49 protein-coding genes and 1 tRNA gene (1 of these 50 running past the window's edge) are annotated in these 57,671 nt (G+C 57.6%); 35 read left to right on the top strand and 15 right to left on the bottom strand.

What is annotated here, in order from left to right:
- The 3 genes from RDQ42_RS04380 to RDQ42_RS04370 form a co-directional block, all read left to right on the top strand.
- A protein-coding gene (locus RDQ42_RS04380) for a DNA alkylation repair protein (RefSeq protein ID WP_231358616.1) crosses the window boundary here: on the top strand, window positions 1-339 show its 3' end. Its footprint begins 390 nt before the window's first position; 339 of the gene's 729 nt are visible here — the last part of the coding sequence; its start codon lies beyond the left edge, outside the window; the stop codon is at window positions 337-339.
- A 16-nt stretch (window positions 340-355) separates the two neighbouring features.
- A complete protein-coding gene (locus RDQ42_RS04375) occupies window positions 356-1,381 on the top strand; it encodes a hypothetical protein (protein WP_231358615.1) in 1,026 nt (341 codons plus the stop codon).
- A 156-nt stretch (window positions 1,382-1,537) separates the two neighbouring features.
- Window positions 1,538-1,933, top strand: coding sequence for a transcriptional repressor (locus RDQ42_RS04370; RefSeq protein ID WP_231358614.1), 396 nt, complete (start codon window positions 1,538-1,540; stop codon window positions 1,931-1,933).
- A 271-nt stretch (window positions 1,934-2,204) separates the two neighbouring features.
- Here RDQ42_RS04370 and RDQ42_RS04365 read toward each other — a convergent pair whose 3' ends face one another.
- Window positions 2,205-4,439, bottom strand: a complete 2,235-nt coding sequence (locus RDQ42_RS04365; RefSeq protein WP_231358613.1) for a transglycosylase domain-containing protein — start codon at window positions 4,437-4,439, stop codon at window positions 2,205-2,207.
- Between the two features lie 305 nt (window positions 4,440-4,744).
- Here RDQ42_RS04365 and RDQ42_RS04360 point away from each other — a divergent pair, with 305 nt between their 5' ends.
- The 3 genes from RDQ42_RS04360 to RDQ42_RS04350 all read left to right on the top strand — a co-directional run bounded on the left by RDQ42_RS04360 (window position 4,745) and on the right by RDQ42_RS04350 (window position 7,079).
- Window positions 4,745-5,074 carry a hypothetical protein gene (locus tag RDQ42_RS04360; RefSeq protein WP_054330715.1) on the top strand — a complete coding sequence of 110 codons (330 nt, stop codon included), beginning with the start codon at window positions 4,745-4,747 and terminating at the stop codon, window positions 5,072-5,074.
- Window positions 5,075-5,203: 129 nt separating this feature from the next.
- Window positions 5,204-5,572: a VOC family protein gene (locus RDQ42_RS04355; RefSeq protein WP_054330716.1), complete on the top strand. Its 369-nt coding sequence runs from the start codon at window positions 5,204-5,206 to the stop codon at window positions 5,570-5,572.
- 148 nt (window positions 5,573-5,720) lie between these two features.
- A complete protein-coding gene (locus RDQ42_RS04350) occupies window positions 5,721-7,079 on the top strand; it encodes a sodium:alanine symporter family protein (RefSeq protein WP_231358612.1) in 1,359 nt (452 codons plus the stop codon).
- 105 nt (window positions 7,080-7,184) lie between these two features.
- Here the strand turns inward: RDQ42_RS04350 and ytvI are convergent, their stop codons facing one another.
- Window positions 7,185-8,261 (bottom strand): sporulation integral membrane protein YtvI, encoded by a 1,077-nt coding sequence (gene ytvI, locus RDQ42_RS04345; RefSeq protein ID WP_071427335.1) that lies wholly within the window; start codon window positions 8,259-8,261, stop codon window positions 7,185-7,187.
- 441 nt (window positions 8,262-8,702) lie between these two features.
- On the opposite strand from ytvI, the gene RDQ42_RS04340 reads away from it, so the two are divergent.
- The 3 genes from RDQ42_RS04340 to RDQ42_RS04330 all read left to right on the top strand — a co-directional run bounded on the left by RDQ42_RS04340 (window position 8,703) and on the right by RDQ42_RS04330 (window position 11,655).
- The gene (locus RDQ42_RS04340; protein WP_071427333.1) at window positions 8,703-9,134 is read left to right on the top strand and encodes an ACT domain-containing protein; all 432 of its coding nucleotides are present in this window, start codon (window positions 8,703-8,705) and stop codon (window positions 9,132-9,134) included.
- Between the two features lie 109 nt (window positions 9,135-9,243).
- Window positions 9,244-10,455 (top strand): aspartate kinase, encoded by a 1,212-nt coding sequence (locus tag RDQ42_RS04335; RefSeq protein ID WP_071427332.1) that lies wholly within the window; start codon window positions 9,244-9,246, stop codon window positions 10,453-10,455.
- Window positions 10,456-10,650: 195 nt separating this feature from the next.
- Window positions 10,651-11,655 (top strand): C45 family autoproteolytic acyltransferase/hydolase, encoded by a 1,005-nt coding sequence (locus RDQ42_RS04330; protein WP_231358611.1) that lies wholly within the window; start codon window positions 10,651-10,653, stop codon window positions 11,653-11,655.
- A 60-nt stretch (window positions 11,656-11,715) separates the two neighbouring features.
- Here the strand turns inward: RDQ42_RS04330 and RDQ42_RS04325 are convergent, their stop codons facing one another.
- From RDQ42_RS04325 to RDQ42_RS04315, 3 genes are all read right to left on the bottom strand, one after another.
- Entirely contained in the window at window positions 11,716-12,261 is a 546-nt protein-coding gene (locus RDQ42_RS04325) for a sugar O-acetyltransferase (RefSeq protein WP_054330721.1), read from the bottom strand.
- 91 nt (window positions 12,262-12,352) lie between these two features.
- Window positions 12,353-13,654, bottom strand: a complete 1,302-nt coding sequence (locus RDQ42_RS04320) for a nucleotide sugar dehydrogenase (RefSeq protein WP_231358610.1) — start codon at window positions 13,652-13,654, stop codon at window positions 12,353-12,355.
- Window positions 13,655-13,758: 104 nt separating this feature from the next.
- A complete protein-coding gene (locus RDQ42_RS04315) occupies window positions 13,759-14,673 on the bottom strand; it encodes an NAD(P)/FAD-dependent oxidoreductase (protein WP_054330722.1) in 915 nt (304 codons plus the stop codon).
- 419 nt (window positions 14,674-15,092) lie between these two features.
- Between RDQ42_RS04315 and aroA the strand changes: the two genes are divergently transcribed.
- The 5 genes from aroA (at window position 15,093) to RDQ42_RS04290 (ending at window position 19,507) form a co-directional block, all read left to right on the top strand.
- On the top strand, window positions 15,093-16,322 hold the full coding sequence (gene aroA / locus RDQ42_RS04310; protein WP_054330723.1) for a 3-phosphoshikimate 1-carboxyvinyltransferase: 1,230 nt from the start codon (window positions 15,093-15,095) through the stop codon (window positions 16,320-16,322).
- Window positions 16,303-17,376, top strand: a complete 1,074-nt coding sequence (gene aroC / locus RDQ42_RS04305; protein ID WP_231358609.1) for a chorismate synthase — start codon at window positions 16,303-16,305, stop codon at window positions 17,374-17,376. The genes aroA and aroC overlap by 20 nt, the downstream gene beginning before the upstream one ends.
- A gap of 38 nt (window positions 17,377-17,414) precedes the next feature.
- Entirely contained in the window at window positions 17,415-17,699 is a 285-nt protein-coding gene (locus RDQ42_RS04300) for a chorismate mutase (RefSeq protein WP_054330724.1), read from the top strand.
- Between the two features lie 52 nt (window positions 17,700-17,751).
- Window positions 17,752-18,315, top strand: coding sequence for a GrpB family protein (locus RDQ42_RS04295; protein WP_071427328.1), 564 nt, complete (start codon window positions 17,752-17,754; stop codon window positions 18,313-18,315).
- A 136-nt stretch (window positions 18,316-18,451) separates the two neighbouring features.
- Window positions 18,452-19,507 carry a hypothetical protein gene (locus RDQ42_RS04290; protein WP_143117149.1) on the top strand — a complete coding sequence of 352 codons (1,056 nt, stop codon included), beginning with the start codon at window positions 18,452-18,454 and terminating at the stop codon, window positions 19,505-19,507.
- A gap of 70 nt (window positions 19,508-19,577) precedes the next feature.
- Here the strand turns inward: RDQ42_RS04290 and RDQ42_RS04285 are convergent, their stop codons facing one another.
- The 3 genes from RDQ42_RS04285 to iadA form a co-directional block, all read right to left on the bottom strand.
- A complete protein-coding gene (locus RDQ42_RS04285; protein WP_231358608.1) occupies window positions 19,578-20,213 on the bottom strand; it encodes a DUF2185 domain-containing protein in 636 nt (211 codons plus the stop codon).
- 133 nt (window positions 20,214-20,346) lie between these two features.
- Window positions 20,347-21,111, bottom strand: a complete 765-nt coding sequence (locus RDQ42_RS04280; RefSeq protein WP_308588364.1) for a creatininase family protein — start codon at window positions 21,109-21,111, stop codon at window positions 20,347-20,349.
- 34 nt (window positions 21,112-21,145) lie between these two features.
- Complete coding sequence (iadA, locus tag RDQ42_RS04275) at window positions 21,146-22,279, bottom strand: beta-aspartyl-peptidase (RefSeq protein ID WP_071427327.1); 1,134 nt, start codon at window positions 22,277-22,279, stop codon at window positions 21,146-21,148.
- A gap of 268 nt (window positions 22,280-22,547) precedes the next feature.
- On the opposite strand from iadA, the gene RDQ42_RS04270 reads away from it, so the two are divergent.
- From RDQ42_RS04270 to RDQ42_RS04255, 4 genes are all read left to right on the top strand, one after another.
- The gene (locus tag RDQ42_RS04270; RefSeq protein ID WP_071427326.1) at window positions 22,548-23,489 is read left to right on the top strand and encodes a DUF1177 domain-containing protein; all 942 of its coding nucleotides are present in this window, start codon (window positions 22,548-22,550) and stop codon (window positions 23,487-23,489) included.
- 93 nt (window positions 23,490-23,582) lie between these two features.
- Complete coding sequence (locus tag RDQ42_RS04265; RefSeq protein WP_308588361.1) at window positions 23,583-24,260, top strand: AroM family protein; 678 nt, start codon at window positions 23,583-23,585, stop codon at window positions 24,258-24,260.
- An 18-nt stretch (window positions 24,261-24,278) separates the two neighbouring features.
- Window positions 24,279-25,226, top strand: coding sequence for an aminopeptidase (locus tag RDQ42_RS04260; RefSeq protein ID WP_054330730.1), 948 nt, complete (start codon window positions 24,279-24,281; stop codon window positions 25,224-25,226).
- A gap of 182 nt (window positions 25,227-25,408) precedes the next feature.
- Window positions 25,409-26,788 carry an amidohydrolase gene (locus RDQ42_RS04255; RefSeq protein ID WP_071427324.1) on the top strand — a complete coding sequence of 460 codons (1,380 nt, stop codon included), beginning with the start codon at window positions 25,409-25,411 and terminating at the stop codon, window positions 26,786-26,788.
- A gap of 180 nt (window positions 26,789-26,968) precedes the next feature.
- Here RDQ42_RS04255 and RDQ42_RS04250 read toward each other — a convergent pair whose 3' ends face one another.
- The 4 genes from RDQ42_RS04250 to RDQ42_RS04235 form a co-directional block, all read right to left on the bottom strand.
- Window positions 26,969-27,526 (bottom strand): tetratricopeptide repeat protein, encoded by a 558-nt coding sequence (locus RDQ42_RS04250; protein WP_054330731.1) that lies wholly within the window; start codon window positions 27,524-27,526, stop codon window positions 26,969-26,971.
- Window positions 27,527-27,601: 75 nt separating this feature from the next.
- Window positions 27,602-28,387 (bottom strand): pyrroline-5-carboxylate reductase, encoded by a 786-nt coding sequence (proC, locus tag RDQ42_RS04245; RefSeq protein ID WP_054330732.1) that lies wholly within the window; start codon window positions 28,385-28,387, stop codon window positions 27,602-27,604.
- A gap of 831 nt (window positions 28,388-29,218) precedes the next feature.
- Window positions 29,219-29,851 carry a DUF305 domain-containing protein gene (locus RDQ42_RS04240; protein WP_308588358.1) on the bottom strand — a complete coding sequence of 211 codons (633 nt, stop codon included), beginning with the start codon at window positions 29,849-29,851 and terminating at the stop codon, window positions 29,219-29,221.
- A 752-nt stretch (window positions 29,852-30,603) separates the two neighbouring features.
- A tRNA-Leu gene (locus RDQ42_RS04235) sits at window positions 30,604-30,690 on the bottom strand.
- Window positions 30,691-31,404: 714 nt separating this feature from the next.
- On the opposite strand from RDQ42_RS04235, the gene RDQ42_RS04230 reads away from it, so the two are divergent.
- The 4 genes from RDQ42_RS04230 (at window position 31,405) to RDQ42_RS04215 (ending at window position 33,604) form a co-directional block, all read left to right on the top strand.
- Window positions 31,405-32,280 carry a GDSL-type esterase/lipase family protein gene (locus RDQ42_RS04230; RefSeq protein WP_231358605.1) on the top strand — a complete coding sequence of 292 codons (876 nt, stop codon included), beginning with the start codon at window positions 31,405-31,407 and terminating at the stop codon, window positions 32,278-32,280.
- A 5-nt stretch (window positions 32,281-32,285) separates the two neighbouring features.
- Entirely contained in the window at window positions 32,286-32,759 is a 474-nt protein-coding gene (locus tag RDQ42_RS04225) for a DUF4358 domain-containing protein (RefSeq protein WP_054330736.1), read from the top strand.
- A 114-nt stretch (window positions 32,760-32,873) separates the two neighbouring features.
- Complete coding sequence (locus tag RDQ42_RS04220) at window positions 32,874-33,224, top strand: hypothetical protein (RefSeq protein ID WP_071427322.1); 351 nt, start codon at window positions 32,874-32,876, stop codon at window positions 33,222-33,224.
- Window positions 33,225-33,472: 248 nt separating this feature from the next.
- A complete protein-coding gene (locus RDQ42_RS04215; RefSeq protein ID WP_267888274.1) occupies window positions 33,473-33,604 on the top strand; it encodes a hypothetical protein in 132 nt (43 codons plus the stop codon).
- Between the two features lie 90 nt (window positions 33,605-33,694).
- Here RDQ42_RS04215 and nifU read toward each other — a convergent pair whose 3' ends face one another.
- From nifU to rnhA, 3 genes are all read right to left on the bottom strand, one after another.
- Window positions 33,695-34,120 (bottom strand): Fe-S cluster assembly scaffold protein NifU, encoded by a 426-nt coding sequence (nifU, locus tag RDQ42_RS04210; protein ID WP_054330738.1) that lies wholly within the window; start codon window positions 34,118-34,120, stop codon window positions 33,695-33,697.
- A 41-nt stretch (window positions 34,121-34,161) separates the two neighbouring features.
- A complete protein-coding gene (gene nifS, locus RDQ42_RS04205) occupies window positions 34,162-35,355 on the bottom strand; it encodes a cysteine desulfurase NifS (protein WP_231358604.1) in 1,194 nt (397 codons plus the stop codon).
- Between the two features lie 299 nt (window positions 35,356-35,654).
- Window positions 35,655-36,107: a ribonuclease HI gene (gene rnhA / locus RDQ42_RS04200; protein ID WP_071427320.1), complete on the bottom strand. Its 453-nt coding sequence runs from the start codon at window positions 36,105-36,107 to the stop codon at window positions 35,655-35,657.
- Window positions 36,108-36,408: 301 nt separating this feature from the next.
- Here rnhA and RDQ42_RS04195 point away from each other — a divergent pair, with 301 nt between their 5' ends.
- The 13 genes from RDQ42_RS04195 (at window position 36,409) to RDQ42_RS04135 (ending at window position 57,473) form a co-directional block, all read left to right on the top strand.
- Window positions 36,409-38,712, top strand: a complete 2,304-nt coding sequence (locus tag RDQ42_RS04195) for a sugar phosphate nucleotidyltransferase (RefSeq protein WP_308588354.1) — start codon at window positions 36,409-36,411, stop codon at window positions 38,710-38,712.
- Window positions 38,713-39,070: 358 nt separating this feature from the next.
- Entirely contained in the window at window positions 39,071-40,948 is a 1,878-nt protein-coding gene (locus RDQ42_RS04190) for a ribonuclease J (RefSeq protein ID WP_082398464.1), read from the top strand.
- A 157-nt stretch (window positions 40,949-41,105) separates the two neighbouring features.
- Window positions 41,106-43,070: a DHH family phosphoesterase gene (locus tag RDQ42_RS04185; protein WP_231358602.1), complete on the top strand. Its 1,965-nt coding sequence runs from the start codon at window positions 41,106-41,108 to the stop codon at window positions 43,068-43,070.
- Between the two features lie 99 nt (window positions 43,071-43,169).
- Complete coding sequence (rplI, locus tag RDQ42_RS04180; protein WP_071427318.1) at window positions 43,170-43,619, top strand: 50S ribosomal protein L9; 450 nt, start codon at window positions 43,170-43,172, stop codon at window positions 43,617-43,619.
- A 36-nt stretch (window positions 43,620-43,655) separates the two neighbouring features.
- Entirely contained in the window at window positions 43,656-45,011 is a 1,356-nt protein-coding gene (gene dnaB, locus RDQ42_RS04175) for a replicative DNA helicase (protein WP_308588350.1), read from the top strand.
- Window positions 45,001-46,374, top strand: a complete 1,374-nt coding sequence (gene tilS / locus RDQ42_RS04170; protein ID WP_071427317.1) for a tRNA lysidine(34) synthetase TilS — start codon at window positions 45,001-45,003, stop codon at window positions 46,372-46,374. The genes dnaB and tilS overlap by 11 nt, the downstream gene beginning before the upstream one ends.
- A gap of 8 nt (window positions 46,375-46,382) precedes the next feature.
- Complete coding sequence (gene hpt, locus RDQ42_RS04165; RefSeq protein ID WP_054331228.1) at window positions 46,383-46,922, top strand: hypoxanthine phosphoribosyltransferase; 540 nt, start codon at window positions 46,383-46,385, stop codon at window positions 46,920-46,922.
- Between the two features lie 33 nt (window positions 46,923-46,955).
- Window positions 46,956-48,947, top strand: coding sequence for an ATP-dependent zinc metalloprotease FtsH (ftsH, locus tag RDQ42_RS04160; protein WP_369949010.1), 1,992 nt, complete (start codon window positions 46,956-46,958; stop codon window positions 48,945-48,947).
- 235 nt (window positions 48,948-49,182) lie between these two features.
- Complete coding sequence (locus tag RDQ42_RS04155) at window positions 49,183-51,171, top strand: type IIA DNA topoisomerase subunit B (RefSeq protein ID WP_071427315.1); 1,989 nt, start codon at window positions 49,183-49,185, stop codon at window positions 51,169-51,171.
- Between the two features lie 75 nt (window positions 51,172-51,246).
- Complete coding sequence (locus RDQ42_RS04150; RefSeq protein ID WP_308588345.1) at window positions 51,247-53,490, top strand: DNA topoisomerase (ATP-hydrolyzing) subunit A; 2,244 nt, start codon at window positions 51,247-51,249, stop codon at window positions 53,488-53,490.
- 242 nt (window positions 53,491-53,732) lie between these two features.
- On the top strand, window positions 53,733-53,987 hold the full coding sequence (gene secG / locus RDQ42_RS04145) for a preprotein translocase subunit SecG (protein WP_054330747.1): 255 nt from the start codon (window positions 53,733-53,735) through the stop codon (window positions 53,985-53,987).
- Between the two features lie 98 nt (window positions 53,988-54,085).
- Complete coding sequence (gene rnr / locus RDQ42_RS04140; protein ID WP_231358599.1) at window positions 54,086-56,443, top strand: ribonuclease R; 2,358 nt, start codon at window positions 54,086-54,088, stop codon at window positions 56,441-56,443.
- Window positions 56,444-56,525: 82 nt separating this feature from the next.
- Window positions 56,526-57,473 carry a 2-hydroxyacid dehydrogenase gene (locus RDQ42_RS04135; protein WP_054330750.1) on the top strand — a complete coding sequence of 316 codons (948 nt, stop codon included), beginning with the start codon at window positions 56,526-56,528 and terminating at the stop codon, window positions 57,471-57,473.
- The last annotated feature ends 198 nt before the right edge of the window (window positions 57,474-57,671 follow it).

Below are 57,671 nucleotides of genomic sequence, written 5' to 3'. Positions count from 1 at the left end.
TATGTCACATCTTTGGTGGAGGCCGACCCGGAGCGGGAGCCCTACCGGGTGCGGGTAGGGCTGGTGCTCCTCCTCAAATACTACCTGGGGCCGGATTATTTGGAAAAGAGCCTTGCACTCTGCGATCAGGTGGAGAGCGGCCACTACTATGTCAATATGGCTCAGGCGTGGCTGGTTGCCACTGCAATGGGGGCGGATTTTGACCGCACCCTCGCCTATTTGAAGGGCTGCCGTCTGAACCGGTTCACCTACAACAAGGCGATCCAAAAATCGGTGGAATCCTATCTCGTTGACGGCGAGACCAAGGAAATGCTAAAATTGATGCGGAAAAAGGGATGAGAAAGGGGGATTCCCCATGAAAAAGCGATGGACACGTTGGCTTGCCCTGCTAGGGGCGGCTGTCTTCCTGTTGGCGGGCTGTACCCCCAAAGGGGGCAACGGCCAAAAAAATCTGCGGATTGAATTGCTAACCCCCCGGGTGCGGCTGACTTTGGCCACTGACCAGGAGGTGGATGAAATTTCCATGAAAGGGCTTCAGCTCTTCGCGGAGAAGATGGCCACCCTCTCCGGCGGGGAGTTGATGGTGGACATTGTCACCAGCGACAACCCAGTGGAGTTGTACACCTCCGGCGAAGCCCAGCTTCTCTTTGTCCCCAGCCGGTTGCTGGAGGAGAAATCCGGCGAGTTTGCCGCCTATTCCTCCCCCTTTTATTTCCGCAGCTATGACCACATGACCATGACCCTAAACTCCCCCACCTTTCAGGATTTGGTGGAAGAGGATTATCGGGAACTGCTGGGTGGGCGGCTTCTGGCCGCCGCCTATGGGGGTTCCTCTGTGTTTTTATCCCGGAGCCGGTATTTGAGCGACATTGGGGATTTTGATGGCCTGAGCCTTACGACCGATGAAGATGAGGACGAAAACCTTGTCCTCCGGGAGATGGGGGTGAACCTTGTTTTGGCGGCAGAAGATCAGCGGATTCAAGGGTTTAACAGCGGCTTCTATGAAACCATATCCTGCCCGGCACAGCGCCTGTCTGAAATCTACCTGGCAGAGGACAGCCGCCTGTACTTGGCGGACTTCTTCTATGACCCCACTATTCTGTGGTTGTTCACCTCCCAGGAACTGTATGACACCATGGATGACCGGCTGAAGATGGTCCTCGCCGAATCCGCAGCCTATCTGGTGGGGACCATTGACGAGGGCCGTTTGGCAGAGATCGACACAGGCCGGGAAAAACTGATCCAGGCGGGGGCGGAGGTCACACGGATCTCCGCTGACAGCACCCGGAAAAAGGCCAAGGAAATCCTGAGGGCGAGCCCGGCCTTTGCCAACCGCTGGAGCTGGGAACGGTTTGACACAGTCCAGGAGATTATTCGGTAATTGTATTTTTTGTTCCTTTCCCTTGACAGAATCCATTCTTATTTTTATACTAGAGGAAAGCCATTCCCAGGTGGAATAGCCCAATTGGTGTATTTTAACACGGGGTGTCAGCCTCAAAAACAGTCAAGATCAAGAGCCGTCTCTGGAGGAGTAAACATGGAGAAATTGAGGAGATTTTCCCGGCAGCGCCAAATGGTGCTGGATGTGGTAAAGAACCGCACGAAACATCCAACTGCGGATAAAGTATATGAAATTTTAAAGAAAGACCACCCGGAAATCAGCCTTGGCACCGTTTACCGCAACTTGAATTTGCTGTCGGAGATGGGGGAGATCAGCCGAGTGGAGACCAGTTCCGTCAAGGATCATTTTGACGGGAACCAGCATCCCCATGCTCATTTTGTCTGCCGCAAGTGCGGCGGGGTGTTCGACCTGAATTTGGATATCTCCCAGCTGCTCCAGTCCGCCAAAGGGGTGGAGGGATCGTTCCAGGTGGAAGACTGTAAAGTCCTAGTTCAGGGCGTGTGTGAGGACTGCCTCAAGAAAGAAGAATAGCTCAGGTTGTTTTGAGAAAGGAGAGGAGTTGACCCCATTGGGTTTGTGGGGGATTGTAACGTTTTTGTCCACGGGGGCTGTCACTCCGGGGGCGTGCAATCCCCAGTTTTGATTGGGACAAGGGAAGAAAAGGCACCCCTATGGAGAGCCGCTCAGGATAAATAAATAGAAGGCCGCCCCTTTGAAAAGGGCGGCCTTTTTGACGCCATGGGAAAGTGGAAAATAAAAAGGAGAGGGCGCTGTCAAAGCGCCCTCTCGCTAGCTTATGGATTTATTCGTCCTCGTCCTCATCCTCATCGCGGCGGGAAGAAGAGGAGCTTTCCGAAGAAGAATCGTCCTCCTCATCCTCATTGTCTTCATCTTCTGGGACGGGATGGGTGCCGTCGCAAACCTCAGGCAGATTGTTGTTGTCGTACCATCCGGATGCGGTATTGGCACAGTCCTCCCCAGCCAAAAGGCCGGTTTCCATACAGTAGGTCTGGACTGAGACATCGCCATAGGTGGGGAAATCCACCACCGCCAGGTTTTGGTGGATGGGGCCCATCACATTCTTCCAGACGATGGGTGGGGGATAGGATGCATAGCGGATGGTGGCGTCGGTGTCATAACCCATCCAGCAAGCGCCCACATAATAGGGGGTGACCCCGATAAACCACTGGTTGTAGTCATACTCGGAGGTACCAGTTTTGCCAGCCACCGGCATGGCGCCAAATTTAGCGGTGGTACCGGTGCCCTGGGGGGCGGTGGTGACCTGCTGGAGCAGCCGGTTCATCACAGTGGAGGTCTCGGGGGAGATGACCCGGGTGGGGGTGAGGTCCTTCTCCAACACCACTTCGCCGTTGCTGTCCAGCACCTTAGTGTAGGAGTGGGTAGGGGTGAAGGTGCCGCCGTTGCCGAAGATCTGGTAAGCGCCGGCCATCTCCAGGGGAGTGACGCCCACACTGAGGGCACCTAATGCCATGGGGGCTCGGTCGATATCGGTGACCACCCGGCCGTTGATGGTTTCCCGCTCCACCAGATTGTACATATTCAGCTTGTTTTTGAGGAAGTCAAAGCTGGTGCGGGGGCCCATCATCTCCACCAGCTGGGCGGGAATGGTGTTGGCGGATCGGCGGATGGCAAACTCCACGGTGATGGGGTTTTCATAGTAACCGGAATAGAAGTTAGTGGGCCAGTACTTGCCGGGGGAGATCTCGAGGGGGGCGTCGTTGAACAGGGTGGACCAGGTGATCAAATCCTGCTCAAAAGCCGGGCTGTAGGACGCTATGGGCTTGATGGTGGAACCGGGGTGCCGCCGGGCGCTGGTGGCCCGGTTGAAGAGCCTTGCGCCTTCTTTAGGCCGGTTGGAGCCAGCCAATGCCTTGATCCCGCCGTGAAGGTCGGTGATTACAAAGGCGGATTCCGGGTATTCGGCGTTGTACACCGCCGGGAAAGTGTTGGTGTTGTAGAGGTAGACCTCTTCCAGGTAGTCCTGCATCTCCACATCGATGGTGGTGTAGATGCGGTACCCGCCTTTGTAGATCTGGCTTTCCGCATACTCCTTGGTGTAGCCTTTTTCCTCCACCAAGTCGTTGATGACCTCCTCGGTCACATAGTCTACGAACCAGCTTTGGGTGTCGTTGATCTTTTCAATGTGCTCTTCTTTTTTGAATTCCAGCGGGTAATTGAGGGCCTCTTCATACTCCTCGTCGTTGATGTACCCCTGTTCATGCATCATGTACAGGCAGTCCTCTTGGCGGGACTTATTGTTTTCCGGGTTGTAGAAGGGGTTGTAGACCGATGGATTTTTGGTGATGGCCACCAGCGAAGCGCATTCGGCCAAATTTAAATCTTTGACATCCTTGCCGAAATACAGGTTGGCCGCCGCCTGGACGCCGTTGGTGCCGCTGCCCAGGGCGATGGTGTTCAGGTACGCCTCCATGATTTGTTCCTTGGAGTAGCGCTTTTCCAAATTGAGTGCCTGGAAGATTTCCCGCACCTTGCGGTCCACCCGGACAGCGTTGTCGCCGGTGACGTTTTTAATCAGCTGCTGAGTGATGGTAGAACCGCCGGGTTTGCCTTCATAAATGGGGATAAACAGGTTGACAGCCGCCCCGATGGTGCGCTTCCAGTCCACGCCGTGGTGGTAGGGGAACCTCTTGTCCTCCAGGGCGATAAATCCGTTGACCAAATCCTGGGGAATGTCGTCGTAATCCACCCAGATGCGGTTTTCCACATCGTGCAGCCGGTGGAATTCATAGTATTCGCCGGTGCTTTCATCCATGGCATAGAGGATGGTGGAATAGCTTAGCTTGACATCAGTCAAGTCGAGGGTGTCGTCCGAGCCAATGTACTTGAGGATATAGACCGTCAGCACTGCGGCGACAATGGAGCCGGCAATGATGCAGATGAGTACAATGATGATCAAAACCCGGGCCAAAGGGGAAAGTTTGCGCTTTTTGCGGGCCTTGGGTTTTTTCTCCGGCTGATTGTTGTCGGCCGCAGGACGGTTATCTTTTTTCTTCATAGGCTTCGCCTCCTTTGAAGCAAACAGGATTTGGCCGCCGGTACGGCCGAATTGCCGGAACGGTTCCATCCGGCATAGGATAAACAAAGACAGCGGTTCAAAAGGGCGGGCATGTCCCTGTTGAGGACAATAGAATGGGCGCCGCCAGAAAAGCCCGCACCTGTAGGCATTATATCATATCTTGGCGAGAAAGTGTTAATAAAAATCAAAATCCTGTAAAATCCCCCTTCTCGGGGTGGAATAGAGGTGGAAAAAATGGGCCAAACTACCGGGTGAAATCAACTTTTTGGCATATGGAGGCTGTGATGAAAAAAACATTGTTCTTTACCTTAGCAGCCATGGTCATCGCAGGCTGTTTGAGCGCCGGCCTGGCGATTGCATGGGAACAGAGAAACAGCGCCCAGCTCCCGGCCCAGGAACAGGCCAAGCAAGTTCCGGTGGGGGAATATGAGTATATCCTGCGGGAACACGAGGGCCGCCTGGCGGTCTTTTTGAAAGATAAAGACACGCCCGAGATGGTCTTTGATGTGTATGTCCGCCTGCTGCCGGAATATGACCGGGGCCAGCTGAACCAAGGGGTCTATGTGAAGGACTACGAGGAACTGATCAACCGCATTGAAGATTACATCAGCTAAAGTGTTGCCCGCGTTACCAAATTGTAATCGGGAAGTCATGAAATAAGGGGGAAATTTCAGCGGGATTCCCATATAATAAAACCATAGAAGAAATAGAACCACAACCGTGTGCTGGAGGGGGAATCGCCCATGAGTTTTAAATTTGCCCACAACAACATCAATGTGCTGGACCTTGACCGCAGCTTGGAATTTTACCAGAAGGCCCTGGGCCTCACCGAAGTCCGGCGCAAAGAGGCGGAGGACGGCAGCTTTATCCTCTCCTATCTGGGGGATGGGGTCACTCCCCACAACCTGGAGCTGACCTGGCTGCGGGACCGCAAAGACCCCTACGACCTGGGGGACAACGAAATCCATCTGGCTTTCTCCACCGATGATTTCGACGGCGCCTACAAGACCCATAAAGAAATGGGATGTATCTGCTATGAGAATCCCAAAATGGGCATCTATTTCATCAGCGACCCCGATGGGTATTGGCTGGAAATTGTACCGGTCCGCTAATCCCCACATTGGAATTTTCCTTGGAATTTTACAGATAATCAGTTAAAAGGCTCCGCTTGTGCGGGGCCTTTTGATTTTGCCCGGCATGAAAGCCCGGCCCCTTTTCATATACAAGAACAAAGCATATGGGATGGGGAGGAAACTTCAGATGAATTGGTACCAGTGGCTGGAGGATTTTGTATGGGGCCCCTGGATGGTGGCCCTTTTGTTTGGCATCGGCCTATATTTTACCGTGGGCAGCGGTTTTTTCCAGCTGCGCCGCATGGGGGAGGTTTTTCGCAGCACCTTGGGCGGCCTCTTCTCCGGCCAGCGGGAGAGCAAAGGGGGGATCAGCCCTTTCCAAGCGGTGTCCACCGCTTTGGCAGGCACGATGGGCACCGGCAACATCGCCGGGGTGGCCACCGCCATCACGGCCGGCGGGCCGGGGGCTATCTTTTGGATGTGGGTCAGCGCCCTGTTCGGGATGATGACCAAATATGCCGAAGTGGCCCTGGCGGTCCAGTACCGGATCACCGGCCCGGGCGGGGAACACAAAGGCGGGCCTATGTACTATATGGAAAAGGGATTGGGGATGAAGCCGCTGGCCGCCGTCTTTGCCGCCCTCTGTGTGGCTGCTTCTTTCGGCATTGGCAACATGGCCCAGTCCAACTCCATCGCCGAATCGGCCTACGCAGCCGCTGGGGTGCCGCCCATCCTCACCGGGACGGCGGTGGCCGCTGTGGTGGGGTTCGTGGTGGTTGGCGGGGTAAAACGGATTGGAAAGGTGGCGGAAGCCATCATCCCCTTCCTGTCAATTTTGTATATTGGGGCCTGTCTATACGTTTTGTATTGTAATTGGGGGCAGATCCCGGCAGCTTTTTCCCTCATTTTCCACAGCGCTTTCCACCCGGTGGCGGCCATGGGTGGGGGATTGGGCTACGGGGTTTCCCAAGCGGTGCGGCTTGGAGTGGCCCGAGGGGTGTTCTCCAACGAAGCGGGCCTGGGCTCCGCGCCCATTGCCCACGGTGCCGCCGATGCCAAAAGCCCCCGTGTCCAGGGGATGTGGGGCATTGTGGAGGTGTTTTTGGACACCATCCTTTGCTGCACCCTCACCACCTTGGTGATCCTCACCGCAGAGGAAGGGAAGCTGTGGCGCTGCGGATTGGATGGCGCCCAGCTGACCACCGCCTCCTTTGGGGTGGTCATGGGGGACCTCTCTGGCTATTTAGTGGCATTCTGCATGCTGTTTTTTGCATTGGCCTCTATGCTGGGCTGGTGCTTTTACGGCGAGAAGGCGCTGGAATACCTGTTCCCCCACAGTGGGAGAGCCATAGGAATCTACCGGTTTGGGTTCATCGCCTTGGCGGTAGTGGGGGCTTGCGTCCGGGTGGAGGAGATTTGGAACCTCTCCGACCTGCTCAATGGGCTGATGGCAGTCCCCAACTTGATCGCCTTGGCCCTCCTTTCCCCGGTGGTGTTCGGCACCTTGAAGGAAGGAAAGGCCCCTCGCCGGAAGAAAAAGCTGTAAAGGCATGTCCCTTTTCACTAGTTGGCCAAAACGGGTGAAAAACGTTGGGGATCCCCACGGGAAATAGCCGCTCTCGCCGAAAAAACGGGGGCGGCTGTGGCCAGGTTAGGGGCGGTAGAGGGTGATGATCCCCTCTTCGTTGAGGTGTTTGATCAGCAGCACGGCTAGCGGGGCAGTCAACATCCCGCCGAAGCCGGCCAGGTTGAGTCCTAGAAACATAGCGGTAATGGTGGCCAATGGGTGTAGGCCGATCTCCTGCCCTACCAATTTCGGTTCAATGGCGTTGCGCACCACCGTGACAATCCCGTAGAGGATGAGAAGTCCAACCCCCAAGGGATACCCGCCTCGCAGCAGCTCCAAAAGGGCCCAGGGGATGAGGATGCCCCCGCTGCCGATGAGAGGGAGGATGTCCAAAAAAGCGATGATGGCGGCAATGACCAAAGCGGAGGGCACCCGCAGCAGCCACAGCCCGGCAAAGATCTCCAAAAAGGTAAACAGCAGGATGTAACAGTAGGCTCGCCCCATGCTGAACAGGGAGGAGACCATAAAGTTTTTGACCTCCAGCACCACCGGGCGCCAGCTCTCCGGCAGCTGGCGGAAGAGGAAGGAAACCACCGTCTGGTAGTCGATGCATAGGAACACCGAGGAGACCACAGTGAAGATTGCTGCCATGAAGAAGTAGGGGATTTTGCCCGCCAACCCGGCTACCCATTGGGCTAAAAACATGGGGATGGCGCTGGTGAGCTCTTGGAAGAAGGCGATCACTCCGTCTTGGAGCTGGCGCACCGGCTCGGAGATCTCGGGGGAATAGCGGGAAAAGAGGGAGAGGCTCCACCGGTTGATCCGCTCCACCAAGGGAAGAATCTCATAGAGGAAGAAGTCAGGGAGCTGCTGGGCTAGGGTGGCAAACTGACCGAACAGGAAGGTGGAAAGCAGCCAGATGAGGGCCCCCAACAAAGTATAGAACAGCACAGCCGCACAGATGGCTGAGGGCTTGCGGCGCATCCGGGTCACCCGGGCGATCCACTCGGTGGCCGGTTTGAGGCAGAAGGCGATGGCAAGGCCCAGCACGAAAGGGAGCAGCCAGCACAGGGCGCAGCGGAAAAAAACGTAGAGGCACAGCGCCACTGCCAGTAGGAACAGAACGTTTAAAATGAATTTTTTCTTTTGGGAATCCCGCAAGCAATCTCCCTCCTTTAAAAAAATTCTTGTGCGCCGCATCCTTCACCCGGGGAAAAGATGCCCCAAAATGGGAACAAGTGGAAGGCAGCGCACAGCGTCTTTGGCTATTATCCTATGCGGACAAGCTGGGGAATATGAAGGGGCCGCGGGAAATTTTCCGGCGGAAAAACCAACAGAAATTTCTTCTAAAATTTGGAAATGCAGCTTATTTCCTATGGAATATCAACAAATTTTTCTTATAATAGAAAATTTTTTGAGCGAATGCAATATCCGGCAGGATAAGACAAAGAAAAACACAGCATAGGTGGTATAATCACCCTTGAAGAAGGAATTTCCAGACAAATCCGGAAAAATGGGGGAAATTTCCCATTGAATTTGGGCGCTTCCAATGGTATATTGTTTCCATTCATAAAACACTCGTATGCTGGAGGCGGACAATCTATGGATAAGCCCAAATACTTACTCGTGAATACCAATGTGCTGCCCGATGTTTTTTTTAAGGTGGTACAAGCCAAAAAACTGATTGCTCAGGGCAAGGCCAAAAGTTCCTCTGAAGCTGCCAAACTGGCGGGGATCTCCCGAAGCGCCTTTTACAAATACAAGGATTCGGTATATCCCTATGACAACCGCCTCTCGGAGCGGATGGTGACCTTTAACACTACCTTGGAAGACGAGCCCGGCGTGCTGTCCGCCCTGCTGACCCAGCTGTATCAGGTGGGGGCCAACATCATCACCGTCAATCAGAACATCCCCACTGACGGGGTGGCGCCGGTCTCCATCTCCGCCCGCATCAATGCGGAGGACATCGACGAGGATCAGCTCATCGAGATCGTCCGCCACCAGCGCGGCGTGGTAGACGTGCGCAAGATTTAATGCGGTTTGCACCAAATCCTCCCATTTTCCATAGAATACCAGTAGAAATGGGCCCAAGGGGATACCTTTGGGCCTTGTTTTGGAAATATCCGGTAGGGAGGATGGCTCTATGGCAATACTTGTACAGAAATTTGGGGGGAGTTCGCTGGCCAATGGGGAGAAAATCCGCCGCGCGGCAGGGCTCTCCCTTTCCGCGGTTAGGCAGGGGTTTCAGGTGGTGGTAGTAGTCTCCGCCCAAGGGGATTTGACCGACCAGCTCCTGACCCAGGCGGGGGAACTTTGCCGCGCCCCCAGCCCCCGGGAGTTGGATCAGCTGCTCAGCGCGGGGGAGCAGATGTCCGCGGCGCTGTTCGCCATGGCATTGGAAGAGTTTGGCGCACCGGCAGTGTCGCTCACCGGCTGGCAGGCAGGGATTTTGACCGGGAGAACCCACCAGAACGCCTCCATTCAAACGGTGCGGCCGGGCCGTATCTTAGCGGAGCTGAACCAGGGAAAAATCGCCGTAGTGGCGGGGTTCCAGGGAATTTCTGCTGCAGGAGAGGTGACCACCTTGGGCCGCGGCGGGTCGGATATCACGGCAGTGGCGCTGGCCGCCGCCCTCAAAGGGGAGCGGTGCCAGATTTACACCGATGTGGACGGGGTGTACACCGCCGATCCCCGGCTGGTGCCCACAGCCCGGAGGTTTGAAGCCATCGGCTACGACGACATGTTGGCCTTGGCGAAAGCAGGGGCCCAGGTGCTCCACAGTCGGTCGGTGGAACTGGCCCAAAAAAGTGCTGTGGAGGTGGAGGTTCTCTCCAGCCAAACCGGCGCGCCGGGAACCAAAGTGGTGGCAGGGTGTCCGCCAGTGTCCGCCGCCGCCCGGGAGGAACGGTCGGCACTGGTGGAAATCGAAGGCCTCCCCGACCGGCCCGGGGCAGTGTTCCGGGTGTTTTCCCTCCTTGGTGCCAAAGGGATTGAAGTGGATGCCATCGCCCAATCCCCCGCCCAGGAAAGCCGCCGGAAGGTAGCCTTCTCGGTGGGGGAAGGCAGGATGGCTGCGGCTCAATCCCTGCTGGAATCCGCCCGTGGGGAGCTGGGTTACCAGTCCCTTGCTGCCTCCAGTGGCCTCTCCAAAATCACCCTGCTGGGGGAATGCGGGGAGGGAATTGCCCCATCCTTAGAAGATCGGGGCATCCCTGTGCTGCTTTCCTCCCAGGGGAAGCGGCGCAGCTGCGCCCTAGTCCCGCGGGAGGATTCTGTTGCCGCCTTGGAGGCGGTACACCGGGACTTCCTCACCGGGGAAGTTCCCCAAAGGGAGCTGCCCGCAGCCCAAAGCTGACACGCCGAATCTGGAATCCCCTGCCCAGCTGGGCAGGGGATTTTTTGTATTTCCTCAGAAAAAACAAGAAAAACTATGCAATTTCACTATTATTTTATTTTGAATTTTATTTACTTGACATAAAAATTTTCTTTCGGCACAGTGGGGGCATGAGGTCGGCGCCGGCTCTCAAATACAAATTAGGAGAGCGAAAGTATGCTTCATTTTGAATGGACAGGGTCCCATTACGAGGCGGGCCTCCGCTATGGCACCGCCCGGCGGCAGATGGGGATGACCTTAGGCCGCCCAGAAATTTTACAACTCACCTCGGAGAAACTGGCCTTTGGCCGGGCCAGCATGGAAATCTGCCGGCGGGAATACCCCGAATTCTTGGAGGAACTAGAGGGCATCGCCCAGGGGCAGGAGATCCCCTTGGAGGAATTGTGCGCCTTTTTCTTTGGGATGTACAACTTTATAGGCGGCCATTTCTGCACCTCCTTTGCCTTTCGCGGGCCGGATGGGGTGGTCTTTGGCCGGAACAGCGATTTTGCCGTGGCGCTGGAACCCACCAATGAAAACAGCTATTACCATCTGACGGATGGAAACGCCTTTGTGGGAAACAGCACCGCCCCCTCCCAGATGGAAGACGGGGTCAACTGCCACGGCCTGGCGGTGGGGCTGACCTTGATCTACCCCACGGTGAAGCGGCCGGGGCTGGGGGCGGGCATCCTCACCCGCTATCTGCTGGAGAGGTGTTCCACCGTCCCCGAGGCGGTGGAGGAATTGGGCCGGCTGACCATTTCCTCCAATCAGACCCTCACCTTGGCGGACCGGGCCGGTCGGATGGCGGTGGTGGAGTGCAACTGCCAGGGGATGGAGGTTCTGGAACCGGAACCTGGAACGGATTTTGTAGTTGCCACCAACAGCTTCCACGGGGTGGGGATGAAGCGGTACAACCCCGCCTTGGAGGACACTGTCTTTTCCGGACTGCGGTACCAGGTTGCCAAGAAGGCCCTAGACGATCGGTGGGGGGAGCCGGTGGCCTTTGCCCAAGAGCTGCTGGCGGGGAAGTTCGGCTTTCTCTGCCAATACGACCGCTCCAAGGGGATGGACACCGTCTGGTCGTCCATTTATTGCCTGTCCTCCCCGGGGGAAATCTACCGGTGCGAGGGGAACCCCTCCCGCCAATCCTTTGAACGGGATTGCCGGCTGAAATTTTAAACGCGCAAGAGAGTCCCACGGCCCTGGCTCTCTACGCTTGAATTAGCCCCTCTGCCGGGGTTACAGCCGCCGGATCACCTTGGCGGGCACCCCGGCGACGATGCAGCCCGCCGGGACGTCTTTGGTAACCACCGCGCCGGAGGCGATCACCGCATTGCTGCCGACGGTGACCCCGGGGTTGAGGATGGCCCCGGCCCCCACCCAGACGTTGTCCCCGATAAAGACCGGCTTGCCAAACTCCAGCCCCGCCCTGCGCTGAGCCGGGTCCAGGGGGTGGGCGGCGGTCAGAACCATGGCCCCGGGGCCGAAGAGGCAATCGTCCCCGATTTCAATGGGGCAGACATCCAGAAACACACAGTTGTGGTTGGCGTAAAACCGGTGGCCCACCCGGATGTTGCAGCCGTAATCGCAATGGAAGTCCGGCTCCACCCAGGGGTCGTCTCCACAGCGGCCCAAAAGCTCCTGGAGGAGGGATTGGCGCTCCCCACCATCCAGGGTGTGGTTGAGCTGGTGGCACAGCTCTTTGGCCCGGCGGCGCAGTTCCGCCAGTTCCGGGTCTGCGGCATCATACATCTCCCCAGCCATCATCTTTTCCCATTGAGTCATAGAACAACCTTCCCTTCTGCCGGTTGCTCCCGGCACAGATCAAACAGTTTTATGCTTCATCCTACCAGGCGGGAGACATAAGTGCAAGGGGTTACAGCCGCAGGATGTTGCCCTCCTGCGCCCCTTGGGTCAGGTTGCGGGTATCCAGCACCAGCCGGGCGTTTCGGGCGATCTGCTCGGGGTCGAAGGCGCTGTGGGCGGTGAGGATGACCGCGGCGTCCGTCTCCTCCAGCAGCTGGTCGGTGAGGGGGACACAGGGCAGGCGACGGCCATCCAAGGGGATGGAATCGAAAAAGGGATCACAGACGGTGACGTCTGCCCCCAACTGGATTAGGCAGCGGATCACCGAGAGGGCAGGGGATTCCCGCAGATCCCCAATATCTGCTTTGTAAGCCGCCCCTAGCGCTAGGATTTTAGAGCCGTTGACCGGTTTTCGATAGAGGTTGAGGGCACAGGTCAACCGATCGACCACATAGGCGGGCATGGAGCGGTTGACCTCGCCGGCGGCCTCAATTAAGCTGGCGGAGCAGCCGTACTGTTTGGCCTTCCAAGAGAGATAAAAGGGGTCGATGGGGATGCAGTGCCCCCCCAGCCCTGGGCCGGGATAAAAGGGCATAAACCCGTAGGGTTTGGTGGCTGCGGCGTCGATGACCTCCCACACGGGGATGCCCATTTTGTGGCAGATAACCGCCATCTCATTGGCCAGAGCGATGTTGACGCAGCGGAAGGTGTTCTCCAAAATCTTCTCCATCTCTGCCACCTTGGGGGAGGAGACGGGGATTACCGGCGCATCCAGCGCTTTTTGGTAGAGGGCACAGGCCAAACGGGTGCAGTGGGGGGTGCAGCCCCCCACGATTTTCGGGGTGTTCCCAGTGCGGTAAACCTGGTTTCCTGGGTCCACCCGCTCGGGGGAGAAGGCGAGAAAGAAATCCGCCCCCACCACAAATCCCCGGTCGGTGAAGAGGGGCGCCACCACCTCCTGGGTGGTGCCAGGGTAGGTGGTGCTCTCCAAAATGACCAGCATGCCGGGGTGGGCGTACTGGGCGATGGTCCCGGCCGAGTTCTTGACATAGGAAATATCCGGCTGGCGGTAGGCGTCCAATGGGGTAGGGACGCAGATGATGGCGCAGTCGCAGCCCCCCAGCCTGGAAAAATCACAGGTGGCGGTCAGCTTGTCCCGCACCTCTCGCAGGGCACAGGAGGGCACGTCGCCGATATAACTGTCGCAGGCGTTGACCCGGTCAGCCCGCTCCTGCTGCAAGTCAAACCCCAGCACCTGGTACCCAGCCTTGGCCAGATTTACTGCCAGGGGAAGGCCCACGTACCCCAAGCCCACAACGGCGCAGACCGCTCTGCCCCCGGTGATTTTTTCCATCAGCTGTTCTGTCATCATAGGATAACCCCTCCACGCAAAAAAATGCCACGGGCGAAAAACCCATGGCATTAGTGTGAGCATTTTTTAGCCGCCTATTCCAGTTTTTGCCGGCAGATGGGGAATTATTCCGCCGCCAAACTGGAGAGATAGGTGGAGGCGTTGACCGCGGCCACCGCGCCGTCGCTGGCTGCGGTGACGATCTGACGGACCGCTTTGGTGCGGGTGTCCCCAGCCACAAAGACCCCGGGCAGGTTGGTGGCACAGTCCTCACCGGCCTTGACGTAGCCATTTTCCAGTTCCAGCTGGCCTTCCACCAGATGGTTGTCCGGGGCGAGGCCAACCGCCACAAACACCCCGCTGACGGGGATGGTCTCGGCGGCGCCGGTTTTCACGTTGGAGATGGAAAGCCCTTCCACTGTGCTCTCCCCGACGATCTCGGTGGGGATGGAATCGTAGTGGATGACGATGTTCTTGCGGGCGATGACCGCATCGGAGAGGATTTTGCTCCCCCGGAAGGAATCCCGCCGGTGGATCAGGTGGACCGTCTCGCAGTTGTTGGCTAAGAAGAGGGCGTCCTCCAAGGCCGTGTTGCCCCCGCCGACGATGGCGGTAACCTTGCCCCGGTAAAAAGCACCGTCGCAGGTGGCGCAGTAGGAGACGCCTTTTCCAGACAGGCGTTCCTCCCCAGGGACATCCAGCTTGCGGCGTTTGGCGCCGTTGGCTAAAATCACCGCTTTGGCCTCATAGAGGGTCTCTCCTGCCCAAACCTGTTTCACCGGCCCAGTCAGATCCACCTTGGTAGCCCCGGCAAACTCCACCTTGGCCCCTAGTTCCGTGGCCTGATTGTAAAGGTTCATCGAGAATTCCACCCCGTCGATCTTGCGGATTGCAGGGTAATTTTCCACTTCCGGGGTGGTGGCAACCTGGCCGCCGAAAACCAGTTCCTCCAGCACCGTGACAGTGTGCCCAGCCCGGGCGGCATAGATGGCGGCAGAAAGGCCGGCCGGCCCAGCGCCAATGACAATGAGATCCACCATAATGTCCATCCTCCTTTTTCTACTATTTTACTCCATATTAACCCCTTTGCATACGAATGTCAAGCAAATCCCCTAATGTGCCTAAAATCTCTTGTTAGTTTTCGGTGATAGCTCCAAAATATTCGGCCTTTAGGCAGTTTCGGTTTGACAGGAGCCCGGGATGGGAGTATAGTAAAAACAACTTAATTCAAAGGAAACGCGGTTTTCGCGCAGGGAGTTTACCACGATGATACAGCTTAGCTACACAACTGTACATTTTGTAGTATTTTTTGCTTGGGCCTACTTTTATGGCGCAGGCTATTTTTGCTGTCATCAAAAGCTCCCGGTTCCAGTGGCCCAATAGGGCAGTCGAAACGGAATCCAAGGGTCGGTGCTTGATGAACAGCACCGGCCCTTTTCTTTTTGCTTGGAGGATGTGTATGGAAGTCACCATTTCCCCCGGACGGTTGGCTGGCAAGGTCGCCGTACCCGGTTCCAAATCCATGGCCCACCGAGGGCTGATTGCCGCCGCATTGGCGGACGGTCCCAGCCGGATTCAAAACGCCACCCCTTCGGGGGATATCGAGGCCACTGTCCGCTGCCTAACCGCTTTGGGGGCAGAGATCCGGCGGGAGGGCGAGGACTTGGAAGTCACCCCGCTCCATAGGCGATGGCGGGAGCGGATCGTCCTCCCCTGTGGGGAGAGCGGCTCCACCCTCCGGTTCCTGCTGCCAGTGGCGGCGGCACTGGGCGCCCCGGCCCGGTTCACTGGGGAAGGGAGGCTCCCAGAGCGGCCCCTGGGCCCATTGGGGGAGACCCTCATCCGGGGCGGGGCGGAACTCTCCGGTTTCCAGCTGCCCCTGGAGCTTGCAGGGCGGCTTCGGCCGGGGGAATACCGGCTGCCGGGGGATGTCTCCTCCCAGTATGTCACCGGCCTGCTGCTGGCGCTCCCTCTATTGGAGGGGGATAGCTCCATCCGGTTGACCACGCCGCTGGAATCGGCCGGGTATGTCAGGATGACCCTACAGGTTCTCGCCCAATTTGGGATCCAGGTCTCCCCGGAGGAGGGGGGATGGCGCATCCTGGGAAACCAAATCTACCGCGCCGCTGATTTTGAGGTGGAGGGGGATTACTCGGCGGCGGCCCTCTTCCTCACAGCCAACGCCATCGGCTCCCAGGTGGAATGCCTGGGCCTCCGGGAGGATTCCACCCAGGGGGACCGGGCTATCCTCCGCCATTTGGAGACCATTCAATCCCTGGGAGGGGGTCGGGTGGAGATTGACCTCTCCCAGTGCCCGGATCTGGCCCCTGCCTTGGCGGTGGCTGCCGCCTACGCGGACGGGGAAACCGCCCTCACCCACGCCGGACGCCTCCGACTCAAGGAGAGCGACCGGCTGGCCGCCCTTTCGACCGTCCTCACCCAGATGGGGGCGGAAGTAGAGGAAGGCCCCGAAACGTTGACCATTCAAGGAAAGCCCGCCCTCGATGGCGGGGTCACCATAGAACCTTTCGGCGATCACCGCATCGCCATGGCGGCTTCCATTGCCGCTTTGGGGGCCAAAGCCCCCGTCACCATCCAGAACGCCCAATGCGTGGGCAAAAGCTACCCCCAATTCTTCCACCATATGAAGTTGTTAGGAGGCGTATGTCATGTCGTCAACCATCGGTAATTCCATCAAAGTCACCTTGTTCGGAGAATCCCACGGCGAGGCCGTCGGGGTTGTCATCGATTCCCTGCCCGCCGGCGAACCCATCGACCTGGGGGAACTGGAAGCCTTCCTCGCCCGCCGCGCCCCGGGGGGACGGTATGCCTCCCAGCGCAAGGAGAGGGACATCCCCCACATCCTGTCCGGCTTGGTGGATGGGGTCACCTGCGGCTCCCCCCTCTGCGCCGTCTTTGAAAACGGCGACACCCAGTCCCAGGAGTATCTGAAAAACCGCTTCCTCCCCCGGCCCGGCCATGGGGACTATCCCAACTTTATCCGCCATGAGGGCTACAGCGACGTCCGGGGCGGCGGCCATTCCTCCGCCCGGCTCACCGCCCCCCTTGCCCTGGCGGGAGGCATCGCCAAGCAGCTTTTGGCCCGCCGGGGCATCCAGGTCCAAGCCCGGCTCTTGTCAGTGGGTGGGGTGAAGGACATCCCCCTTGACCCGGTGCGGCCCGACTGCCAAGCGCTCCAAGCCGCTTCGGAGAGGGAGATCCCCGCCCTGACCCAGGAGGCCGCCGGCCGGATGGCCGCCCTCATCGAAGAGGTCCGTGGGGAAGGGGATTCCATCGGCGGTGTGGTGGAGTGCTGTGTCACCGGCCTGCCCGCTGGCCTGGGCGCCCCCATCTTCGACGGAGTGGAAAATGAGATCAGCCGGATGGTGTTTGGCATCCCGGCAGTGCGGGGCATCCAGTTTGGGGCGGGGTTTGACGCCGCAGGGATGCGGGGCAGCCAACACAACGACCCCTTCTGCATCGACGAGACCGGGGAAGTCCGCACCGAGACCAACCGCCACGGCGGAGTCCTGGGCGGCATGACCTCCGGCATGCCTCTCCTGTTCCAGGCGGCCTTTAAGCCCACCCCCTCCATCGCCATGGAACAGAAGACGGTGGACCTCCTCACCCGCACCGAGACCACCATCCAGATCAAAGGCCGCCACGACCCCTGCGTGGCCCTGCGGGCGGTCCCCTGCGTGGAAGCGGCCGCAGCCCTTGCAATTCTCTCCTTAATCGGGTAGGATAGAAGTATTCCCATATCAATAAGGAGAGACCTGCCATGGATTTGAATGAGCTACGCCTTCAGATTGACGACATTGATTCCCAGATCCTCGCCCTGTTCCTCCGCCGGATGGAAGTGGTGGAGCAGGTGGTGGATTACAAACAGAAAAACAACCTCCCGGTGTTCCACCCAGAGCGGGAGGCGGCGATTTTAGAAAAGATGGCCTCCCGGGCCCCCGCCCACCTGAAAGAGGGCACACGGGAGCTGTACGCCACCCTGATGAAGGTGAGCAAAGACCGGCAGTACCAGCTGCTGGGGATGGAGCCTCCGAAAGAAGGATAGCGGGAGGCTGTCCTTTGTGGAGAATGGCTTATCGGCAGAATAAGGAGCTTTTATGCTGGGCTTAAAAAGGGGAAAGGTGGAATTGCTCCCCCACCAAGAGGAGTGGGCAACAAAAGCCGGGGATACCGCGGCGGAGCTGTGGCAGATTCTAGGGGATGCGGCCGTTGATATTCAGCACGTTGGCAGCACGTCTATCCCCGCTATCTGTGCAAAGCCTATACTGGATCTTGTAGTGGGCGTCCGGGATTTAAAAGATGTGCTCCCCTACCGGGGCGCTTTGGAACAGTGCGGCGTGGTGTTCCGGGGGGAGGATGCCCCTGGGCAGCTGTTGTTTGTCATGGGGGATTTTGAGAAGGACCTGCGCACCCACCACATCCACGTTGTACAATGGGGCGGAGAGGCGTGGGAGAATTATGTCAATTTCCGGGATTATCTCACCTGCTTTCCTCAAAAAGCATGGCAATATGACCGCTGCAAGAAGGAATTGGCTGCGGAGTTTTCGGATAATCGAAACGGCTATACGGCGGGGAAGCAGGAGCTGATCCGCCTGTTGCTGCAAGAGGCCCACACTTGGCGAGCGGGGCAAAGGGATCAAGGGAAAAATGAACCCTGTTGAGGCCCATTTGGAAAAAGAAAAGGGGATACCCTTGCCAAATTCGCCAAAAAGCGTGTATACTATTTTGTATGAAATGGGATACGCGCTTTTTTGCGCCCAAAATTCGGGAAACCATGTAAAAAGGGAGAATTGCGCTTTGAATCGAAATTGGATGGCGGCGTTTTTGGCCGCGCTGCTGCTGACAACCTTTGTGGGCTGCAACAAACGGGAGGGCGGGGAAGCCTCGGGCAGCGTGCCTGGCTTCCAGGATGGAGAGTACACCGCAAGCTGGGAGGACCCTGCCGGGAATTCCGGCTCCATCAAACTGACGGTGGAGAAGGGCAACCCCACCGTGGCGGAATACGTCCCGCCCCAGGGGGCGCCTGCCTCTTTCCAGGAGACAATGAAGCAGGAACTGCTGGAGGCCCGGGCCCGTTCCGGCGACACCAGCCACTACCGCCTGCCGCTATACAGCCCCGGCACCTATACCGTCCGGGCTGAGAAGCCGGAGGAGGACTACGCTGAATACCTTATCCTCACCGCCACCGAGGACACCCTCACAGTGGTGGAGTTTGACGGCAAAAATAAGGCGGGAGAGCTGAAATCCGCCGACCAAGCCCTCAGTGAGGAGATGCGGACTGCTAAACTGTATGGGCCCAATGTCTTCCTGCCGGCTATTGTCAAAAATTTTGAGGAGGCCGGGAGCCTGGAGAAAATGGACGGGGTGACTGGGGCCACCAAGTCCCTGGAGAATTTTAAAACCCTGTATGCCACGGCGGAGAAAAATGCAAAATTCCGCTTGGCCCAGGAGGAGACCATCGGCCAGTATGTAGACGGCACCTACCGGGCGGAGATGCGGGACTTTGACCACGGCTGGAAGGATTATGTGATCCTCTCCATCCAGGACAACGTGGTCACCATCGAGGAGTTTGACGCAGTGGACGAAAAGGGCCAAAAGAAGAGCGAGGATAAAAACTTTCAGGATACGATGATCCGCGCCAACAAGCGGGCGGGCCTACCGGAGACCTATCCCCAAAAGTACAACCCGGAAATCCTCGCCTTGTTCGAAGACGCGGGGAAGAACGTGGTGGCTATGGACAATGTGGCTGGGGCAACGGTGAGCACCAACCATTTTAAGCTGCTGGCCGGGGGGATTTTATCCTATAGTGCCCGGGTGGGGGATACAGAGACCTTGGTGGTTGACCCCTTGTAAACAGGAAATACAACAGCAAAAAAGCCGCCGGACAGTTCCGGCGGCTTTTTGAGTCAGCTTATAAGGGGGGTTATTCCCCATCCTCCAGGTCAGCGAGGCCCAGGGCTTCATAGGTTTGGGCGTCGATGAAGTCGTTCACCTCCGGGTAGAAGGCAAAGGCAGGGGAAGGGGAAGCGAACACCTTGTCCAGCAGCGGTTCCATCCGCAGCATCTCCCGCAAGGGGAAGAGGGCGGCGTTGTTGGGGTCGTTAAGGTACTCCTCGTCCTCATCGCCGTAGAAGAGCTGCCAGCCGCTGTCCACCTCGTTGACCGGCTCGCCCCGTGTCACCCAGTTGATCTCCCCCTGTTCCAGGGCCTTGCGGGTGATGATGCACATCAGCTCCCGGTCATAGGAGGGGTCCCCCCGGAAGATGTCGGCCACATTTGCCACTTCAAAGGCGATGGGGTCTCCCAGCTTGATCTCCTCAATGAAGTGGGGTTCGTTGGCGAGAATGCCGCCCAGGCGGTCTTCCTCCCGCGCGGTGACCTTCACCCACATCCGCTCGGCGCGGCAGCCCTCAGCGGTCTCCTGAGGCAGGACAAATACCAGCTGCACCAGGCTCTCCGGGCCGATGGCATCCAGATCCGCCTGGCAGGGTACGGGGAAGTGGCGGGGGTCGGCTTGGTGGCGCTCTTGGGCGTTTTCTAAGATAAATGTTTCGTACATAGTGCGGCACCTCAATTTCTTATGTTGGCTATCCAGTAGTATAGCATTTTCGGAGATGGGCTGCAACCGGGGGCGGCCGGAACCCAGGGGGAAAGGGAAAAAGGAGCGGTTTTGCCCGCTCCTTTTTGGCTTTTTACAGCTTTGGAAGCTCCACCTTTTCAAACTCGGCGATGAACTCGCACAGGTATTTGCCGGTGGCATCCAGCATCTCATTTCCCCAGGAGACAGTGGCATCCCGGGGGTCATCGGGGCCAAACCAACCGCTTTCAGTGACGCTCTGGAAATGGCGGGGGATGATCACATCCACCCCTTTGAACCGGACGGTCTTGACGCTGGAAACCGGCAGGTTCTCGCTCAAGTCGTTGGGGACAAGGGGCATGTAATCCTCCATGTGGACATACTTTTCATCAATGGCCAGCATGGCTGCGGTCTCCTCGCCGCCGCCATGGCCGCCTTTCCAGGCAGGGTTCAGCTCCCCAGCGATCTGCCACCAATTGAAGAGGGCGGAGATGCCGCCGTTGTCCTCAATTTCCAGGCCGATTTTATTGAGCACCCCGTCGTTGCCGCCATGGCCGTTTAAAAAGACAAATTTGCGGATGCCATACTCATATAGGGCCCAGACGATCTTGCTCATCACCAGGTAAAGCCCTTCCTCCCCCAGGCTGATGGTGCCGGGGAAACCCTGGTGGTGGTTGGCCACGCCGTAGGGCACGCCGGGCAGGATGAGGACATCCAATTCCCGCTCCACCCATTCGGTGAGCTTTTTGGGGATGAGGTAATCGGTGCCCAAAGCCAGTTGGGAGCCGTGGTTTTCAATGCTGCCCACAGGGATGACGGCGATGTCCTTCCGCTCAAAGTACCGCTCTGCCTGTTTCCAGCTGATTTCTTCCAAGCGCATGATGGAAAACCTCCTAACATTTCTCGTTGACGGCTTACAGCCCGAAATAGCTCTTTGCCTTGATCTCTTTGTCCAGCATCATCACCTTGCCCTGGGCGAAGAGAGAGTCGATGTCCAGCTTGTTGTCCAAGAGGAGGACATCGGCGTCGCTGCCCTCTAAAAGGGCACCCTTGCGGGGATAGATCTCCAAACCTTTGGCCACATTCTCGGTGACCAGCTTGAGGGCGGTGGTCATGTCCACCCCCTGCTCGGTGATCAGCGCCTTGATGGAGCCGTAGAGGGTGTCCATCTTGCCCACACCCATGCCGATCAGTTCGTTTTTCTCATTCCAGATGGGCATGCTGCCGTTGGAGTCGGAGCTGAGGGTGATTTTATCCAGGGGGGCCAGCTCCAGGGCCTTGGCCAGGGTTTTGGCCACTTCCGAAGTCTCCACCCCGGAGGTGAAGTCTATGTTGCCGCCCATCTTTGCAAAGGCGATGGCGTCGTCAAAACAGTTAGCCACGTGGGTGGGGCGGAAGTGCTTGATGGGCACGTTGCTCTCCTCCACTACGGCCATCACGTCTTGGAGGCCGCCTTTGCCCTTGCCGGTGTGCATGTGAAGCACGCCGGGTTTGCCGCCAATGAGGCTGCCCAAGCGGACCTGGGTGGCCAGGCGGAGCAGCTCCTGCCGGGTGACGTGGGAGGAGCGGTGGTCGCTGATGGCCAGTTTGCAGCCGATGACCTCGTTGATATAGGCGATGTCCTTATCCACCCGGCCGGTGAGGGTGGGGGAGGGGTACTCGTAGGCGCCGGTGAGGCAGTAGGTGGTGATGCCCTCCTCGTTGAGGCCCTTGGCCTTGGCAACCAGGTTCTCCACCGAGCGGGTGAAGGAATCAGTGCCCAAGAGGCCCACGATGGTGGTGACACCGCTTTGGATGATGTCGCCCAGGCACAGTTCGGTGACCCGGCTCTTCATGCCGCTTTCCCCGCCGCCGCCGGTGATGTGGACATGCTGGTCCATCAGGCCGGGGACCGCTTTTTTACCTGCGGCGTTGATGATCTCCATCCCTTCATAGGTGAAGTCGATGTGGGGGGCGATTTTTAAAATTTTGTCTCCGGCGATCAAAATATCGTTGATGCCGATGTGTTCCGGGGTGTAGACATCTGCGCCGCGAATGAGTTTAAACATGGTATTACTCCTTCTTTCCCTCTGTTTTTAATGCTCAGGACGCCAAATTCCTGTTGATTTCACAACACCATTTTAGTACAATTGATGAGGGATGTAAAGCACACTCAAGAATTTTTTCCTCCAAAAATGGGCCGAATTGCAAATTTATTCTGAAAAAACGCAGGAAATATTGCAAAAAAGTATGCGGTGTGCTACCATGAAGCTACCAACCAAAGATCTTGCGCCATCCAGCGCAAACTTGACAACAAAAAGAAAGGGAGTAACCATTATGCTGCTGAAACAATTGATGGAAGTCTACGACATTCTGGACGACAGCAAGGCCAGCGCCGAAGGAGTCGCCGCCTACCTGCGGGGTATCCGCGCCGACGCCAACATCGAGATCAAAGAGCTCTCCACCGAAAAGGGGAGCACCAAGATGATTAAAATCCGCATCCCCGGTACAAACGGCAAGTCGGTGGGCGGAACCGCCCCCACCATCGGCCTGTTGGGCCGCCTGGGCGGACTGGGCGCACGGCCTGAGATGACCGGCTTTGTCTCTGACGGCGACGGCGCCTTGGTGGCCCTCACCCTGGCAGCTAAAATTTTGGATATGCAGAACAAGGGCGACACCTTGGAAGGGGATGTCTTCATCTCCACCCACGTCTGCCCCGACGCCCCCACCCAGCCCCATATCCCCGTCCCCTTTATGGGCTCCCCGGTCAACATGGCCATGGTGAACAAAGAAGAAGTCACCGAGGAGCTGGACGCCATCTTGGTCGTGGACACCACCAAGGGCAACCGGATCATCAACAAGCGTGGCTTCGCCATTTCCCCCACCGTCAAGGAGGGCTACATCCTGCGCACCAGTGAGGCCCTGTTGGATATCATGCAGATCACCACCGGCGAGCTACCTGCCGTTTTTGCCATCACCACCCAGGACATCACCCCCTACGGAAATGACCTGTACCACCTGAACAGCATCCTGCAGCCCTCCACTGCCACTAAGGCGCCGGTTGTAGGTGTGGCCATCACCGCCGAGACCGCCGTCCCCGGCTGTGCTACCGGCGCTTGCCACTTCACCGACTGCGAGGAGGCCGCCCGCTTTATGCTGGAGGTCGCCAAATCCTTCGGCAAGGGCCAGTGCGCCTTCTATGACGAGAAGGAGTACGCCCTCATCCAGAAATTGTATGGCTCCATGAGCCACATCCAGACCCTGGGCAACCGGGACTAAACCATATTGCCCTCCCCGGGGTGCGCCCTGGGGAGGGCTTCTTCCGTTTCCCCTGGGGGGAAGCATTTACTGGAAAAAAGGAGGATACACCCCATGGAAAAGGTTAAAATCGGGGCCATCACGGTGGGCCAGTCCCCCCGGGTGGATGTGACCCCTGACCTGTGGCCTATCTTCGGCCCCAATGTGGAACTGATCGAAGCCGGAGGCCTGGACGGCCTGAGCCGGGAGGAAATTGAAACCTTTGTCCCCGAGGAAGGGGACTATGTGCTGGTCTCCCGCCTCAAAGACGGGAGCAGCGTCACCTTTGCGGAACGGTATGTTCTGCCCCGCTTGCAACAGTGCATCGACAAGTTGGAGGAGGAAGGGGTCCGGCTCATCCTCTTTTTCTGCACCGGGGATTTCCCCGACAACTTCCGACACAAGGTACCGCTGATCTTCCCCAACCAGATCCTCTTCGGGCTGGTGCCGGTCCTCTGCGCTGGGAAATTGGCGGTGCTTACCCCCTCGGAGAAGCAGCTCCAGCAATCCCAGAAGAAGTGGGGCGGCTACGGCTTGGAGGTGACCTCTTTCGCTGCTTCCCCCTATGGGGAACTGGCCGCGGTGGAAGCAGCCGCCCGGGAAGCCGCCAAAACCGATGCCGACCTGGTGCTCTTGGACTGCATCGGCTACACCGCCGAAATGAAGCGGATGGTGGCAAAAATCACCGGCAAAAACGTCATCCTCTCCCGGACCATCCTGGCCCGGGCGGTGATGGAGCTTTTGGATTATTAACAACGGAGGGACAACCCCATGAATTTGATTGAAAACGCAAAATCCATCCTTCTCTCCTCCATGGCGGCCAAGCCAGGGGAGAATGTACTGGTCGTCACCGACGACAGCAAGTTGGAAATCGGCAACGCCATCTACCTGGCGGCCAAGGAACTGGGCTGCGAGGCCATGCTCATGGTGATGGGGGAGCGATCGGTCTCCGGTGAGGAGCCCCCGGCGGCGGTAGCTGCCGCCATGGCCGCGGCGGACATCGTCCTCTGCCCCACCGCCAAATCCCTGACCCACACCAACGCCCGCATCAATGCGGTGAAACAGGGCGCCCGCATCGCCACCATGCCAAACATCACCAAGGAGATGTTTGAGAAAGGGGCTATGACCGCCGACTACACCCGGGTGGAGGCGCTGACTGCCGCTGTCACAGAGCTGCTGACCAAGGCGTCCACCGCCCGCATCGTCAAAGAGGGGTGCGAACTGACCCTGGACCTGCGGGGCCGCGACGGCGTGCCCAGCCCCGGCGTCTACAAAGAGCCGGGCAAGAGCGGCAACCTCCCCTCTGGCGAAGGGTATATCGCCCCGGTGGAGAACGGCTCCAACGGCGAGATGATTATCGACGGCTCCATGGTGGGTATGGGCACCCTGAAAAAGCCCCTCAAGGTCACCGTCAAAGACGGCAAGCTGACCAAGATCGAAGGGGATGAGGAGGGCAAGCTGGATATCCTCCTGAAGAATGAACGCAACGCCACTTTGGGGGAGCTGGGCATCGGCACCAACGAGAAAGCCATCCTCTGCGGCATCATCCTGGAGGATGAAAAGGTCTACGGCACCGTCCACATCGCCTTTGGCACCAACACCTCTTTTGGGGGCACCAACAAGGCGGACTGCCACATGGACGGCATTATCCTCAAGCCGGACCTCTACCTGGACGACCAGCAGATCATCAAAAACGGGGAGTTTTTGCTTCAATATTAAAAAGGAATACCCCAGCCCCGGAGTAGCTTCTCCGGGGCTTTTTCCATAATAGAGAAAATAGATCTATAATTGTGGAATAGTTCTATGGAATGTGTCTATATATTCTGTTATACTGATGTTACCAGAAAACAGAATATGCCGAGGGAAGCACCTTCGGCGACATAGAAAGGAGAGCATCTCAAATGAACGGGACAATTGCGTACCAGGCCATTGAAAAGAACCGGGCCATGCTGGAGGGCATCGCCAAAAAGATGTGGGAAAAACCGGAGGGGCCATACCGGGAGTTCAATGCCTGCCAATGGATTTCCACCGCCCTCAAAGAGGCGGGCTTTGACGTGGAGATCGGCGCAGGCGGCGTCCCCACTGCCATCAAGGCCACCTGGGGCAGCGGCCATCCAGTCATCGGCATCTTGGGTGAATTGGACGCCCTGCCCGGCATGAGCCAGAAGCTGGTCACCCACAAGGAAGCGGCGGTCCCCGGCGACTATGGCCAGGGCTGCGGCCACAACCTGCTGGGTGTGGGCGCATTGGGCGGCGCTCTGGGCCTGAAAGCGGAGATGGAGGAGCGCAAACTTCCTGGTACAGTGGTTTATTACGGCTGCCCAGCTGAGGAAGTTCTAACCGGAAAATCCTTTATGGCCCGGGGCCATGCCTTTGACGGTCTGGACCTGTGCGTGGACTTCCACCCCGGCACCACCAACGCGGTGCGCACCGGTAAAAACACCGCCCTCAATTCGGCGATCTTCCACTTTAAAGGCAGAACCGCCCACGCCGGCGGCGACCCCCACAACGGTCGCTCCGCTTTGGACGCGGTGGAACTGATGAACGTGGGAGCCAACTACTTGCGGGAACACGTCACCAGTGATGTTCGGATTCACTACATCATCCTGGAGGGAGGCACTGCCCCCAACATCGTCCCCGACAAGGCCAGTTCCAAATACTTTGTACGCGCCCTGACCCGGGATGCGGTGGTGGATGTGTACGACCGGTTGGTCAAGGTGGCCAAAGGCGCTGCCATGATGACCGAGACTGAACTGGAAATCGAGTTCCTGGGCGGCTGCTACAACCGGCTGTGCAACATGGAGCTCTCCAAAGTCCTGTACGACTGCCTGGCTGAGGCCCCCAAAGAGGCGTTTACCCAAGAGGAAAAGGATTTTGCCCACGCCCTCAACCAGACGATGCCCGAGCTGTATGAGCAGCTGCGCACCAAGGCTTACGCCCCCGAGGGGACCGACCTTCATGAGGGGCTGCTCCCCATCGAGCCTGTCGACGGCTACGGCTCCAGCGATGTGGGCGATGTGCAGCACATTGTGCCTGGAGGCTCCTTCTCCACCGCCTGCTTTGCCATCGGCGCCCCCGGCCACAGCTGGCAGAATTCTGCCTGCTCCGGCCACTCCTTGGGCCTCCGCGGCATGATCTATGCCTCCCGGGTCATTGCCCTGTTCGGCCTCAAGGTCATAGAGAACCCCGACATCGTTGAGAAGGCCAAAGCGGAATTTGTCAAGGAGACCGGCGGCAAGCCGTATATCTGCCCCATCCCCGAAGAACTGCCGATCCCGTAAACCGGTTACAGATCACATAGCGAAGACCCCGCCTGAGCATCTCAGGCGGGGTCTTTTTCATGGGACAAGGCTGTAGATATAGCAACCACGGCCCTTTCCCTGGATGGCCGTGGATAAAGATACACGACGGGGACCCACCCCAAAGAAAAACCGCCCGGGGAATCCCCTCGGGCGGTGGGTTTACCAATCTTCCAGGTGGTCTTCTGGCCCCAGGCCGGGGCGGGGGAGGGGCTCGTAGCGGCTGTTCTCCGGCCCATTGGGATATTGCCTGTGGGTTTTGTTCCCACCAGGGGCGGAAATGGGCTTCATGTTGTCAAAGCTGCGGTAGAACTCCCGGGGATCTACCCGTTTGAGCTGTTCCAGAGCAGCGGCCAGGGCCTCCGGCTTGTGGATGGAATCCCGATAGATCCGGCAGAGGAAATACCAGCAGTCCCCCTCCTCTGGGTTGAGGGCGACTGCCCTTTGAAAGGCTTCCTCCGCCTCTGCAAACCGGGAGAGGCGGAAATAGGAGTACCCCATCCGGTACCACCAGACCCAGTCCTCCCGTCCCTCATCTGCAATGCTCTCTAACAGGGCAAGGCCCTCTTCATAGCGGGCCAGGTTGTTGTAAGCCCGGGCCAGGTACCCGGTGATCTGGTAGGTGCGCTCCTCCTGGGGGAGCTGCAGGATGGCGTCTACAATCTTCTGGTGCTGGTCGGCCTCGTGCCACTGGGAAATTTGTTCCAGCAAGGGTTCCATGGCGGGTCGTCTCCTCCTTTCCAAAATGGGAAAACTGCCTGGGGGAATCATCCCCCGAACGGGATGGAGCAAAGGCTATTTCATCATGACGGCGCGGTCGATGGCGTCGATGAGAGTGGCGCGGATATTGCCATCCTCCAGGGCGCGGACGCCGCGGATGGTGCTGCCGGCCGGCGAGCAGACATTGTCCTTCAGCTTGCCGGGGTGTAGGCCGCTCTCCGCCAGCATCTTGCCGGAGCCCAGCACCATCTGGCTGACCAGGGTGTAAGCCATATCCCGGGGCAGGCCGTGGAAGACGGCGCCGTCGGCCAGAGCTTCCATAATCACATAGAGGAAGGCGGGGCCGCAGCCGCTCAAGGTGCCGCCCACATTCATCAGGCTGGTTTTCACTGGAAGAAGTTTACCAATGCTTTCAAAAAGGCCCTTGGTGAATTCCAGTTCTTCGGGGGCGAGGTTGTTGGTTTCCTCCAAAAGGGCCATCCCCTCGCCCACCATGCAGGGGGTATTGGGCATGACAAAGGCCACCCGGGTCTCTTGGGGGAGGATTTCCCGGTATTTTTCATAGGTCCAGCCCAGGGCGATGGAGATGATGGCTTTGCCTTTGAAAGCGTCGTAATGCTCCTTGACAACTTCTTCGATGTTGTAGGGCTTGACTGCCATCAGCACAATATCCGATTGGGCCACCAGCTCTTCCGCAGTGGAAGCGGGGTGGATGCCGGTCTCTCGACCCATGGCCTCCACTTTTTTCTGATCAATGTCGTAGGCGTAGACCTGCTCCGCATGCAGGTAGCCCGCTTTGAGGGCGCCCAGCAGGATAGCGGAAGCCATGTTGCCCATGCCGATAAATCCAAGTCTTTTCATAGGGTGTTCTCCTCCCAATTTTGTGTTGCCGCAGGGCCGTCCGTAGGGGGCAGAACGCCCCAGGAATCTGCATTCCTCAAAAGGCCGGCCCAATGGATTGTACCTGCAATTATAGCATGGGGAAGAGGAAAGTACAATCCAAGCCCCACAGAAATCCCCTAAGCGGTTTGTTGAGAGGCGAACAATAGTTTCTGAAAATAATGACGAATCTTTGTTCACATCGTCCATTGAAAACCGAACGCACGTTCTGATATACTGAGAACACAGGGAACGAACATATGATCGAACGCGCGGCGGATCGCTGGCGGGAGGAGGAATTGGAATGAGAAAAACCTGGATACACTTTTGGAAAGATACCCTTTTTTTGGTGTGCCTCCTGCTGGCGCTAGGATCCGCAGGCGGGTTTGAGACCGGCGCTTTCTCCCTGGGGAGATGGATTGCCTACACGGTGGGATTTGTCCTCCTTGCAGGCTGCTGCCTCCTCAGTAATCCGGGACAAAAACAGCCCCGCAGGGCCCGGAATGTGGTCCCTCTTTCTGGAAAGCACACCCCTCACCGGCCTACTGCCGCGTAGGAGGGCACCTATCTTTCCTACAGCAGTCCACCGGAATTCCGGTTGCTATATTTGAGGATGAAAGTGGGAACCCTCTTTTGGCGCAGTGTTTTGAGCAGACCCAGTTCACACTTGGTGAGCTGTTGGAGAGGCGGGGAGGAGTTTCTTCCTGTGAATGATCCAAATCCGCTTGATGCTAAAGCCGCCAATGGGAAAGGGAAACAGCAGGAGGACAGCAAAATGGCCGCCCTTGTTGGGCGGCCACAGGATATTGGGAATTATGATTTGGGAAGATCATCGAGGATGGACTGCATCTGGGTGATCTCTTCTTGTTGGGCGTCTACAATGTTTTGGGCCAGCTTTTTGACTGCTTCATCTTCGGTGTGAACCAGGATGGCATTGGACATGTCCACCGCCATCTGGTGGTGGAGCATCATCCCCCGGGCAAAAGCTTCGTCTAAGCTGTCGCCGTCTGTATGCACCGCATGAGAGGACAGCATCAGTTTGTTGTATGCATCCAGGTAAGCGGATTCCTGCTCTTCATCTTTGACCGCGGTGGTCTCACGCTCCTGAATCATGGCCTTCATCTCATCGATCTCCGCTTTTTGAGCGGTGATGATCGACTCGGCTAGAGGTTTTAATTCCGGATGGGAACCGCCGTTGTTCAGATAGCTTTCGGCCATGGAAATGGCAGATGCGTGGTGAGGGATCATACCCGCGAGGAAGTCGACAGCAGCACTCCCCGAATGTTGAATGTTCCCCATGTCATCCATCATGGTGGACATGATAGTGTTTTGCTCGTCCAAGTAGGCTTGGAGGCTGGGGTCCGAATGGGAGCTCCCATGATCCATCTGGCTGTGATCCATCTGCCCGGCGCTGCCGCTGGCGTTAGGGGAGGCTGGGGAAAACACGCCCTCCAAATCAAAACCACAAGGATAAGGGCCGCCAAACCGGCAATGGCCCAATACCAATTTTTTTGCTTCATAATATCTCTCCTGTTCCAGCATTTCAGCTAGTTGTATCCCCATTAGAATCTGTATATCTCAACTTTTTATACCTAAAAAAGCAGACAGCTTTATGAAAGGAAGATAGAGGGATCCACTAGCTTTTACCAGAGCCCATGCCGCGGCGGTGCTGGAATACCCAGGAATTTTCTTCCAGAAACGAAAGTCCAACTCCGACACCAAGACCATCTCTCTCCAAGAGCTTGGGGAGATGCTGCGGCAGTACGGGGTTTATCACATCATCCTGAAATAAAAAAAGCCCCTGGTTCTCCTAAAAAGGAGGATCAGGGGCTGTACTTTTTAGCCTGTGATTAAGCCATACGGGCTACTGCCCAGTAGCCAATTGCTGGGTCGGCCAGTAACATCAACATTTTTTCAAATACAGGTTAGGTAAAAGACGACTTTTAGAGACGAAAAACCCGCTTAAACAAACTGTTTAAGCGGGTTTTCTTTGGCGGAACGGTTAAAATCGATATTTTCGGCTTTGAGACTATTCGAAGAAATGCAACCCAACGGCCCTTCTGGGCCAGCGGCGCGTTTGCGCCGTGGAAGCGTTTTGCCGTAGGCAAAACCTTGGCGCAGGGGCAATTCATTTGCCCCGAGTATTTAAATCACCGGAACCCAAAAAGAAAGACACGCTTTTAGCGTGTCTTTCTTTTTGGTGCGAGAGAAGGGACTTGAACCCTCACGGTAGTTACTCCGCCAGCACCTCAAGCTGGTGCGTCTGCCGATTCCGCCACCCTCGCATATTCACAGATACTACCTGCAAATGCAAGGATTATTATAGCATCGCAGAGAATACTTGTCAAGGGATAGCGCATAAAATTTTAAGGCATCATCAGTCATTTCCCAAGCGCCTTCTTCGGCCCCCGCCCCATAATATAAAGTGGTGGGGAAACGCTGGGCTTTCCCACAAAATTCCGCTGGGAGAGGATAACTGAGCAATCACTATTGGTATAATAAAAGAGAACATATCTTCTGTGGAAAACGATTTTCCTTATAAAAATCGGGAAAATTGGATTTTATGTGGAAAACTCTGTGGAAAGTGTTTATAACTTTTTGTATAATGGAGGGATTCACTCCAGATTTCCAAAGAATTGTAAAATATTTGTGTTTATAGTTTGGCCCCTTTGAAAAATTCCGGAAATATGGTAAAATAGCCACAGCAGAGCTATGGCATTCAAAGAATTGCTTGCAGGGCGCGACCCTTTGCGGCAGGAGCCGCACCGCAATTCTTTAAAATTTGTGCAGACTTTGCGGTAAAATAGCCAAAGAGCCACCCCCTTCATCGGGAAGGGAGATCGTGCCCTTTTTTCATTGGCACGCCGGGCCTGGTTTCAGGCGGCAGTCCAGTGGAACATCCAAATACAGGAATCCCTGGGGAATCTTTTTTAAACGGCGCCGATTTGGCGGGCGGGTCTGGAATAGAAACCACAGGGGGACGGATAAAAGGAGCAGGTATGACAAAACGAGATACGGATAAAATTTATCGGAGGCGCAGGGGAAGCCCGGCGCTTCTCGCATTGATTGTGCTGTTGGTTTTGACTGCGGCTTCGGCGCTCATCGCCTTGGCTTGGCAGGGGATTCAGGGGACCGACCCGCCCCAAAATTTAGTGGTCCGCTTGGAGGACCGCTCTTCTTCTCAGGAGGAAAGTTCCTCCTCTGAGCAGCCGCCCTCCTCTCAGGAATCTTCGTCTGAGCCAGAGGAACCCCAGGGCCTTATGGGAGCGGTGCCGGAGAGCCCCCGGGTGCGCAGCGATTACTTTGACGATGCCATGTTTGTGGGGGATTCCATCACCACCGGCATCGAGCTATACGAGGTGATGTCCAATGCCACTGTAGTGGCAGCCACTGGTATCAATCTGGACAATATCATGACTAAAAAGGTCATTGAGCTAGAGGGGCAGGAGCTGACAATCCCCGAGGCCATGACCCATTACCATCCTAAGAAGATCTACATTATGCTGGGGGCCAACGGCGTGGGAGGTTTGACAGCGGAGCAGACAGCGTCCTACTATGCCAACTTTGTCGACTTGGTTAAGAGCCAGCACCCGGGCGCCATCATCTATGTCCAGTCGATCCTGCCCATCAACGAGGCAAAGTTCGCCCAGAAGTACAATGGGGCGATGACCAACGCCAAAATCGACGAGACCAATGCAGCTATTTTACAGATGGCCCAGGAAAAACAGGTGTATTACCTCAACGTGGCCGAAGCCTTTAAGGATGAAACCGGCGGCCTGCCCGCCAGCGCCACCCCCGATGGGCTTCATTTTGGGACAGAGAGCTATACCAAATGGTTCGATTATCTGAAAACACATACAGTAACGGAGGAATAACGGCTATGAAAAAACTGTTGACCATCACCATGGCGGCCCTGCTGGCGGCGGCATTGTTGCTTACCGGCTGCGGCAAGAGCGAAAAGACCGATATTGACATGGAGGCCACCATGAAAGCCATGATGGATGCCACCGAAGTGGAGGACGAGATGAAGAAGATGGAGGGGGAAGTAGTCGGCAACTTCTACAACATCGACGACAGCGCTGTGGACAGCTATCTCATCTACTCCAGCGCATCCGGCGCCACCGCAGAGGAATTCGCCATCTTTAAGGCAAAGGATGCCAAAGGGGTGGAGACCATTAAAACCATGCTGGATAAACGGGTGGAAGACCTAGGCAAGCGGTTTGAACAGTATATCCCCGCGGAGATGGCCAAAGTTCAGAACGCGGTGATCACTGAAAACGGCAACTATGTGCTCTTTGTCTGTGCGGGAGATCCCTCCCAAGCGGAGGCGGCCTTCGACAAAGCCTTCCAGTAAAATAGAGTGGAGAGGCTCCTTCCCTTGCGGCAATGGGAGGGAGTTTGCCCAGCGGATACATATTCCAATGGGGGTGGCAGCCCCCAGGCGGAGACCGTAGAGGAGGGATCGGTTGTGATAGCAGAGTGCTGGACGGTGATTTTGGTGATCTTGCTGGTGGTGGGGGTGTACCTTCACCGGGGCAAAAACCGGCTTGCCATGGCGGTCCTCCCCCTGGTACTGGTGCCTTTGGCCCATGTGATCGGGGCGCCGGTGTCGGTGTGGGTAGAGGATGTCTTCCCCGGCGATTCCGCTTTTTTGCAGATTGCCATTGATGTGGCGGCACTGGTGGTGGCCAACATGATTTTCGGCGCATTCTCCCGGGGATACCAAGGCAAGGGGAGCCGGCGGGCCTACATGGTTCTGTGCGCCGGGTTCACCGTCTTGTTCTCCTGGGTGCTGATCTTCAACACCTGGCCGCGCTGATGGAGAAATGATAGGAACCGGGATGGCAAGTCTGCCGTCCCGGTTTTGTTTTTCCTTCAGTTCTGATAAATCTGATAAACAGGATGCCCGCACTTCATGGATTGGTGAAACCTATGAAGAGAGGGATATGGATTTGGGGAAATTGCCAAAATCCGTCGAAGTATAAGAAAAAATTTAAGGTTTATCCATAAAAAGCCCTTGCAGAATCTACTTTTTTTTCATATGATAAAGAAAAAGGAGGAGTCAACATGTTAAAATCAATCCTGTCCGTATTGGGGAAAACGCTCTTTGCCATTGCTGCTCCTGTCCTGGTGGTTTGGATGCTGGTGGCGCGGCAAAAAGAAAAAACCATGGGGGCCCAGCGGCCCATTTATCGGTAAAAGGATAGCCAACCTGACAAAAACCAAAAGCCCAGCCGGGACTTCCCGGCTGGGCTTTTTTGCGGGTCCCCTCCAGGGGGGAAACACCTTTTAGTGGGTGTGGCAGGCTTCGCACTCTCCGATTTCCCCAACAATGGGGGTGGGGTCGATGCCCTGGCGCTGGTAGTAGTCGGCAATGGCTGCTTTAATGGCCTGTTCCGCCAAAACGGAACAGTGGATCTTTGCCGGCGGCAGACCATCCAAAGCTTCTACTACCGCCTTATTGCTCAGTTTAAGGGCGTCGTCAATGGACTGGCCCTTGACCATCTCGGTGGCCATAGAACTGGTGGCAATAGCCGCGCCGCAGCCAAAGGTTTTAAACTTCACATCCTCGATGACGCCGCCGTTTACCTTAATGTACATTTTCATAATATCGCCGCATTTGGCGTTGCCCACCTGGCCGATGCCGTTGGCGTCGGCCAGCTCCCCCACGTTGCGGGGGTTGGAAAAATGGTCCAAAACTTTCTCGGAATACATATGGTCACAATCCTTTCTGAAACAAAGGTGGCACTTTCAGTTTATGCGCGGGCATCAGCCGCGGCAATTTCCTCCCAAACTGGAGACATGGCCCGCAGTTTTTCCACGATGGGGGGCAACGTGGCGAGGATGTAGTCCACATCCTCCTGGGTGCTGGTATCCCCCAAGGTGAGCCGCAGGGAGCCATGAGCGATCTCATGGGGCAGGCCGATGGAGAGGAGCACATGGCTGGGGTCCAAAGAGCCGGAGGTACAGGCCGAACCGGAGGAAGCGCAGATGCCGGACATGTCCAGCCACAGGAGGAGGGCTTCCCCCTCCACCCCTTCGAAGGAGAGGTTGGCGTTGCCGGGCAGCCGCTGGGTGGGATGGCCGTTGAGACGGCTGTGGGGGATGGCGGAGAGGATGCCGTGAATCAGCTGGTCCCGCAAATCCCGTTCCCGGGCGGTGCGCTCTTCCAGATTGCCCACCGCGTCGGTGATGGCAACCCCCAGCCCGACGATGCCGGCCACATTTTCGGTGCCGGCCCGATGGCCCCGCTCCTGGGCGCCGCCGTCCATAAAGTTGGGCAGCACCACCCCTTTGCGGACGTACAAGGCTCCCACCCCTTTGGGGCCATGGAGCTTGTGGGCAGAGAGGGAAAGCATATCGATGTTCTGGGCCTTGACGTCAATCTTCACATTGCCCACTGCCTGCACCGCGTCGGTGTGGAAGAGGATCCCCTTCTTCCGGCACAGGGCGCCGATTTCCGGGATGGGTAAGATAGTGCCGATCTCGTTGTTGGCGTACATGATAGAGACCAGGCCGGTGTCCTCCCGCAGGGCGTTCTCCACGTCCTTAGCGGTGAGTAGGCCATATTCATCCACCGGGAGATAAGTCACCTCGAACCCCTGTTTCTCCAGGGCCTGGGCGGTGTGGAGGATGGCGTGGTGCTCAAACACCGTGGTGATGATGTGGTTTTTGCCCTTTTTCTTCATCTGAGCGGCGGCACCTTTCAGCGCCCAGTTGTCCGATTCGGAACCGCAGCCGGTAAAGTAGATTTCGCCCGGCTGGGCGCCCAGGGCGTCGGCCACCTGCCTGCGGGCCTTGTCCAGGGCTTCTTTCGCTTGGCGTCCAATGGAATAGACGCTGGAGGGGTTTCCATACTCCTCTTTATAGAAAGGAAGCATTGCCTCCAGTACACGCGGGGAAACCTGAGTGGTTGCGGCGTTGTCCGCATAAACAAACCGTTTTTCCATAGGGGGAACACTCCTTGTAGGCGCGGGAGATTGATTCCGGGGGAAGCCGCGCCGCCGCCCGCCGGGAAATGGGCATATGCCCTTTTCAACTACGCTCTTATTGTATACCTAAAAAGTATAATTTTCAAGAGGGAAATGAAAAAAATCACAACTTTTTTCCGGTTTTGTAGGGAATTGGGGGAGAATGGCAAAAAACGGCTTTGCAGATCTGGAAGTCCCCGCATCTCCATTTCTAACGCGGCCTATCCCCAGGAGGGCCCCCGGCTGGGGGCTGCCCAATTTGCCAAGGCGCTGCGGCATCATCCCTTGTGTTTTTCCGACTGGGCCACCGCCATCTGGTCGCAGCGCTCGTTCTCCGGATGCCCGGCGTGGCCTTTGACCCAGACAAACTCCACCTGGTGGTAGGCCAGGAGCGGGAGCAGCTGTTCCCACAAGTCCACATTGAGGGCTGGCTTTTTGTCGCTTTTGACCCAGCCTTTTTTCTTCCAGCCGTAGACCCATCCCTTCTGGATGGCGTCGATGACATACTTGGAATCGCTGGTCAAGGTGACGTCACAGGGCTCCTTCAGGGCGGACAGGGCCTCTATGACCGCGGTCAGCTCCATGCGGTTGTTGGTGGTCTCCCGCTCCCCGCCAGAGAGCTCCCGGGTGTTTCCTTTGTAACGCAGCACCGCGCCCCACCCGCCAGGGCCAGGGTTGCCGGAACAAGCCCCGTCGGTGAAAATCTCCACATGTTTTCGTTGTTGTGTCATCTTGTCACTCCTATAGCATTCCCAACCTCCGGCTATTTTTCCGGGCGGGAAGCAAATATTGGGCCGGATGAGGGGAAGCAGCGATTGCAGGCCATATGGAGGCAAAATCCCCCGCCCGCTGGGACCAAGCAGATTACTTTCTTATTATATCGGCTGCCCGGCCAGGTGACAAGGGCAAAAATTCTCCCCTGAAGGACTGAACCTCCAGTTTTGCAGCCATACTAATGGAAAAAGAGCCCCGTCTGCGGGGCTGCTGGGATTGGCCTTCTGCGGCCAAACCATACAAAGGAGATGCAAAACCATGTTTCAAACCGTAATACTAGCGGGTGGGGAGGGGACCCGTCTGCGCCCCTTGACCTGCGATCTGCCAAAACCCATGGCCCCGTTGTGCGGCCGCCCAGCCATGGATTATATTTTGGATCTGCTGGAGCGCCACGGCGCAAAAGAGGTCTTTGTCACTTTGGGGTACCGTCCCCAAGCCATCACCGGGTATTACACCGACCGGCCCCGAACCGGGATGGACCTTCGCTTTGTGGAGGAGGATCACCCCTTGGGTACGGCGGGGAGCGTGAAAAACGCCTGCCCCAACATAGAGGATCCGCTGCTTGTGATCAGTGGCGACGCCCTCTGTGATTTTGATCTGACTGCCGCCCTCGCCTTTCACCGGTCTCGGAACGCCGACGCCACCCTGCTGGTCAAACGGGTGGAGGATCCCCGGGAATATGGCCTTGTCCTCGCTGGGGAGGACGGGCGGATCGGCGGCTTTGTGGAAAAGCCATCCTTTGGGCAGGCGGTCACCGACCTAGCCAACACGGGCATTTATATTGTGTCCCCTAGAGCGCTCTCGATGATCCCCACAGGGGAGAACACCGATTTTGCCAAGGACCTGTTCCCTGTTATGCTGCGGACGGGGATGGCCCTATACGCCTATGAGGACCTGGGCTACTGGTGCGACATTGGGGACTTAGACAGTTATCGGCTCTGCCAGAAGGAGCTGATGGCCGGCTTGTGCGCCTGCCGCCCCTTGGGCATGGAGCTGGAGCGGGGCATCTACCTAAAAGAGACCATGCCTGCCGGGGCGTTCACCCTGCTGCCCCCGGTATATCTGGGGGAGAATGTGACCATTGGCCCCGGCGCGGTGATCGGCCCCGGCACCGTGGTGGGGGACAGCTGCCGCATCGGCGCAGGCGCCCGGGTGGAGGACTCTATTTTGCATGACGGGGCCTTTGTGGGGGAGGGGGCCCACCTCTCCGGGGCGATCCTCTGCCAAGGGGCATCCGCTGAGGCCAAGGCAGTGTTGGAAGAAGGGGCTGTTTTAGGCGCCCACGCAACGGTGGGGCGGGGGGCCAGCCTGCGGGCCAAGGTCTGGCCGGGCCGCCGGGTGGAGGCGGGGGAGACCCTGTCCGCCGACCGAAAAAAGGGGCATCCCGGTTGGGCCAGCTTTGGGGAGCAGGGCCTCTGCGGTGAAATCGGGGTGGAGATCACCCCGGAATTCTGCGCCCGGTTTGGGGCAGCGGTGGCCACAGCGGCCAAAGGGGAACCGGTGGCCCTCTGCGGCGGGGATTTTCCAGGTGGGGAGCCGCTGTTGGACGCCTTGGCATCCGGCCTGTGCAGCGCTGGCAGCGACGTGGCCGACTTTGGCAAAGGGGTGCTGGGGTTCCTCTCCTACGGGATGCAGTTCTGCGCCCTCTCCTGGGGTGTCTACCTGGGGGGAGGCAAAGGGGTATCCCTGCGGCTGGTCACTTCCGGGGGCCTGCCTGCGACCCGGCCCATGGAGCGGTCGGTGGAAAAGGCGCTCACCGGCGAACTGGCCCGGCGGTCAGGGGATTCCTTTGGCCGGCGGGAGACCCTTGCCGGGCTCCAGGGCTTTTATCAAGGGGAACTGAAAAAGTTGGCGCCCCAGGGCCTGGGAGGATTGTCCGCCCGGGTACAGGCCCAAAGCCCCGGCGCCCAGCGGCTGTTGGAGGACACCCTCCGCCAGTTGGGCTGCGGCCTTTCAGGAGGGCCGATCCTCCTCCTCGACTCCAGCGGGGAACACCTGACCATTCTGGAAGAGGAATGGGGGGCCATCCCCGCTTACCGGGCCCTGGCCCTCTGCTGTGAGGAGGCCTTTGCCTGTGGGGAGACCGTCTCCCTGCCCTTTGAAGCCCCCCGCGCCCTGGATGATTTGGCCAAGGAGCGGGATGGCCATCTGCTGCGGTACCTCTGCTGCCCGGCAGACGACAGCGACCGCAAAGCCCGCCAGTCGGCCCGGGATTGCCTCTGGCCCCGGGATGGGATGATGCAGGCGCTCCTTCTCTTGGCGCGGCAGAAGCGCACCGGGGAGGATTTCTTCCAGATGGTGCTGGGACTGCCCTCCTTTGAATTGGTTTCCCGGCAGGTTGCCACCAAAGGCAGCCCTGCCCGGCTGATGCAGCGTTTGGGCCCCGTGGAAGGCATGGTGGAGGGGGTCACCCTCTCCCTAAAGGGGGGGCGCGTTTTGGCTCAGCCAGACCGGCGGGGCAGGGGAATCCGCCTGTATGCTGAAGCGGTAAACGCCGAGGCTGCGGCCGAACTGTGTGAAGATGTTGCCCGCCGGATAGCAGCCCTCAGTGAAGAAGACTAGCGGCAAGGATTTTTAGATAGGGCTTGACAGTTTATTACCGAGAGTATACAATTTAAACAATGATGTGTTCGTGTTAAAGGCGGCCGGCCAGCCCTTTCCACTGCTAGGTGAGCGGAAATCTTGTGCAGATGGGTTTGGCCGCCGCCAATCCTACAGGAGCGTTTTGCGACGAAAGGCGAAAACGATCCGGCTGTCTTTTTGCTAGAAAAAGAGAGCCCTTATTTTGTTGTTGCCTTTTTCCGATGGGGTCCCCATCGGCAGGGTGCTGCCTGTTGTCCCTTTAAAACTGTCCCGCGGTTTTAGAACGGAAACGCGGATTTCATACCACTATTACATATTTGGATAAGGAGGTACTATAGTGCCAGAAGAATTGAAACAGACAGATATTTCGGAGAAAGCCCCAGCCAAGCCCCGGTCTAACAGCCGCCGCCGCAAGCCCAAAGCAGAGGCCGGAAAAGAAAAAAAAGCGGCAATTCCAAAAGAGGGGACTTCTGAAGCCCCGCTAGAACTCAGTGCAGAGCCGGCGCGGAAAAAATCTTCCCGCGGGGGGAAGAAGTCCGCTGGCCGGGAAAACCGCAAGCCCCCAGTTCGGATCATCCCCCTGGGTGGCCTCAATGAGATCGGCAAGAACATGACCCTTTACGAGTGCGGCAACGACATCCTCATTGTGGACTGCGGCATCTCCTTCCCCGACGATGAGATGCTGGGGGTGGATTTGGTCATCCCCGATTTCTCCTATGTGGAAAAGAACCGGGACCGCATCCGCGGCCTGGTGGTCACCCACGGCCATGAGGACCACATCGGAGCCATCCCCTACCTGCTTAAGATGGTGGACATCCCGGTGTATGCCACCAAGCTGACCGCCTGCCTCATCGAGGGCAAGCTGAAGGAACACGGCCTTTTGGGCCGGGCCAAGCTCAACATTGTGGAGGCGGGGGACACCGTCAAGCTGGGCTGCATGTCGGTGGAGTTTATCCACGTCAACCACTCCATCCCCGACGCCTGCGGCATGGCCATCACCACACCGGCCGGCGTCATCGTCTACACCGGCGATTTCAAGGTGGACTACACCCCCATCGACGGCGGGATGATCAACCTGAGCCGGTTCGGCGAACTGGGCAGCAAGGGTGTTCTCGCCATGCTCAGCGACTCCACCAATGCCGAGCGCCCCGGAACCACCGCCAGCGAGCGGACGGTGGGCGCCAGCTTTGACACGCTGTTTAAAAAATCCGGCAACCGCCGGGTGATCATCGCCACCTTTGCCTCCAATGTACACCGGGTGCAGCAGGTGGTGGACGCGGCGGTGAAGTACGGCCGCAAGGTGGCCGTCTCCGGCCGCAGCATGGTCAATGTGGTGGCCAAGGCCACCGAGATCGGCTATCTGAAAATCCCAGAGGGGGTGCTGATCGACATTGAGCTGATCAACCGCTACCCCGACAACCAGCTGGTCATCATCACCACCGGTTCCCAGGGTGAGCCTATGAGCGCCTTGACCCGCATGGCCTTGGGGGATCACCGGAAGGTCAGCGTCACCCCAAACGACTACATCATTATTTCCGCCAGCCCCATTCCCGGCAACGAGAAGGGCATCTTCCGGGTGATCAACGAGCTGATGAAGCTGGGGGCTGAAGTAGTTTACGAGAAGATGTACAACATCCACGTCTCCGGCCACGCCTGCCAGGATGAGCTGAAACTGATGCTGGGCCTGGTCAAGCCCAAGTACTTCATCCCGTTCCACGGTGAATTCCGCCATCTGAAAAAGCACGCCGACATGGCCATCTCCATGGGCGTCCCCGCCGAGAATGTGTTTATCACCGACATCGGCCGGGTGCTGGAAACCGATGGGGTGGATATGAAATTCACCGGCATTGTCCCCGCGGGCCGGGTGCTGGTGGACGGCCTGGGGGTCGGCGACGTGGGCAGCATTGTGCTGCGAGACCGCAAACACCTGGCTCAGGACGGCCTGATGGTGGTGGTCACCACCATCGATTCCGCCACCGGCGAAGTCATCGCCGGGCCGGACATCGTCTCCCGCGGGTTTGTCTATGTCCGGGAGGCGGAGGAAATGATGGCCGAGGCCAAACGGGTCTGCCAAAAAGCCCTGGAGGAATGCCGCTACGGCAACGTCCGGGAGTGGGGCGCCATGAAGCAGGCCATCAAGGATCAATTGGGCCAATACCTGTTCAGCAAAACCAAGCGCAACCCCATGATCTTGCCGGTGATTCAAGAGGTATAACTTGCCCTTTGGCAGGCCCACAGCCCGATAAAGTTTTTGAGGCACACCCTATCGCAATCTGCGGTGGGGTGTGTTATAATATGGGGTAAGATTGGCCCGGGTCCCTTTGGCGGCCTGGAATTCCCATCGCCCCTATGTGGGGCCCCGGAGGTTTTGGATGAAAAACAAGGTACAGCTGTTTAAACCGATTTTTTATATCCTCATCGGCACAGCGGCGGCCATGGCTTGTTTGGCACTTGCCCGGGACGTGCGGCTGTTTTATGCAAGCGCCTCGGTTTTGTTGCTGGGCATCTCCTTCGCCCTGCTCAAAATGCTTTCTATCAATAAGGAATTGCAATATTTCCTCAACCAATTGGGGGATCAGATCAACTCCCTCCAGCGGGATTCGATGATTGAATTCCCCCTGCCGGTGCTGGTTTCAAGCCCAGAGGGGGAGATCCTCTGGTTCAACGACCGCTGCCGGGCGATGTTGGAAGATCCAGACACGGCTTTCGGCCAGGATGTATCCCAGGTGGTGGGGGAAATCGATTACCACGCCGCCTGCCCGGAAAAAGGGTTTAACATCCGCTACCGGGACCGGATGTATTCGGTCTATACCTCCGTCGCTGAGGAAAAGCGGGGCGGTATGGTCTCCTTTTATTTTGTGGACGACAACGACCTGAAAAAATACACCGCGGAGTTTTTCCAGACCCGACCGGCGGTGCTCTCCATCCTTATCGACAACTATGAGGAACTGGTTCAGAGCGCCAAGGAAGATGAGCGTTCCCAGGCTGTCAGCGAGGTGGAATATGAAGTCAGCCGGTTTGTCCGGCAGAACGACGGCATGTTCATCCGGGTGGAGCGGGACCGCTTCCTGGCGGTGATAGAAGAGCGGAACATGAAGCAGATTGTGGATGGCCGCTTTGAGATCTTGGATCGGGTGCGGGGGATCGTGGCCGGTGACCGGATGCCCGCCACCCTGTCCATCGGTGTAGCCCGGGATGGGGGCAGCTTCCTGGAGTCGGAGAAGATGGCCCGCCAGGCCCTGGATATGGCCCTGGGCCGGGGCGGTGACCAGGCTGCCATCAAGACCCAAAACGGCTACGACTTCTTCGGCGGGGTGGCCAAAGGGGTGGAAAAACGCACCAAGGTCAAAACCCGCATTGTGGCCACGGCCCTTTGTGAGCTCATTGAAAACAGCGAGCGGGTGATCGTCATGGGCCACCGGTTCGCCGACATGGACTCCTTCGGCGCGGCGGTGGGGATGCTCAAGCTGGCCCGCAACATGGGCAAGCCGGCGGTGGTGGCCATCAGCCACGACAAAAACCTGGTGCAGCCCCTTTACCGCAAGATGGAGGAAAACGGCTACACCGACGCCTTTTATGAGCCCAAGGACCTGATCGAAGGGGTTACCGACAAAACGCTGCTCATCGTGGTGGACACCCACATTGAATACATGCTGGAATCGCCGGAGCTGTACCGCCAATGCAAAAACGTGGTGGTCATCGACCACCACCGAAAGATGGTGGGCCACATCGACAATGCGGTGATCTTTTACCACGAGCCCTATGCCAGCTCCGCTTCGGAGATGGTGACCGAGCTGGCCCAATACTTCAACACCAAGCAGCAGCTGGGCCGGGTAGAGGCAGAGGCGGTGCTGGCCGGCATTATGCTGGACACCAAGAATTTCATCATCGGCACCGGGGCCCGCACCTTTGAGGCGGCCGCCTACCTGCGCAAGCTAGGGGCGGATATGGTGGAGGTCCGCAAGCTGTTCTCTACCTCCATGGACGATTACCAGAACCGCTCCAAATTGGTCTCCTCTGCGGAGATTTACCGGGGCTGTGCCATCGCCAGTTCCAGTGCCGGGGTGGGGGATATCAAGATCGTTGCCCCCCAGGCGGCGGATGAGCTGCTCAGCATCAGCGATGTGGATGCCTCCTTTGTGCTGTATGAATACGACGGCGGCGTCTCCATGTCTGCCCGTTCCTTGGGCGCCATGAACGTCCAGCTGATTATGGAAGCTTTGGGCGGCGGCGGCCACCAGACTATGGCTGGGGCTCAGCTGGCAGGGGTCAGTATGGAAAACGCCCGCCAGCAGCTGCTGGAAGCCATCGACAACTTCTACGACAAGCGAAGTTAAGCCACTTAAATTCACGCTTTTCCCCCTGCCCCATCCCTCTGCGGGGGCGTCGGGTTTCAAAATTCTCTAGCCGGGCAGAGCGGCGGAATGGAGTACAATATGAAAGTAATTCTCACACAGGATGTAAAAGGCAGCGGCAAAAAGGGCGAGCTGGTCAACGTCAGCGACGGCTACGCCCGTAATTTCCTTTTGGCTAAGGGCCTGGCCATCGAAGCCACCGCCCAGGCTATGAACGACCTGAAGAACAAACAGGCTGCCAACGAGCACCGCATCGCGGTGGAGAAACAGGCGGCTATGGACACTGCTGCCAAGCTGAAGGACAAGGTGGTCAAGGTCACCGCCAAAGCCGGCACCGGCGGCCGCCTGTTTGGCTCGGTCACCGCCAAGGAGATCGGCGAGGAGATCGAGAAGCAGTTCGGTGTCAAGGTGGACCGGCGCAAAATTGAGCTGGATGCCGACATCAAGGCCTTCGGCGGCTACAAGGTGGAGGTCAAGCTCTACCCCGGCATCACCACCAGCGTCCAAGTGCTGGTGGCAGAAAAGGAATAGGCAGATTTGCTATGATTTGTAAGGAGGGAATGCAGGATGGAAGCCGTGGGCATCACCGAACAGCTCTACACCCAGCAGCTCCCTTATAGCCTGGAGGCGGAGCAGTCGGTGCTGGGCGCCATTTTAATCGACCCAGCTTGCATCACCCGGGTGATGGAATACATCAAGCCGGAGAGTTTCTACCGGCCCCAGCACCAGGAGCTGTTCTCGGTGCTGACCCGGATGTTTGTCTCCTCCCAGACCATCGACTTTATCACCGTGCTGGAGATGGCCAAGCGGGAGGGGATATTTGACACCGATGAGGACGCCAAGATCTATCTGACCCAGCTGGCCCAGATCGTCCCCTCCACCGCCAACGTGGAGTCCTATGCCAAAATCGTGCAGGAGAAGTCCTACATCCGCAGCTTGATCCTGGCCTCCCAGAAGGTCATCGACCTCTCCCGGGACGGTTCCACCGACGCCCGCACCCTCCTGGACATGGCGGAGCAGAGCATCTTTGACATCCGCCAGGGGAGGGATGCCTCCGGTCTCACCCGCATCGACGAGATCATTTTGCAGACCTATGACCGGCTGCAAAAATTAAGCGGTGAGGACAAAGAGAAGTACATGGGTCTGCCCACTGGCTTTGCGGCGCTGGATTCCATCATCACCGGCCTGAACCGGACCGACCTGATTTTGGTGGCGGCCCGCCCCGGTATGGGAAAAACCGCCTTTGGCCTCAACATCGCCGCCAATGTGGCCACCAAGACGGGCAAGCAGGTGGCGGTCTTCTCCCTGGAGATGGGCAAGGAACAGCTGGTGACCCGCCTTCTTTCCAGCGAGGCGCTGATCCAGTCGGGGAGCCTTCGCACCGGCAACCTGAAGCCGGACGACTGGGTCAAATTGGCCATGAGCGCCCAGGTGCTCTCCCAGGCGCCCATCTACATCGACGACACCCCCGGCATCACTGTGGCGGAGATGAAAGCCAAGCTCCGGCGCTTTCGGGACCTGGGGCTGGTGGTCATCGACTACCTGCAGCTGATGAGCACCGGCAAGCGGAGCGAAAACCGGGTCCAGGAGGTCTCGGAGATCACCCGCTCTTTAAAGATCATGGCCAAGGAGCTCAACGTGCCGGTCATCACCCTTTCCCAGCTGTCCCGCGGCCCTGAGTCCCGGACCGACCACCGGCCCATGCTCTCCGACCTGCGGGAATCCGGCTCCATTGAGCAGGATGCCGATATCGTCATGTTCCTCTACCGGGAAGCATATTATAACCGGGAGTGTGAGGAGCAGAACACCGCCGAGTGCATTGTGGCCAAAAACCGCCACGGCGAGACCGACTCGGTGAAGATGGGATGGGACGGCCAGTTTACCCGATTTAAAAGTTTGGAGTATTTCCGCAATGAACCATAAGGCGTTTGACGCAATTGTGAAGCTTGATTTGATCCACCAGGGCGACAGGGTGTGCGCTGCTCTTTCGGGCGGCGCCGATTCGGTCGCCCTGACCCATTTTCTCTGGAAAAACCGGGAGCAGCTGGGCATCACCCTCACCGCCTGCCACCTAAACCACTGCCTACGGGAGGAGGAGAGCTTCCGGGACCAGCGGTTTGTGGAGGATTTCTGCCGGGAGCGGTCCATCCCTTTGACCCTGCGCACGGTGGACATCGCCGCCCTGGCCCGGAAAAACGGCCTCTCGGTGGAAGAATGCGGCCGGGAGGAACGGTACCGGCTGTTTGAAGAGCTCTGCGCCGGGGAACACTCTTTGGTAGCTACTGCCCACACCCAGTCGGACAACGTGGAGACGGTGGTGTTCCACCTCTGCCGGGGAACCGGCCTCAAGGGGCTTACGGGGATTCCCCCCAAACGGGGCAAAATCATCCGCCCGCTGATCCTGGCAACACGGGAAGAGGTGGAGGGCTACTGCCAAAGGGAGGGCCTGCCCTATGTGACCGACAGCAGCAACTTGCAGGATGTCTACAGCCGCAACCGGGTGCGTCACCGGGTGCTCCCGGAATTGGAGGCCGTCCACCCCGGCGCAAAGGAAGCCATCGCCCGCCTTTCCCGCACCCTCGCCCTAGAAGAGGACTTTCTGGAAGAGGAGGGCCGCAGATGCCTTGACAGCATCCGCTTGGGGGAAGACTGTTCCCGGCCGGGGTTTCTCGCCCTCCATCCGGCGATGCAGGGCCGGGTGCTGGCCCTGCTCCTGAAGGAGCGAGGGCTGGAGGTCACCGCCCAGCGCCTCACCCAGCTGATGGGGCGGGCAGAGGCAGGGGAAGGCCAGGTGAGCCTCCCCGGCGGATGGATTTTTGCCGCCAGCCCCACCACCCTGGCCTTTTTAGAGGAATCAGCCCAACAAAGCGGGGAATCCATCCCCCTTCCGCGGGAGGGCCTGCCCGATTTTTCTATTCAGTCTGCATCAGGGAAACAACTGTCTTTTTGGGAGCTTCAGGATTGTGAACAAATTAAAAATTTTATACAAAAAAAGGATTCCCGCTTAAAAAACATCCTGGACTATGATAAAATATATAATACTGTTTTGATCCGCCACCGCCTTCCGGGGGATGCCATCCAGCTGGTGGGCAGGGGGTGCCAAAAATCGTTGAAAAAACTCTTCAACGAAGAAAAAATCCCTCCGTGGAAGCGGCCGGGCCTGTGGGTCTTAGCCGATCCAGAAGGCCCGATTTGGGTGGAGGGGTTCGGCGCAGCCCAGCGGGTTGCCGCAACGGGGGAAACCCGGCAGGGACTGGAGATCAAAGAGGGGGAGGACAACGAATGATGGCTGATATGAACAATGATATTTTAAAGGTGCTGATCACCGAAGAAGAGCTGAAAAACAAAGTCCAGGAGCTGGGCGCCGCCATCAGCAGGGACTACGAGGGGAAAAACCTTCTGATGGTCAGCGTGCTGAAGGGCTCGGTTATTTTTATGGCCGATTTGATGCGGGCTATCACAATTCCGGCCCAGATTGATTTTATGTCTGTCTCCAGCTATGGGGCAGGGGTGAAATCCTCTGGCGTGGTTAAAATACTTAAAGACCTGGATGCCCTCTTGGAGGGAAAAGACCTGCTGCTGGTGGAGGATATCCTGGACAGCGGCCTCACTCTTTATTACCTGCGGGAGATTTTGACCAAGCGCAATCCCGCCAGTATAAAAATTGCCACCCTGCTGGATAAGCCGGAGGGGCGCAAGGCGGATATCCACCCCGATTATGTGGGATTTACCGTCCCCGATGCATTTGTGGTGGGTTACGGCCTGGATTATAACGAGATATACCGCAACCTGCCCTATGTGGGCGTATTGAAACCCGAGGTTTACAGCAAATAAGCCTCCCGTATTCCGAATCCAAAAGGGGAGTGAATGCATTTGAAATCCAACAAGAACAAAGGGCTGGGCATCTATCTTGCGGTGCTTTTGGCGCTGATGCTGACCCTGACCGCCGTGTTTTCCCAGGATACGACGCCAAACCTGGTAAAATACTCCACCATCCTCGGGTATTTTGAAGATCAAAAAGTCCGGGATTTTGAGCTGGATTATGGTACTGGCGACTTGAGCCTGGTTATCGAAGAAGATGGCAAGCGGCGCACTGTGGTGTCCAGCGTCCCCAATTCCCTCTATTTTATGGATCAAATCCAGGATGACATCGACAAGTACAACGAGGCCAACCCCGGCGATAAACTGACCTATCAGATCCTGCCGCCAGTGGAGGCCCCCTGGTGGGTACAGATGCTGCCCACATTGCTGCTCATCGGCGCCATGGTGGTTTTCTGGTTTATGATGATGCGCCAATCCCGCGGCAGCGGCGGAGGCAATGTCATGGGCTTCGGCAAGGCCAAGGCCCGCACCCCCGATGAGGGGCGCAAGGTCACCTTTGCCGATGTGGCCGGCGCAGATGAAGAAAAGGCCGAACTGGTTGAGATTGTGGAATTCCTCAAAAACCCGGCTAAATTCAACAGTTTAGGCGCCCGGATTCCCAAAGGCGTGCTGTTGATGGGCCCTCCTGGCACCGGTAAAACCCTGCTTGCCCGGGCGGTGGCAGGGGAGGCTGGCGTGCCTTTCTTCTCCATCTCCGGTTCCGATTTTGTGGAGATGTTTGTGGGCGTGGGTGCGTCCCGTGTCCGCGACCTGTTTGAACAGGCCAAGAAGAACGCCCCCAGCATCGTCTTCATCGATGAGATCGACGCTGTGGGCCGCCAGAGAGGCGCTGGTTTGGGCGGCGGCCACGACGAGCGGGAGCAGACCCTCAACCAGCTGTTGGTGGAGATGGACGGCTTTGGGGCCAACTCCGGGGTGATCATCATCGCCGCCACCAACCGGCGGGATATTCTGGACCCTGCCCTCCTGCGGCCCGGCCGGTTTGACCGCCAGATCCTGGTGGGCTACCCGGATATCAAGGGCCGGGAGGAGATTTTGAAGGTCCACACCCGCAACAAGCCCTTGGCCCCCGATGTCAACCTGAAGACCATCGCCTCCACCACCGCTGGATTCACCGGCGCGGATCTGGAGAACCTGGTCAACGAAGCGGCGCTGCTGGCTGCCCGCAAGGATAAAAAAGCCATCACTATGCAGGAGATCGAGGACGCCACCATCAAGGTGGTGGCCGGCCCAGAGAAGAAATCCCACGTGGTCACCGAGAAGGATAAGCGGCTCACTGCCTTCCACGAGGCGGGCCATGCGGTTTGTACCTACTACATGCCCACCCAGGACCCTGTCCATCAGGTGTCCATCATCCCCCGGGGCATGGCGGGGGGATTTACCCTCTCCCTGCCCACCCAGGACCGCAGCTATATGACCAAAACCGAGATGGTGGAGGAAATTGTGGTGCTGCTTGGTGGCCGGGTTGCGGAAAAGCTGGTGCTCAACGAGATTTCCACCGGTGCCTCCAACGACATTGAACGGGCCACTAAAATTGCCCGCAATATGATCACCCGGTATGGGTTCAGCGAGAAGCTGGGCCCCATTGTCTACGGCCAGAACGAGGAAGAGGTCTTCCTGGGGCGGGATATTTCCCACTCCCGCAACTATTCCGAGACGGTGGCCGCTGAGATTGACGGCGAGATCCGCGAGGTGATTGACACCTGTTATGAAAGCACCCGCCAGGTGCTGGAGGATCATATGGATCAGCTGCACCGGGTGGCGGAATACCTGATGACCTATGAGAAGGTGGATGGCGAGAAGTTTAAAGCCCTGATGGAGAACCGGGAGGTTCCCCCTTCGGCGGAGGATACTTTCGTCCCCCTCTCCAAGTTGGCGGAACAGGCCAAAGGCAGCGATGAGCCAGAACAGGTCATCGGTGAAGAACCTCCGGTGGAGGAATACCCGGCAGATCCCTCCGCCCCAGATGCTGAGTAATTGAAAACAAATAGTATAAATCAGTACCATCTATCTGGATGGTACTGATTTTTTGCTTCTCCCTCCCAAAGCTTTGGGGGAAATCTACTGGGGAAATGTGGGCTTTTTCAATGAATTGACAGATTTTCCCTGCTGCCGCACTTGTGTTCGCGGGCTTGTCCCGGTATAATAGATTGGTAAGCTATTCCAACATTACACCTGCCTTTGGGCAAAACGATAGATTCGGAGGTCCTTCATGGCAAAACGCACCCAAACCCAATACGACAACGAAAGCATCTCCGCCCTCAAAGGGGCAGACCGGGTCCGCAAACGGCCGGCGGTCATCTTCGGCTCCGACGGGCTGGAAGGCTGCCAGCATTCGGTGTTTGAAATTCTCTCCAACTCCATCGACGAGGCCAGGGAAGGATTCGGCAGCAAAATTATCATCACCAAATACCAGGACGGTTCCATTGAGGTGGAGGATTTCGGCCGGGGCATCCCGGTGGATTTTAACAGCCGGGAGGGCCGGTTCAACTGGGAACTGGTCTTCTGCGAACTGTACGCCGGCGGAAAATACAACACCAACGACGGCGAGAGCTATGAGTTCTCCTTAGGCCTCAATGGCCTGGGTCTTTGTGCCACCCAATATTCCTCACAGTATATGGATGTAGAGATATTCCGAGATGGATTCCGATATGCCCTTCGTTTTGAGCAGGGGGAGAATGTGGGCGGCCTCCAGAAAGAGGAGACCCGCCGCAAACAGACCGGAACCCGCATCCGCTGGAAGCCGGATCTTGCGGTATTCACCGAGGTCGATGTGCCGGTGGCTTATTTCCAGGACGTGCTCAAGCGCCAGGCAGTGGTCAATGCCGGGCTCACCTTCCTCCTGCGGGTGGAGGGAGAGAAGGGCTTTACCGAAGAGGAGTTTTGCTACGCCGACGGCATCACCGACTATGTCAAGGAGCTGACCGGCGGGGAAGAGACCCTCTGCCCGGTGATCTACTGGCAAACCGAGCGTCGGGGCCGGGACCGGGAGGACAAGCCGGAATACAAGGCCAAACTCTCGGTGGCGCTGACCTTCTCCAACCGGCTCCACCTGACCGAGTATTACCACAACTCCAGTTTTTTGGAGCATGGAGGCTCCCCGGAGAAGGCGGTGAAGCTGGCCTTTGTCTATCAGATTGATAGCTTTCTGAAGCAGAGCGGCAAATACCTGAAAAATGAGAGCAAGATCACCTACCAGGATGTGGAGGACTGCCTGGTTTTGGTATCCTCCTCCTTCTCCACCCAGACCAGCTACGAAAACCAGACCAAAAAGGCCATCACCAACCGGTTTATCTACGAGGCGATGAACGACTTCCTCCGCCATCAGCTGGAGATTTACTTTATCGAAAACCCGGATGACGCCGCCCGCATCGCTGAACAGGTGCTCATCAACAAGCGCAGCCGGGAAAATGCGGAGAAAACCCGCCTCAATTTGAAAAAGAAGCTGGCGGGCACCATCGACCTTTCCAACCGGGTGCAGAAGTTTGTGGACTGCCGCTCCAAGGACGTCTCCCGCCGGGAGATCTACATCGTGGAGGGGGATTCGGCGCTGGGCTCCTGCAAAATGAGCCGGGATGCCGAGTTCCAGGCCATCATCCCGGTGCGGGGCAAAATCCTCAACTGCCTCAAAGCGGATTACGACAAAATCTTTAAAAATGAGATTATCACCGACATCATCAAGGTGCTGGGCTGCGGGGTGGAGGTCAAGACCAAGGCCAACAAGGATTTATCCAGCTTTGACCTGGACAGCCTGCGGTGGAACAAAGTGGTCATCTGCACCGATGCGGACGTGGATGGGTTCCAGATCCGCACCCTGATTTTGACCATGCTCTACCGGCTGACCCCCACCCTGATCGAAAAAGGGTATGTCTATATCGCAGAGACCCCCCTTTATGAGATCACCACCAAAAACAAAACCTACTTTGCCTATTCCGACGGGGAAAAGGCCACCGTTCTGGCCCAAATCGGCAAGGAAAAATATGACATCCAGCGGTCCAAAGGGCTAGGTGAAAACGACGCCGATATGATGCGGCTGACCACCATGAACCCCCAGACCCGCCGGCTCATCCGGGTCAGCCCCAGCGATGCCGCCGCCACAGCCCGGATGTTCGACCTGCTGTTGGGGGACAACCTATCCGGCCGGAAGGAGCACATCGCCCTCAACGGCCATCTATATCTGGACGAGGTAGATGTGTCCTAACCGCCAGCGCGCCCCATTCCGGCGCAACAAATACAAGGGACCCAAACAGGGGGTTCCCAACCGAGGTGAACCGCTATGCCGCCAAGAAAGAAAAAAGAACGCGCCTCTGCCCCAGCCAAAATGGGGCCGGACGTTTACATTGAAAACTCTGGGGTAGTGATGGATCAAGCCATTGTGGACACCCTGGAAAAAAACTATATGCCCTATGCCATGAGCGTCATCGTCTCCCGGGCCATCCCGGAGATCGACGGGTTCAAGCCCAGCCATCGGAAAATATTATATACGATGTATACAATGGGGCTGTTAAACGGAAATAGAACCAAATCCGCCAACATTGTGGGCCAAACCATGAAGCTGAACCCCCACGGCGACGCCGCCATCTATGAGACGATGGTCCGCCTCTCCCGGGGATATGAAGCCCTGCTGTACCCCTTTGTGGACTCCAAAGGCAACTTCGGCAAGGCGTATTCCCGGGACATGGCCTACGCCGCCCCCCGGTACACCGAGGCCAAATTGGAGCCCATCTGCAGCGAGCTGTTCGGGGACATCGCCAAGGACACGGTGGATTTTGTCCCCAACTACGACAACACCATGATGGAGCCCACCTTGCTGCCGGTGTCCTTCCCCACCATTCTGACCAATTCCAATGTGGGCATCGCGGTGGGCATGGCCAGCTCCATCTGCCCCTTTAACCTGGCTGAGGTCTGCGAAACCACCATCGCCTTGATGAAAAATCCGGCCCACGATGTGGCCACCACCCTGCAGGCCCCGGATTTCCCCGGGGGAGGGTTTATCCTCTACGACCCAGAGGAGATGCGCCGCATCTACGAGACCGGCAGGGGTGGCGTCAAGGTGCGTGCCCGCTATTCCTATGACAAGGCGGAAAACTGCATTGAAATCACCCAAATTCCCCCCACCACTACGGTGGAGGCGATTATGGATAAGATTGTGGAATTGGTCAAATCCGGCCGGGTGCGGGAGATCTCCGACCTGCGGGATGAAACCGATATCAACGGCCTTAAACTGACCATCGACCTAAAGCGGGGCGTGGACCCGGATAAATTGATGGCCCGCCTCTACAAAACCACCCCGTTGGAGGATGCCTTTGGCTGCAACTTCAACGTCCTCATCGGGGGGATGCCCAAGGTCCTGGGGGTGGCCCCCCTCCTGCTGGAATGGATCGCCTTCCGGGAGGAGTGCGTCAAGCGGCGCATCTTTTTTGACCTGACCAAGAAAAAGGAGAAGCTCCACCTGCTCAAAGGATTGGCCCGCATCCTTCTGGACATCGACAAAGCGGTGAAAATTGTCCGGGAGACCGAGGAGGAATCGGAGGTTGTCCCCAACCTGATGATCGGTTTCGGCATCGATGAGATCCAGGCGGAGTATGTGGCGGAAATCCGCCTGCGCCACCTGAACCGGGAATACATCCTCAAGCGCACCCAGGAGACCGAACAGCTGGAGTCGGACATCGCCCAGATGGAGGATATCCTGAAAAGCCCCAAAAAGATCCAGGGCATTATGGAAAAGGAACTGCGGGAGGTGGCGAAAAAATTCTCCCAGCCCCGCCGGTCCATGCTGATCTTCAAATCCGAGGTGTCGGAGGAAGGCGGGGAGGAGGAGATCCCCGATTACCCGGTGCGCCTCTTCCTCTCCAAAGAGGGATATTTTAAGAAAATTACCCCCCAGTCCCTGCGGATGAGCGGGGAGCAGAAGCTGAAAGAGGGGGATGCTATCCTGGAGGAGCTGGAGGCCACCAACAACACCCATCTGCTGGTGTTCACCAACCAATGCCAGGTCTATAAATGCCGCGCCAGTGATTTTGATGACGGCAAGGCCAGCCAGTTGGGGGATTACCTGCCCGCCAAGCTGGGGATGGACGAAGGGGAATCGGTGGTCTATCTGGCAGCTACTGCTGATTACCAGGGCGCCATGGTTTTTGTCTTTCAAAACGGCAAGGTGGCCAAGGTGGAGATGAGCGCTTACGAGACCAAAACCCGGCGCAAAAAGCTGATCAGCGCTTACTGCGACAAATTCCCCTTGTGCCAGGCCCTCTACCTTCAGGAGGATCGGGAGCTGATGCTCACCTCCTCCGGCGGGAGGGTGCTTCTGGTGCATACAGCAGCGCTGGAATCGAAGTCCACCAAGAACACCCAGGGCATCCAGGTGATGCAGCTGAAGAAAAACGCTGTGGTGGATTCGGCGAAAGTGTTCTGCGAAGGGATGCTGTCTAACCCTCACCGGTTCCGACCCAAGAGCCTTCCCAGCCAGGGGCAGTTCCCCCGCGGGGAAGAGGAAGGGGAGCAGCTGACCCTCTCGTAGCCGAAAACCCTCCAAAAAGGGGAAAAAGAGAGCCGGCGATGGGAAAGCCCCAAAGCCGGCTCTTGGTTTTTCGTTTTGTACGAGCAAACGCAAAAGGGTAAAACGAAAAACCAATGATAGTATCGGTCAAATCCTGTATTTTATACTGGTTTTCCGCAAAAAATAAGGTTGCAAATGCACCTTGAATATGCTATGATATTTTAAGCTGGATATAGAATGCACAAAAATATCGGAGGTATACAATGAATACATTTCAGATAGCAGGCGGAGTGTTGCTCCTTGTCATCAGTGTCATCATCATCGTCAGCGTGCTGATGCAGGATCAGCCCAGGGCTGGCTTGGGTTCCCTGGCTGGCGATTCCACCGGTGATACTTTTATGGATCGCAACAAGAACCGCACCAACGCAGCCGCCCTTTCCCGCATTACCAAGTACTGCGGCTTTGCTTTCTTCGCGGTGGCCTTGGCAATCATGGCCGTTAGCGTCTATGCCAAATAAGTAAGCACGATGACTGCCCTGCTTCCTTAGCAGGGCAGTTTTTCACATTTTGAATCGAGACCGCCGGGCGAACCCGGCCAATATAGATTGGAGTAACTATGCAACAAAACAAACCCAAAAAGAAACTGGGACAGGTTCTGACCCAGAAAAAGCCGGAAATCCAAAAGCAGGTCCCTCAAAAGGCGGTGCAGAAGGGCCCGGCGAAGCAGAAAAGAACTGCATCCAAACCGGTGCCCCAGAAGGCCGGGCCGCAACGGCCAGCCTCCCCCAGACCGGGGGCGCAGGGATTGAATAGCCGCCGCAGGACGTCCCCGGTAAAAGTCACCTTAGAGGTGCCGCTGATGGAGGGGGAGACCTTAAAAAGCAATCTGGTGCAGGTGCTGCGCCGGCAGAAGAAGGCCCCGCTGAAGCTGAAAGAACTGGCTCAGAAGGCCAAGGAAAAACAGGGCCCGGAGCTGGTCGCCGCTGTGGAAGAGCTGGTGAAGGCAGGGGAAGTCCTTCTGCAAAAGGGGGGATACGTCCTCAGCCGGAGCTTGGGGCTGCGCCCCGCCACAGTGGTGAAGGTGCTGCCCGCCTTTGGCTTTGCCCGCCCCGACGGGGAAGAGGAGGATGTCTTTCTCCCCGGCCGGGCGATGAAAGGGGCTATGCCTGGGGACCGGGTGCTGATTTCCAGCCGCCGCTCCAACGGGGAGCTGACCGAAGCGGAGGTAGTCCGCATCCTCCAAGAGGGGGATTACCGGTTCACCGGCGTGGTGGTCAAGGAGGAGGGGAAGCTCTCCATCCTGCCCGACCGCCAGGTGCGGTTCGCAATTGAGATCGGCCGTTCCAGCAAGATCAAGGTCAAAGAAGGGGACAAGGTGCTGGCAAACCTCTGTTACCGGGGGGACCGGCATTTCTCCCACAAAGCGGCGGTGCTGGAGAACTTCGGCGACGCCCAAAAGGCCAGCGGCTGCTGTGAGGCTATCCTGGCCGCCAACGGCATCGAGCGCCAGTTCCCGGCCGAGGCCATCGCCCAGGCCCGGCAGATCGAGGCCGACGGCATCCACCCCAAAGAGCTGGCCGCCCGGCTGGACCTGCGGGGGGAGGACATCTTCACCATTGACGGGGCCGACACCAAGGACATCGACGACGCCATCTCCCTGAAAAAGTTGGAAGACGGCTGGCTGCTGGGGGTGCACATCGCCGATGTCAGCTATTACGTCACTGCTGGCAGCCCCCTGGACCAGGAGGCGTTTGAGCGGGGAAATTCGGTGTATTTCCCGGGTTCGGTGGTGCCCATGTTGCCCCCGGAGCTCTCCAACGGCATCTGCTCCCTCAACCCCGGGGAGGACCGCCTTGCCTTCTCCGCCCTGGTGGAGCTGGGGGAGGACACCTCCATCCGCTCCTACCGGTTTGTCAAATCGGTGATCCGATCCCAGGTCAAAGGGGTGTACAGTGAGATCAACACCCTTTACGATGGCACCGCCTCCCCGGAGATCCAGGAAAAATACGGGGAACTGAAGGACACTTTGTTCCTCATGAAGGATCTGGCCTCCCGCCTTGCCCAGGACCGCACCCGCCGGGGCGCACTGGACCTGGAATCGGTGGAGTCCAAAATCAAGCTGGATGAAAACGGGGTCGCGGTGGATATCCAGCCCCGGATACAGGGCATCAGCGAGGGGATGATTGAGGAATTCATGCTGGTGGCCAACCAAGCGGCTGCCCGCTTTGCCGGGGAGAGGGGCCTGCCCTTTGTCTACCGGGTTCATGAGTCCCCCAACCCAGAGAAGCTTCAGAACCTCAAAGAGACGCTGGACGCCCTGGGCATCCCCTCCAAATCCATCAAAGCAGGGGTGGCTCAGGGGGAGCTGTCCCGGATTTTGCGGGAATCCCGCCAAACCCCCTTTGGCAAGATTGTCAACAACACTCTGCTGCGGTCGATGGCCAAAGCAAAATATTCCGAGAAGAACATCGGCCACTACGGCCTTGTCATGGCGGATTACGCCCATTTCACCTCCCCCATCCGCCGGTATTCCGACCTGATGATCCACCGGATTATGACTGCCAGCCTGACCGGTATGCGCAAAGAGAACATCGAGCGCCGGTTCCGGGAGCAGGTGGGCACAGTGGCCCTGCGCACCAGTGAACGGGAGGTGCGGGCTATGCAGGTGGAGCGCAGCTGCGACGACTGCTACAAGGCGGAATATATGAAATCCCACCTGGGGGAGGAGTTTGACGGGGTGATCTCCTCTGCGGTGAACCATGGGGTCTATGTGGAGCTGCCCAACACGGTGGAGGGCCTGATCCGGGTGGCGGATCTGGGCGATTACCAGTACGACGGCAAAATGGAGTTTGTGGACCAGCACAGCGGCCGGAAACTGCGGGTGGGCGACCCCATCCGGGTGACGGTGGCTGGGGTGGATGTCTCCGCCGGGCAGATTGACTTTGTCCCTGCGGATGAGGGGGAAGACCAGTAGGCCTGTCCCCTTGTAACCGGGGGAAAAGTGTGATACTATGGACGTAGCAATCTGATTAAACAGTGATATAGGAGGCTTCGTTATGAAAATTGTATTGCTGGAATCTCTGGGCGTTCCCCAAGAGGTGTTGGAAGAATGTGCCAAACCCCTGATCGATGCCGGCCACAGCTTTACCGCCTACCCCAAGGACACCGACCCCAAGGTGCAGATTGAGCGGGCTAAAGACGCCGATGTGATCATGCTGGCCAACATGCCGCTGAAAGGGGAGGTCATCTCCGCCTGCGATAACCTGAAATACATCGATATCGCCTTCACCGGCGTGGACCATGTGGATCTGGAAGCCGCCAAGGCCAAAGGGGTCAAGGTGAGCAATGCTGCCGGATATTCCACCCAGGCGGTGGCCGAGCTGAGCATCGCTATGATGATCTCCCTGCTGCGCAACGTTCCCCAGGTGGAAGCCCGCTGCCGTGCAGGCCAGACCAAAGACGGCCTGGTGGGCAGCGAGCTGGGCAGCAAGACAGTGGGCATCATCGGCACGGGTGCCATCGGCCTTCGGACCGCACAGCTCTGCAAAGCTTTTGGCTGCAAGGTGATCGCCAACGCTCCCCATCCTAAGAAAGAGGCCGAGGGCATTGTGGAATATGTGGACTTGGAGACTTTGCTCAAGGAGTCTGACATCATCTCCCTTCACTGCCCCCTCAATGACAGCTCCCGCGGGCTGATCAACAAGGAGCGCATCGCCCTGATGAAACCCACCGCCATCGTCATCAACGCCGCCCGCGGACCCGTGGTGGATTCCCAGGCCCTGGCTGATGCCCTCAACGAAGGCCGCATCGCCGGCGCAGGCATCGACGTCTTTGAGGTGGAGCCTCCTTTGGATGTGAACCACCCCCTGCTCCACAGCAAAAACACCATTGTCACCCCTCATGTGGCTTTCGCTTCCGCCGAGTCTATGGAGGCCCGGTGCCACATCGTATTTGACAACATCACCAAATGGCTTGCCGGTGAGCAGGTCAACGTGATCCTGTAATTCCAGCCGCTAAAGTGACAGCGGGCCCTGGCTCTATCTCCCCACGGGAGGTGGCCAAGGCCCGCTCTTTTTCTTTTTGAGGGTGCTGCACCCCCACCCCTCTATTCAAGATTCCATCTTGTAAGTGATCTAGCAGAGCGTTACGCACCCCTGCACCCCGCGCTCCCTTTTTTGTGTGAAAAAAGGGAGGGAAAAAGC

This window comes from uncultured Merdimmobilis sp. (assembly GCF_902471145.1).
Lineage (GTDB): Bacteria > Bacillota > Clostridia > Oscillospirales > Ruminococcaceae > Merdimmobilis > Merdimmobilis hominis.
The sequence above is the reverse complement of the archived record's forward strand: the minus strand, read 5'-3'. Positions and strand labels throughout refer to the sequence as shown.

Excerpts from the sequence above, each read along its gene's own strand:
- RDQ42_RS04355 (WP_054330716.1), top strand. The coding sequence starts at position 5,204 with ATGAGTTTTAAATTTGCCCACAACAACATCAATGTGCTGGACCTTGAC.
- RDQ42_RS04320 (WP_231358610.1), bottom strand. The coding sequence starts at position 13,654 with ATGATGACAGAACAGCTGATGGAAAAAATCACCGGGGGCAGAGCGGTC.
- RDQ42_RS04135 (WP_054330750.1), top strand. The coding sequence starts at position 56,526 with ATGAAAATTGTATTGCTGGAATCTCTGGGCGTTCCCCAAGAGGTGTTG.
- nifU (WP_054330738.1), bottom strand. The coding sequence starts at position 34,120 with ATGTATTCCGAGAAAGTTTTGGACCATTTTTCCAACCCCCGCAACGTG.
- RDQ42_RS04230 (WP_231358605.1), top strand. The coding sequence starts at position 31,405 with ATGACAAAACGAGATACGGATAAAATTTATCGGAGGCGCAGGGGAAGC.
- hpt (WP_054331228.1), top strand. The coding sequence starts at position 46,383 with ATGAACAATGATATTTTAAAGGTGCTGATCACCGAAGAAGAGCTGAAA.
- RDQ42_RS04265 (WP_308588361.1), top strand. The coding sequence starts at position 23,583 with ATGGAAAAGGTTAAAATCGGGGCCATCACGGTGGGCCAGTCCCCCCGG.
- tilS (WP_071427317.1), top strand. The coding sequence starts at position 45,001 with ATGAACCATAAGGCGTTTGACGCAATTGTGAAGCTTGATTTGATCCAC.
- RDQ42_RS04375 (WP_231358615.1), top strand. The coding sequence starts at position 356 with ATGAAAAAGCGATGGACACGTTGGCTTGCCCTGCTAGGGGCGGCTGTC.
- ftsH (WP_369949010.1), top strand. The coding sequence starts at position 46,956 with ATGCATTTGAAATCCAACAAGAACAAAGGGCTGGGCATCTATCTTGCG.
- RDQ42_RS04330 (WP_231358611.1), top strand. The coding sequence starts at position 10,651 with ATGCTTCATTTTGAATGGACAGGGTCCCATTACGAGGCGGGCCTCCGC.
- RDQ42_RS04295 (WP_071427328.1), top strand. The coding sequence starts at position 17,752 with ATGCTGGGCTTAAAAAGGGGAAAGGTGGAATTGCTCCCCCACCAAGAG.
- iadA (WP_071427327.1), bottom strand. The coding sequence starts at position 22,279 with ATGTTTAAACTCATTCGCGGCGCAGATGTCTACACCCCGGAACACATC.
- rnr (WP_231358599.1), top strand. The coding sequence starts at position 54,086 with ATGCAACAAAACAAACCCAAAAAGAAACTGGGACAGGTTCTGACCCAG.
- RDQ42_RS04155 (WP_071427315.1), top strand. The coding sequence starts at position 49,183 with ATGGCAAAACGCACCCAAACCCAATACGACAACGAAAGCATCTCCGCC.
- RDQ42_RS04260 (WP_054330730.1), top strand. The coding sequence starts at position 24,279 with ATGAATTTGATTGAAAACGCAAAATCCATCCTTCTCTCCTCCATGGCG.
- aroA (WP_054330723.1), top strand. The coding sequence starts at position 15,093 with ATGGAAGTCACCATTTCCCCCGGACGGTTGGCTGGCAAGGTCGCCGTA.
- RDQ42_RS04365 (WP_231358613.1), bottom strand. The coding sequence starts at position 4,439 with ATGAAGAAAAAAGATAACCGTCCTGCGGCCGACAACAATCAGCCGGAG.
- RDQ42_RS04325 (WP_054330721.1), bottom strand. The coding sequence starts at position 12,261 with ATGACTCAATGGGAAAAGATGATGGCTGGGGAGATGTATGATGCCGCA.
- RDQ42_RS04250 (WP_054330731.1), bottom strand. The coding sequence starts at position 27,526 with ATGGAACCCTTGCTGGAACAAATTTCCCAGTGGCACGAGGCCGACCAG.
- RDQ42_RS04270 (WP_071427326.1), top strand. The coding sequence starts at position 22,548 with ATGCTGCTGAAACAATTGATGGAAGTCTACGACATTCTGGACGACAGC.
- RDQ42_RS04360 (WP_054330715.1), top strand. The coding sequence starts at position 4,745 with ATGAAAAAAACATTGTTCTTTACCTTAGCAGCCATGGTCATCGCAGGC.
- rnhA (WP_071427320.1), bottom strand. The coding sequence starts at position 36,107 with ATGACACAACAACGAAAACATGTGGAGATTTTCACCGACGGGGCTTGT.
- nifS (WP_231358604.1), bottom strand. The coding sequence starts at position 35,355 with ATGGAAAAACGGTTTGTTTATGCGGACAACGCCGCAACCACTCAGGTT.
- RDQ42_RS04150 (WP_308588345.1), top strand. The coding sequence starts at position 51,247 with ATGCCGCCAAGAAAGAAAAAAGAACGCGCCTCTGCCCCAGCCAAAATG.
- RDQ42_RS04335 (WP_071427332.1), top strand. The coding sequence starts at position 9,244 with ATGGCAATACTTGTACAGAAATTTGGGGGGAGTTCGCTGGCCAATGGG.
- RDQ42_RS04370 (WP_231358614.1), top strand. The coding sequence starts at position 1,538 with ATGGAGAAATTGAGGAGATTTTCCCGGCAGCGCCAAATGGTGCTGGAT.
- RDQ42_RS04225 (WP_054330736.1), top strand. The coding sequence starts at position 32,286 with ATGAAAAAACTGTTGACCATCACCATGGCGGCCCTGCTGGCGGCGGCA.
- RDQ42_RS04285 (WP_231358608.1), bottom strand. The coding sequence starts at position 20,213 with ATGTACGAAACATTTATCTTAGAAAACGCCCAAGAGCGCCACCAAGCC.
- RDQ42_RS04215 (WP_267888274.1), top strand. The coding sequence starts at position 33,473 with ATGTTAAAATCAATCCTGTCCGTATTGGGGAAAACGCTCTTTGCCATT.
- RDQ42_RS04350 (WP_231358612.1), top strand. The coding sequence starts at position 5,721 with ATGAATTGGTACCAGTGGCTGGAGGATTTTGTATGGGGCCCCTGGATG.
- secG (WP_054330747.1), top strand. The coding sequence starts at position 53,733 with ATGAATACATTTCAGATAGCAGGCGGAGTGTTGCTCCTTGTCATCAGT.
- rplI (WP_071427318.1), top strand. The coding sequence starts at position 43,170 with ATGAAAGTAATTCTCACACAGGATGTAAAAGGCAGCGGCAAAAAGGGC.
- RDQ42_RS04280 (WP_308588364.1), bottom strand. The coding sequence starts at position 21,111 with ATGCGCTTGGAAGAAATCAGCTGGAAACAGGCAGAGCGGTACTTTGAG.
- proC (WP_054330732.1), bottom strand. The coding sequence starts at position 28,387 with ATGAAAAGACTTGGATTTATCGGCATGGGCAACATGGCTTCCGCTATC.
- RDQ42_RS04300 (WP_054330724.1), top strand. The coding sequence starts at position 17,415 with ATGGATTTGAATGAGCTACGCCTTCAGATTGACGACATTGATTCCCAG.
- RDQ42_RS04315 (WP_054330722.1), bottom strand. The coding sequence starts at position 14,673 with ATGGTGGATCTCATTGTCATTGGCGCTGGGCCGGCCGGCCTTTCTGCC.
- RDQ42_RS04340 (WP_071427333.1), top strand. The coding sequence starts at position 8,703 with ATGGATAAGCCCAAATACTTACTCGTGAATACCAATGTGCTGCCCGAT.
- RDQ42_RS04185 (WP_231358602.1), top strand. The coding sequence starts at position 41,106 with ATGAAAAACAAGGTACAGCTGTTTAAACCGATTTTTTATATCCTCATC.
- RDQ42_RS04195 (WP_308588354.1), top strand. The coding sequence starts at position 36,409 with ATGTTTCAAACCGTAATACTAGCGGGTGGGGAGGGGACCCGTCTGCGC.
- dnaB (WP_308588350.1), top strand. The coding sequence starts at position 43,656 with ATGGAAGCCGTGGGCATCACCGAACAGCTCTACACCCAGCAGCTCCCT.
- aroC (WP_231358609.1), top strand. The coding sequence starts at position 16,303 with ATGTCGTCAACCATCGGTAATTCCATCAAAGTCACCTTGTTCGGAGAA.
- RDQ42_RS04255 (WP_071427324.1), top strand. The coding sequence starts at position 25,409 with ATGAACGGGACAATTGCGTACCAGGCCATTGAAAAGAACCGGGCCATG.